Here is a 55243-nt window from a genome sequence, read left to right as displayed (position 1 = left end):
GCGATGACCTGCGCACGCACGCGCTCGAGTTCTTCGCTGGACGGGGCGGTGGTTTTAAGTTGTTCGAGCAGCTTCCACAAACCGGCTTCTGCCTGTTCGATGGTTTTGTTTTTCTGACTGTTAGGGGTTGCCGACAGCGTGAACAGACTGTCGCCACGGGTGTAGGCGTCGTAACTCGACGAGCCGCCGGACACCAGCTCTTCGCCACGCTCCAACTGGGTCGGGATGCGAGCGCTGTAGCCGCCGTCGAGCAGGGCGGAAATCAGGCGCAAGGCGTTCACCGAGCGTTTGTCTTCGGCGGTGGCAATGCTCGGTACGTTGAATGCCAGCATCAGGCTGGGCAATTGGGTCTTCACGTGCAGGGTGATCTGGCGCTCGCCGGGCTCGGCCAGTTCCAGCGGAATCTTCGCCGGCGGCACGTCGCGTCTGGCGATCGGCCCGAAGTAACGCTGGGCCAGGGCTTTGACTTCGTCCGGGGTCACATCGCCGACCACCACCAGCGTGGCGTTGTTCGGCACGTACCAGGATTGATACCAGTGGCGCAGCTCTTCGACCTTCATGCGGTCAAGATCCGCCATCCAGCCGATGGTGGGCGTGTGATAGCCGCTGGCCGGGTAGGCCATGGCCTTGAAGCGCTCGTAGGCCTTGGACATCGGTTTGTCGTCGGTGCGCAGGCGGCGTTCTTCTTTAATGACTTCGATTTCCCGGGCGAACTCATCGGCCGGCAGGCGCAGGCTGGCCATGCGGTCGGCTTCCAGTTCGAAGGCCACGCCCAGGCGATCGCGGGCCAGCACCTGGTAATACGCGGTGAAGTCGTCGCTGGTGAAGGCGTTCTCTTCGGCGCCGAGGTCACGCAGGATCAGCGAGGCTTCGCCGGGACCGACTTTCTCGCTGCCCTTGAACATCATGTGTTCCAGGGCGTGGGACAACCCGGTCTGACCCGGAGTCTCGTAGCTGGAGCCGACCTTGTACCAGACCTGTGAAACCACCACCGGCGCGCGATGATCTTCGCGCACGACGACCTTCAGGCCATTGTCGAGGGTGAATTCGTGGGTGGGTTGCGGGTCGGCAGCCAGGGCCGAAAGGGGCAGGCAAACTGTGCCGAGCAGCAGGCCTGCGGCGCGGCGGGCTAGAGCATTCATTCGTTTTTAAACCTTTGGGGCTGTCCGCTTGGTCTTAGCCTAGGCGGGCGAGGAGGTGCTAGGATACTGATCCGTTTTAGCGGCGGCCACGCCTATCAGGCCTTTATGCTTGATCAGGTTGATTGGGTTTACGACGGAAGGTGGATATTTATCAACTGAATTCCGCTTTTTCGCCGATTTTGCTGCTTTAGTCCTATGAGAAGTCGATTTCTTGAGGCGCCGTTGAGCACCTCGACAAAATGTTGCGCGTGAACAAGCTGGATGAATCACAGTCTGTTCTGCATCGAATATTTATTTGCCGGGGCGCCCGTTGGCGCGTCGCTACCGTGAGATAGCCGTCCCCCATGTTTGGTTCCAACGACGACAAGAAGACCCCAGCTGCGGCTGGCGAAAAGAAAAGCCTGTTCGGATGGCTGCGCAAAAAACCGCAGGAACCCGTCGTCGAACAGCCACAGTCAACGCCCGAGCCAGCGCCTGCGCCAGTTGTGTCGCCAATCGCAGAGCCGGTACTGCAACCGGTTGCCGAACCTGTAGATGAAGTTCCGGCCGAATTGCCCCGGACCCCGGTCGCTCAGCCCTGGCTGACGTTGCCGGTGGCGGAAGAACCGGTGGCCCTGGTTGAAGATGAGCAGGCGCCACACGTGACGCCGCCGATTCCTGCGCAGCCTCCTGTGGCTCATGAGCCGGTTCGTGCGCCAGTGATCGAGCCGGTTATTGCCGCGCCGGTTGTCGAGGCTGCGCCGGTATTCGTCCCACCGGTTGCACCGGTTGTCAAAGCGCCAGAGCCTGCACCTGCACCTGCACCTGCACCTGCACCTGCACCTGCACCTGCACCTGCACCTGCACCTGCACCTGTTGTCGCTGCACCGGTCGAACCGCCGGCTGAACCTGTTCGCACCGAAGAAACCAAGGCCGGTTTCTTCGCCCGCCTCAAACAGGGCCTGTCCAAGACCAGCGCCAGCATCGGCGAAGGCATGGCCAGCCTGTTTCTGGGCAAGAAAGCCATCGACGATGATCTGCTTGATGATCTCGAAACCCGTCTGCTGACCGCCGACGTCGGCGTCGAAGCCACTTCGGTGATCATTCAGCGCCTGACCCAGAAGGTTGCGCGCAAGGAGCTGGCTGACTCCGATGCCTTGTACAAGTCCCTGCAAGCCGAACTCGCGGCCATGCTCAAGCCCGTCGAGCAACCGCTGAAAATCACCTCGCAAAACAAGCCGTTCGTGATTCTGGTCGTTGGCGTCAACGGTGCCGGCAAGACCACCACCATCGGCAAGCTGGCAAAGAAACTGCAGCTGGAAGGCAAGAAAGTCATGCTCGCTGCCGGTGACACCTTCCGTGCCGCAGCGGTCGAACAATTGCAGGTCTGGGGTGAGCGCAACAAGATTCCGGTCATCGCCCAGCACACGGGTGCCGACTCGGCCTCGGTTATCTTCGACGCCGTGCAGGCCGCCAAGGCCCGTGGCATTGATGTGCTGATCGCCGACACCGCCGGTCGTCTGCACACCAAAGACAACCTGATGGAAGAACTGAAGAAAGTTCGGCGGGTGATCGGCAAGCTCGACGCCGATGCACCGCACGAAGTGTTGCTGGTGCTCGATGCCGGCACCGGCCAGAACGCCATCAACCAGGCCAAACAGTTCAACCAGACCGTCGAACTGACTGGCCTGGCACTGACCAAGCTCGACGGAACCGCCAAGGGCGGGGTGATTTTTGCCCTGGCCAAGCAGTTCGGTCTGCCGATCCGCTATATCGGCGTCGGTGAAGGCATCGACGATTTGCGCACTTTTGAAGCTGAACCCTTTGTCCAGGCACTGTTTGCCGAGCGGGAGCGTTCATGATTCGTTTCGAACAGGTCGGTAAACGCTACCCGAACGGTCACGTCGGCTTGCATGAGCTGAGCTTTCGAGTCCGTCGCGGTGAGTTTTTGTTTGTAACCGGCCATTCCGGTGCCGGTAAAAGTACTTTGTTGCGGTTGCTGCTGGCCATGGAACGTCCCACCAGCGGCAAGTTGCTGCTGGCCGGGCAGGACCTGAGCACCATCAGCAACGCGCAGATTCCATTTTTGCGCCGACAGATCGGCGTGGTGTTCCAGAACCACCAGCTGTTGTTTGATCGCACGGTGTTCAACAACGTCGCGCTGCCGTTGCAGATTCTTGGCCTGTCCAAGGCGGAAATCGCCAAGCGCGTGGATTCGGCCCTGGAGCGTGTAGCGCTGTCGGACAAGACCGATCTGTACCCCGGCGACCTCTCCACCGGCCAGCAACAGCGCGTCGGCATTGCCCGCGCCATCGTCCACCGTCCGGCGTTGCTGCTGGCGGACGAACCGACCGGTAACCTCGACCCGCGTCTGGCGGCGGAAATCATGGGTGTGTTTGAAGACATCAACCGTCTGGGCACCAGCGTGCTGATCGCCAGTCACGACCTGGCCCTGATCGCGCGCATGCGCCATCGCATGCTGACCCTGCAACGCGGTCGATTGATTGGCGACGGGGAGGCCGGCGTATGAGTGCGACTCGCAGTCCAAAGGTTTCCGAGCGTGTAGCCCCGAAGGCCGCCGATCCGCAACCGACCAAGAAAAAGCACGACGACGATGACGGCCCGGACTTCGCCACGCTGTTCCGTGCCTGGGTCGAGAGCCATCGCGCCAGTCTGCTCGACAGCTTGCGTCGTCTGGGCAAGCAGCCTATCGGCAGTTTTTTCACCTGCATGGTGATGGCCGTGGCCCTGAGTTTGCCCATGGGTCTGTCACTTTTGCTAAGTAACGTTGAGCGTCTGGGTGGTTCCTGGCAGCGAGCTGCGCAAATTTCCCTGTACCTGCAACTCGAAGCCAGCCCGGCCGAAGGCGAGGCGCTGCGCGAGCGGATCAAGGCTATGCCGGGCGTAGCCGATGCCGAATACGTTGGGCGGGATCAAGCGCTGGAAGAGTTCCAGCAGCAGTCTGGCCTGGGCGACGCGCTCAAGGAGTTGCCGGAAAACCCGCTGCCCGGCGTGGTCCTGGTGACGCCGAACGAAGTCGATAAGCCGACTCTTGAAGCATTAAGACAAAAACTTTCCGAGCTGCCGAAGGTACAGCAGGCGCAGCTTGATTTAGTCTGGGTGGAGCGTCTGGCAGCCATTCTCAAGCTGGGCGACCGTTTTGTTTTCGGTCTGACCGTGCTTCTGGTTTCTGCATTACTTTTGGTGATAGGCAATACCATTCGTCTTCATATTGAAAACCGCCGCACAGAGATAGAAGTGATTAAACTGGTTGGCGGCACTGACAGCTATGTACGCAGGCCCTTTCTCTATATGGGCGCGCTTTATGGCTTCGGTGCGGGGATTTTTTCCTGGGGTGTATTGGCGTTTGGCCTTAACTGGCTGAATGACGCGGTAGTCGGGCTGGCCGGTTTGTACGGCAGTGATTTCGCGCTGGCCGGAGTGCCGGTTGCCGACGGTCTGTCTCTCTTGCTTGGCGCGGTGCTGTTAGGGTATATCGGTGCATGGATTGCAGTCGCACGCCACCTGAGGGAGCTTGCGCCTAAGTAGTGTCATTTTGCTCGTATTGACCTTTCAGCTTTTATGGGAACTTGCTCTTCGGTTTCCGGTCAATTTTCGCAGTGCTTAACTGCACGAGTTTTGTAAGTCGGAGGTTTTTTCGTATGACCAATTCTTTGCAGCCTGCATATGCTCTGGTCCCGGGTGCGAACCTGGAGGCCTATGTGCACACGGTGAACAGCATTCCTTTGCTGACGCCGGAGCAGGAGCGTGAACTGGCCGAGAGTCTCTATTATGAGCAGGATCTTGAGGCGGCTCGGCAGATGGTGCTCGCCCACCTGCGTTTTGTCGTACATATCGCCCGTAGCTATTCCGGCTACGGTCTGGCTCAGGCTGACCTGATCCAGGAAGGTAACGTCGGCCTGATGAAGGCCGTGAAGCGCTTCAACCCGGAAATGGGCGTGCGCCTGGTGTCCTTTGCCGTGCACTGGATCAAGGCTGAAATCCACGAATTTATCCTGCGCAACTGGCGTATCGTGAAAGTCGCGACCACCAAGGCCCAGCGCAAACTGTTCTTCAATCTGCGCAGCCAGAAGAAACGTCTGGCCTGGTTGAACAATGAGGAAGTCCATCGTGTGGCGGAAAGCCTCGGCGTAGAGCCGCGGGAAGTGCGCGAGATGGAAAGTCGCCTGACCGGCCATGACATGGCCTTCGACCCGGCTGCTGAAGCTGACGACGACAGTGCTTTCCAGTCGCCGGCCAACTACCTGGAAGACCACCGGTACGATCCGGCCCGTCAACTGGAAGATGCCGACTGGAGCGACAACTCCAATCACAACCTGCACGAAGCGCTGGAAGTGCTGGACGACCGCAGTCGAGACATCCTCTATCAGCGTTGGCTGGCAGAAGAAAAAGCCACGCTGCACGACCTGGCGCAGAAGTACAACGTGTCGGCCGAGCGTATTCGTCAGCTTGAGAAGAGCGCGATGAACAAACTCAAGTTGTCGATTGCCGCGTAACCGGCAAGCAGGCAATAAAAAACGCCCCGATCATTGATCGGGGCGTTTTTGTTTCTGGCCTCACACATAACCAATGTGGGAGCGTCATTGAGACCACGGCGCCCGGCGCGAATCGTTCAGTCCCACCAGATAGCTGTCGCCCCCCAACTGGCTCATCTGCTGCCGAATCCACCCCGCACGCCGCGAAACGTAAGAAGTCGGATGGCTGGCGCTCCACACGCGCGGGTTGGGCAGCACGGCGGCCAATAGACTCGATTGCTGTCGACTAAGGTTTTTCGCGCTGATTCCAAAATGATGTCGTGCTGCCGCCTCGGCGCCAAACACCCCGTCATCCCATTCGACACTGTTGAGATACACCTCGAGAATCCGCTGCTTGGGCCAGAACACTTCGATCAGGCCGGTAAACCAGGCTTCCAGGCCTTTGCGCAACCAGCTGCGACCGGACCACAGGAACAGGTTTTTCGAAACCTGCTGGCTCAGGGTGCTGGCGCCGCGAACCGTACCGCCGAGTTCGTTATGGGCCAGTGCGGCCTGGATCGCTCCGAAGTCAAAGCCCCAGTGCTCCGGGAATTTCTGATCCTCACCCGCGATCACCGCCACTTTCAGGTCATCCGAGATTTCATCCCAGGGCTTCCAGGTGCGTTGCAGGTCAATGGGTTCGCCGTTGAACCAGGATTCAATCTTGCGTTCAACCATCAACGCCGTCCCCGGCGGTGGTACCACGCGAAAAATCAGCACGAGCAGTACGCTGCCGCCCATGAACCAGAGCACGGCCTTCGTGAATCGACGGAAAAATATACGCAGCATAGAGATGGCTTGGCCGAACCCGTTGAGCGGGCCATTATACAGACCCTGTTGATTGCGTCTGACTGGAGTTCTTCATGCTGCGTGGCTTTCTGATGCTGGCCGCTTTTTTCGGTTTCACCGGTGTCGGCCTTGGCGCATTCGCCGCCCACGGTCTGAAAAATCGCCTGAGTGCCGAGTACCTGGCCATTTTCCACACCGGCGTCACCTATCAACTGGTGCATACACTGGCGCTGCTGGGTGTGGCGCTGCTGGCCACGCAGGTGCCCGGTCGACTGATCACCTGGGCCGGTGCGTCCTTTGCCATCGGCATCCTGCTGTTCTCCGGCAGTCTGTACGTGCTGACGCTGACAGGCTTCAGCAAGCTCGGCATCATCACGCCTTTTGGCGGCCTGGCATTCCTGGTTGGCTGGTTTTGCCTGGGCCTTGCCGCCTGGCGCTTGCAGCTTACCGCTTGACGCTTGTTGCTGACCTTTAGGTCACGATCGGGCTAGAATGCCAGCCCCTAAAAATGATGGCGGCATCCGGCATGCGCATTCAGTTGAACGGCGAATCCTTTGAACTGCCCGACGGTGAAACCGTTGCGGCCCTGCTGACCCGTCTGGACCTGACCGGACGTCGGGTGGCGGTCGAACTCAATCTGGATATCGTCCCGCGCAGTCAGCATGCCGATACCACGCTCAATGACGGCGACAACGTCGAAGTCGTGCATGCCATCGGCGGCGGCTAGCCGTCTGGCCCGTATGGGCCGAGAATTCTGCAAGACCCTCACTCCTACAGAGGATTTCCCATGAGCATCGTTCGTAGCGACAAGCCCTTCGTCCTGGCTGGTCGTACTTACCAGTCGCGTTTGCTGGTAGGTACCGGCAAGTACCGTGACATGGAAGAAACCCGCCTGGCCATCGAGGCCTCGGGTGCCGAGATCGTCACTTTCGCAGTGCGTCGTACCAACCTCGGCCAGAACGCGGGCGAACCGAACCTGCTGGATTTCCTGTCGCCGGATCGCTACACCTTTCTGCCGAACACTGCCGGTTGCTATGACGCAGTCGAGGCCGTGCGCACCTGCCGCCTGGCGCGTGAGCTGCTCGATGGTCACAACCTGGTGAAGCTGGAAGTGCTGGCGGACCAGAAAACCCTGTTTCCCAACGTGATCGAAACCCTCAAGGCCGCGGAGTCGCTGGTCAAGGAAGGCTTCGACGTGATGGTCTACACCAGCGACGACCCGATCATCGCCCGGCAACTGGCGGAAATCGGCTGCATCGCGGTGATGCCGCTGGCCGGCCTGATCGGCTCTGGCCTGGGGATCTGCAACCCGTACAACCTGCAGATCATCCTTGAAGAAGCGAAGATCCCGGTGCTGGTGGATGCCGGTGTCGGTACCGCTTCCGACGCTACCATCGCCATGGAACTGGGTTGTGACGCCGTCCTGATGAACTCGGCGATCGCCCACGCCCAGCAGCCGATCATGATGGCTGAAGCCATGAAACACGCCATCGTTGCGGGCCGTTTGGCTTACCTCGCTGGCCGCATGCCGAAAAAACTCTATGCCAGCGCCTCTTCGCCGCTGGATGGTCTGATCAAGTAAGAGCCATTGATGACTGAATCGAACGACACGCCTATCCAGACGGAAGAAGGCGACGAGCGCCAACACCGCCGCATCAAGAGTTTCGTGATGCGTGCCGGGCGCATGACCGAAGGCCAACAACGTGGCCTGGAGCAGGGTGCACCGCTGTTCGTGCTGCCCCTGGCCGACGCGCCGGTGGACTTCGACCAGGTGTTCGGTCGCTCGGCACCGCGCTCGCTGGAAATCGGTTTCGGCATGGGCCATTCGCTGCTGGAAATGGCGGCGGCTTCGCCGGAGCAGGATTTCATCGGTGTCGAAGTGCACCGTCCGGGCGTTGGTGCGTTGCTCAATGGCGTGCTGACCCAGGGTTTGACCAACCTGCGGGTCTACGATTGCGATGCCATCGAAGTGCTCAACCGTTGCGTGGCCGACAACAGCCTCGATCGCCTGATGCTGTTTTTCCCGGATCCATGGCACAAGAGCCGTCATCACAAGCGTCGCATCGTTCAGGCTTCGTTCGCTGAACTGGTACGCAGCAAGTTGAAGGTCGGCGGCATCCTGCACATGGCCACCGACTGGGAACCGTACGCTGAATACATGCTGGAAGTGATGAACGTCGCGCCGGGTTATCGCAACCTGGCCGAAGACGGCAAATGTGTACCGCGCCCGGCCGAGCGGCCGATCACCAAGTTCGAACGTCGTGGCGAACGTCTTGGGCATGGTGTGTGGGATCTGAAGTTCGAAAAACTGGCGTAGGAGCGAGCTTGCTCGCGACAAACCAGAGAACAACGCGGGGCTCCAGATGCCCCGCGTTTTCGTTAACGATCATCGCGAGCAGGCTCGCTCCTACAGTGGATGTTCGGTGCAGCTGAAGTCAGCGGCGGTCAGCGACGACGCCGATGAGCACCAGCACCACCAGCAACACCGGCGCCAGGCTGTAGTTGTTGAATTGGCTCAAGCCGCGAACGATCCACGGCGTGGCGTAGATCAGCGCGGCGCCACTGCCCACCATGCACAGCAATGCCATCAACGGTACGCGCAAGGCGCCAGCAATGCTGCCCAGGCGTTGCTCGACCCAGCCTTTGAAGTCCGCGCCAAACAGCACCAGCAGACAGCCCACCAGGGCCAGGGCGATTTCCGAGAGATTGCTGCGGCTCCAGCGAGAAACGGTGGCGAGCAGGTCGAGTACCAGATCCATTCGATTTCCTTATGTCAGAAACTTTTGCAGCAAGTCGTTGAGGAATAGCTGTCCGCGCTCGGTAGCCGCCAGACGTGTCGGTTCGACCTGCAACAGGCCACTTTGTTCGGCTTCGCGACGCGCTTCGGCCAGGCTTTCCAGGGACAGGCCGGTGCGTTCCGGGTACAGCCGCGATTCGACCCCTTCGGTCAGGCGCAGGGCATTCATCAGGAACTCGAACGGCATCTCGTCGTTGGTCAGGGCTTTCTCGCCCGCCTGGAAGCTTTTGGCCGGGTTGAGGTAGTCCTTCGGCAGGCGAGTCTTCCAGGTTCGCACGATGCGCCCGTCCGGATGGCTGAGCTTGCCGTGGGCGCCGGCACCAATGCCAATGAAGTCGCCGAAACTCCAGTAATTGAGGTTATGCCGTGCCGGCCGGCCCGGTTGGGCGTAGGCCGAGACCTCGTACTGCGCGTAACCGTGTTCGGCCAGCAGTGCCTGGCCGGCTTCCTGAATGTCCCACAAGGTGTCGTCTTCCGGCAGCGTCGGCGGCTGGTTCCAGAACACGGTGTTCGGCTCCAGGGTCAGCTGATACCAGGAAAGGTGGGTCGGCTTCAGGGCGATGGCCTGGCGCAGGTCGCTCAGGGCGTCCTCCAGTGACTGATCCGGCAGGCCGTGCATCAGGTCCAGGTTGAAGTTATCGAACCCGGCCTGACGCGCCATGCCAGCGGCTCGCACCGCTTCGTCGCCGTTGTGAATCCGCCCCAGCGCCTCGAGCTTTGCTTGCTGGAAGCTCTGGATGCCGATCGACAGTCGATTGATGCCGAGCGCCCGATAGGCGACGAATTTCTCTTGCTCGAACGTGCCGGGGTTGGCTTCCAGGGTGATTTCGATGTCGTGGGCAAAGGGAATGCGCTGTTCGACGCCTTTGAGCAGTCGGCCCAGCGCGGCGGCGCTGAACAGGCTCGGCGTGCCGCCACCGAAGAAAATCGAGGTCAACTCGCGGCCATAGACAGCGTGCAGGTCCTGATCGAGGTCGGCCAGCAACGCATCGACATACTCCTCTTCCGGCAGCACCGGGCTGGCGGTATGGGAGTTGAAGTCGCAGTAAGGGCATTTGCGCACACACCACGGGATGTGGATGTACAGCGCCAAAGGCGGCAGGACCGGCAGGGCCGCCCGAGGCGATTGCGCGGCACCGCCGAAGATCAGCGGCGACGCGGAGCGGTCGTGGGTCATTTCAGGCCCAGACGCTGGCGCAGCAGATCCATTGCACGGGCGCGGTGACTGATCTGGTTCTTGTCGCCCGGGCTCAGCTCGGCGCTGGAGCAATCGCGCTCCGGCACCCAGAAGAGCGGGTCGTAGCCAAAGCCGTGTTCGCCACTGGCCTCATTCAGGATGCGACCATGCCACAGGCCCTCGCAGAGAATCGGCAGCGGGTCTTCAGCATGTCGCACCAGGGCCAGCACGCAGACGAACTGTGCGCCGCGCTCGGCCTCGGGCACGTCCTTGAGGACGTCCAGCAATTTGGCGTTGTTCGCCGCATCGCCTTTGCCGTCGGCATATCGCGCCGAGTAGATGCCCGGCGCACCGCCGAGGAAGTCCACCGCCAACCCGGAATCGTCGGCCAGCGCCGGCAAGCCGGAAATGCGCGCGGCGTTGCGGGCCTTGAGAATGGCGTTCTCGACGAACGACAGGCCGGTTTCTTCAGGCTCGACCTGGCTGAACTCGCCGATCGAGCGCAGTTGCACCGAGTCGCCGAGCATGGCCTGGAGTTCCTTGAGTTTGCCGGCGTTGTGGCTGGCCAGTACGAGTTGCGTGAAGTTGATCATTCGCCGGGGAAGAGCTCTTGGTTGAAATTGATGGTGTTGATTTTGTCACCGGTCTGCACCTTGATCTCGAAGGTGCGGGTTTCCTGTTGAGGCACAGGGTACTGAGCGATGTAATAAATGGCGCCCTGCTCGGTGATCTGTTTAAAGCTCAGTGGCACGCTCTGGCTGGTAAGGTCTTTGACCGTGCCGGTGACTTGCGCCATCAGCGGTTTACCGTCCTTGAGCACCGAAATATTGATCACGCCCTGATTCTTGCTGCGAATGAGCTCGGCCGATTTGGCGATGTCCGGCGTCAGGTAGGTGGAATTGAAGGTGTTGTAGTGCACCGTCACGTCGCCAAAGGTTTCCTGGCGCTCGCTTTTGATGACGTCGGCGGCCATGGCCGTGACGCTCAGGCAGGCGGTGAGTAGAAACAGCGCTAGACGACCCATGATCGTTCTCCTCGAAATGTGGTGATTCAGACCGCGACCTTGTGGTCCGCAAGCCCCGGGCTGCTGACGCGGTAGATACCGATCTCACCTAACAGATTAGGCCATAGCTTACTGGCCCACCCGTGCCGATGCTGTTGATCCACGGCAAGCCGATCAATGACCTTGGCTTCACGTTCGCGACACAAGGCTTCAAAGTCTTCGAAAGTGCAAAAGTGGATGTTTGGCGTGTTGTACCAGGTGTATGGCAGAAACTCGGAAACCGGCATCCGCCCCTTGCTGGCCAGGTACCAGCGGCAGCGCCAGTGACCGAAGTTGGGGAAGGTGATGATGCACTGACGTCCGACCCGCAGCATTTCGTCGAGGATCTTGTCTGGGTAATGCACCGCCTGCAGCGCCTGGGTCATGACCACGATGTCGAAGCTGTTGCTGGCAAAGTTGCCCAGGCCCTTGTCCAGGTCCTGTTCGATGACGTTGATGCCCTTGGCCATGCATTCGGCGATGTTGTCGGCGTCGTTTTCCAAGCCATAACCGGTGACCTGCTTGTTATCACGCAGCCAGGCCAGCAACTCGCCATCGCCGCAACCCAGGTCGAGCACGCGGCTACCGGCGGGGATCCATTCCTGGATGATTTCCAGATCAGCTCTCATGGCTATCTCACAACGTAATGCGGTTCATGTAATTGCCGAACGCCTGCAAGTAACGCGGGATCGGAATCAGGAAGGCGTCGTGGCCCTGCGGCGCGTCGATTTCCAGGTAGCAGACGTCCTTGCGCGCGGCCATCAGTGCGTCCACCAGTTCCCGCGAGCGGGCAGGGGAGAAGCGCCAGTCGGTGGTGAACGACATCACACAGAACTTGGCGGTGGCGCCGGCGAAGGTCTTGGCCAGGTCATCGTCGAAATTGGCGGCCGGATCGAAGTAGTCCAGGGCCTTGGTCATCAGCAGGTAAGTGTTGGCGTCGAATCGCCCGGAGAACTCTTCCCCCTGGTAGCGCAGGTAGCTTTCGACCTGGAACTCGACGCTGTGGAAGTCGTAGTTGAGCTTCTCGCTTTTCAGGCCGCGACCGAATTTCTCGCCCATGGAATCGTCGGACAGATACGTGATGTGCCCGACCATCCGTGCCAGCATCAGGCCGCGCTTGGGGATCACGCCAAATTCCTGGAACGAACCGCCGTGGAATTCCGGGTCGGTGAGAATCGCCTGACGTGCCACTTCGTTGAAGGCAATGTTCTGCGCCGACAGCTTCGGTGCCGAGGCGATGGCCAGGCAGTGTCGTACGCGGTCCGGGTACGTGATGGTCCACTGCAGGGCCTGCATTCCGCCCAGGCTGCCGCCGATGACGGCCGCCCATTGGCCGATGCCAAGCAAGTCGGCGAGGCGCGCCTGGCTGTGCACCCAGTCTTCCACGGTCAGCACCGGGAAGTCGGCACCAAATGGCTTGCCGCTCTCCGGGTTGATGCTGCTCGGGCCGGTGGAGCCATTGCAGCCGCCGAGGTTGTTCAGGCTGACCACGAAGAATTTGTTGGTGTCGATGGGCTTGCCGGGGCCGATGCAGCTGTCCCACCAACCGGGTTTGCGGTCGTCAGGGCTGTGATAGCCGGCCGCGTGGTGGTGTCCGGACAAGGCGTGGCAGATCAGCACGGCGTTGCTCGCCGTGGCGTTCAGCGTGCCATAGGTTTCGTAAATCAAGTCATAGGCTGGTAGCGAACGACCGCAGGCCAACGCCAGGGGTTCGCTGAAGTGCGCCACTTGCGGCGTCACCAGACCAACAGAATCGGGGGGAAAGGCAGCTGGCATCGACCCTGCTCTCATTGAAATGAGGCGTAAGTCTAAAGACCAGTGGGGTTAGCGGCAAGCAAAGGGCGGGCCTGATTTCATTCAGTTGTACCGAGGCGCTTCATTCGCGAGCAGGGTCGCTCCCACAGGGGAAACGCATTCCAATGTGGCAGCGAGCCTGCTCGCGATGAATGATGAAGCGGTTTAGATCAAACCGAATAATTCCTTAGGCATCAGCGCGTAGTAAGCCAGGCGCGGAATCAGCCAGCTTTGCAGCAATTGCAGTGCGATAAAGGCGAAGATGGGCGAGATGTCGAGGCCGCCCAGGTTCGGAATGATCCGGCGGAAGGGTGCAAGTACCGGTTCGGTGATCTGCTGGACCAGTTCTGCGCCGGGGTTATGGCTGCCAGGAGCGACCCAGGACAGGATCACACTGATGATCATCGCCCAGAACAGGATCTTCAAAAACAGCGCGAAGATGCCGATCAAAGCCCATGGCACCAGGAACAGCACGTCGACCTTGTACCCGCTGAGCAGCAGGATGACGGCGAACAGCACCATCTGCACGATCAGCGCCAACACCAAAGACGACATGTCCAGCCCGAACATGCTCGGGATGACCCGGCGCAGTGGCTTGAGCAACGGTTGGGTGGCCTTCACGGCGAACTGGCAGAGCGGGTTGTAGAAGTTTGCCCGCACCAGTTGCAGGATAAAGCGCAACAGCACGACCAGCAGATACAGGCTGCCCAGGGTTTGAATCACAAAAATGGCAGCGTCATTGAGTCCGAGCATCATTGATTCCTTTGTGAGAGCGGATTAGCGACCGAGTTGCTCAGCCATTTCGGCCGAACGGTGCGCGGCGGCGCCCAGTGCTTTTTCGACCAGCGCTTCGAAGCCGCCAGCCTGGAACGATTTGATCGCCGCTTCCGTGGTGCCCGCAGGCGAGGTCACGCGGCGACGCAATTCAGCCGCGTCGACGTCGCTGGACACCGCCATGTGAGCGGCGCCCAATGCGGTTTGCAGGGTCAATTGAGCGGCGATGTCGGCTGGCAGGCCGAGTTTCACGCCGGCGGCGGTCATGGCTTCGATCAGCAGGAAGAAGTAGGCAGGGCCCGAGCCGGAAACGGCGGTGACCGCATCCAGTTGCTGCTCCTGCTCCAGCCACAAGGCAATCCCGACGGCCGACAGCAGCTCTTGCGCTTGCTGACGCTGTTCGGCGCTGACCTGAGGCGTGGCGAACAAGCCACTCACGCCCTGACGCAGCAGCGCCGGGGTGTTGGGCATGCAACGCACGATCGGCTGGGCGCCGAGCCAGTTGTTCATGCTGGCGCAGGTGATGCCGGCGGCAATGGAAACCACCAGTTGCTCAGGCTTCAGGCTTGGACGGATCGCTTCGCAGACCGTTTTCATCGCTTGAGGCTTGACCGCCAGCACGATCACGTCGGCACCGTCGATGGCCTGTGCGTTGTCGGCAAAGGTTTCGATGCCGTGTTCGGCGCTTACCCGGGCGCGGGTTTCTTCACCCGGGTCACTGGCGCGGATCTGCGTGGCGTCCAGACCTTTGGCCCGCAGGCCGCCGATCAGACTGGCGGCCATGTTACCGGCACCGATAAAGGCGATACGCGTCTTGCTCATGTCAGGTCCTTATCAAAAGTGTGTAAGCCATGGATCAAGGCTGTGAATAGTCGCGAGCGCCAAACAGGGCCGTACCAATGCGGACCCAGGTGGCGCCCTGAGCGATGGCCGATTCGAGATCGTGGCTCATGCCCATGGAAAGTGTGTCGAGCGGCAGATTGAGGCTGGCTTGCAGGTTCTGCACGGCAGCAAAGGCGGCATCCTGGGCGGCGCGATCTTCAGTCGGCTCGGGAATCGCCATCAATCCGCGCAACTTGAGGCGTGGCAGGGCACTGATGGCATTGGCCAGGGCCGGCAGGTCGGCCGGGGTGCAGCCGGATTTACTGGCCTCACCGCTGACATTGACCTGGATGCAGATGTTCAACGGTGGCAAATCGGCAGGTCGTTGTTCGGACAAGCGTTGAGCAATTTTCAGGCGATCCACGGAATGCACCCAGGCGAAGTGCTCGGCGATTGCGCGAGTCTTGTTCGATTGAATGGGGCCGATGAAGTGCCAGATCAAGGGCAGGTCGGCCAATTCGAGCTGCTTGCCGAGGGCTTCCTGCAGGTAGTTTTCGCCAAAGTCGCGCAAGCCGGCGGCATAGGCGTCGCGCAGGGCTTGTGCGGGTTTGGTCTTGCTCACGGCCAGCAACTGGACGCTGTGTTCGTCCCGGTTGGCGGCGAGGGCGGCGGCGCGGATGCGCGAACTAACCAGTTCAATGTTGTCTGCTATCGTGGACATTCAAGAGGCGCCAGCGGGTCTGAGGTTGGCGGCATTCTACTGGAATTGAGGAGTGCTATGGATATCACTGAGCTGCTGGCGTTCAGCGCCAAACAAGGAGCATCCGACCTGCACCTGTCCGCGGGCCTGCCACCGATGATTCGGGTTGATGGCGATGTGCGGCGCATCAACCTGCCGCCTCTGGACCACAAGGAAGTGCAGGCGCTGATCTACGACATCATGAACGACACCCAGCGGGCGGACTTCGAGAAGCACCTGGAAACCGACTTTTCCTTTGAATTGCCCGGCGTGGCGCGTTTTCGGGTCAACGCGTTCAACCAGAGCCGCGGTGCTGGCGCCGTGTTTCGCACCATTCCCTCCAGGGTCTTGAGCATGGAGGAGTTGGGCATGGGTGATGTGTTTCGCAAAATGACCGACGCTCCCCGTGGCCTGGTGCTGGTGACCGGCCCGACCGGCTCCGGCAAGTCCACGACGCTGGCGGCGATGATCGATTATCTGAACAATCATCGCCACCACCATATCCTCACTATTGAAGACCCTGTCGAGTTCGTCCACGAATCGCGCAAATGCCTGATCAATCAGCGTGAGGTCCACCGTGATACCCGCAGCTTTGCCACGGCCTTGCGTTCGGCCCTGCGCGAAGACCCGGATGTCATTCTGGTCGGCGAGATGCGCGACCTGGAAACCATTCGCCTGGCGCTGACCGCCGCCGAAACCGGTCATCTGGTGTTCGGCACGATGCACACCACCTCGGCGGCGAAGACCATTGACCGGATCATCGACGTGTTTCCGGGGGATGAAAAGTCGATGGTGCGTTCGATGCTGTCCGAATCGTTGCTGGCAGTGGTTTCCCAAACCCTGGTCAAGAAGATCGGCGGCGGGCGTACAGCCGCCCACGAGATCATGCTCGGCACGTCGGCGATCCGAAACCTGATCCGTGAAGACAAGGTGGCGCAGATGTATTCATCGATTCAGGCAGGAGGGTCGCTGGGCATGCAGACGCTGGACATGAGCCTGAAGGACCTGGTGACCAAGGGCCTGGTCACTCGCGACCATGCGCGGGAGAAGGCGCGGTCGCCGGATAATTTCTGAGGGGCTGGTACAGCATTGTGGCGAGGGAGCAAGCTCCCTCGCCACAAATGCCTGCCTCGGGAGGCAGGCGTTTTCAAATCAGCGCTGAACAACCCGCATCTGATGCGGTTCTTTTGGCAGAACCCGTTTTGCAACGGCGTAGTGGTTTTCCCAGTACGGCTTCTTCAGTGTGTCGATGGTCACCGACTTGCCACGACGCGGTGCGTGGATGAAGCGGTCGTTGCCCAGGTAGATGGCAACGTGATTGACTCGACGACTCTTGATGTTGAAGAAAATCAGGTCGCCCGGCTTCAAGTCGTTGCGATCGACTTTCTGGCCGTGACCGCTGGCCATGGCATTGGAAGTGCGTGGCAGGTCAAACGTGGCGTCGTTGAACGCGTATTTCACCAGGCCGCTGCAGTCGAAGCCTTTGCTCGGGCTGCTGCCGCCCCAACGATACGGTGTACCGAGGACGTTGACCGCGCGGCTCAGCACGTTGCTGCTTTCCTTGTTCGCCATCGGCGGAACCAGGCCACTTTTTTTGCTGGCCAGGTGTTGAGCGTGTTTGACTGACTTTTTGCTTTTGTTCGAAGGAGCAGAAGCATGGGATTTCGGGGTGTAACCATTAACGTTCGGAAGACGTTGCTCACGATTGGTGGCGTGGGCGGCCAGTGGCAATAATAGGCAAATGGTTAGCCATGTCTTTATAAATGGACGCATTAGGCAGGGCTCGTATGGGTTAGCGCGCAACTTTATAACAGCTTTTTTGTCCCTTCCGAGGCCGTTGGTCGATTCAACCTGGGGGTCAACGGAACCAAATAAGCGGCAAAAAGACGCAATTGTCGGACAGAAGTCAGGTGCTACAAGGCTTTGACGGGAGACAACGTACCATTTGCCATACGTCGGGTGCTCGTAAAAAAGTCACAAAGAATTCAAGAATATTTATCTATCGCGTGAATCGAGGTCATCCATGAACACCTATCAACAACCTGTTCCCCATCAAGATACCCACAGCAAAGTGATCGGTTATCTGCTGTGGATTTTCGGTTTCACCGGCGCTCACCGCTTTTATTACGGCAAGCCGGTCACGGGGACGATCTGGTTCTTCACTTTTGGCTTGCTGGGGATTGGCTGGTTGATCGACCTGTTTCTGATCCCGTCCATGGACCGTGAAGCTGATCTTCGGTTCAACGCCGGACCGATCGAATACAACGTTGCCTGGATTCTGCTGACGTTTCTCGGGGTGTTCGGTGTGCACCGGATGTATCAGGGGAAATGGATCAGCGGCTTGATCTACCTGCTGACGGGCGGACTGTTCTTCGTGGGAGTGCTGTATGACTTCTGGACGCTGAATGATCAGGTTTCGCTGCGTAACGCGCAGAACCGCTGATTAATTGTGGCGAGGGAGCAAGCTCCCTCGCCACAGGTTTTATGCCTGGTGACTGATCCGTCCATCCACCAGGGTGTAACGCACCAGGCCCGGCAGGCTGTGTCCGATGAACGGGCAGTTCTCGCCTTTGGACAGCCAGGTTTCCCCGGCCACGGTCGAGGCCGCGGGGTCGAACAGCACGATATCCGCCGCACCACCCACCGCCAGTTTGCCCGCCGGCAGGCGCAAGGCCTCGGCAGGACCGGCGCCAAGGCGCGCCAGCAGGGTCGGCAAGTCCAGCAAACCGTCTTCCACCAGTGTCATCGCCAATGGCAGCAGCAGTTCGACGCTGCTGATGCCGGGCTCGGTGGCACCGAACGGCGCCAGCTTGGCATCGCGCTCGTGGGGTTGGTGGTGGCTGGAAATCGCCGAAACCACGCCCGACTTCACTGCCGCGCGCAGGCCCTCGCGGTCGGCGCCGGTACGGAGCGGAGGCTGGACGTGATACAGGCTGTTGAAGTCGATCAGCGCTTCGTCCGTCAGGATCAGCTGGTACAGGGCGACATCCGCCGTAACCTTCAGGCCGCGGGCCTGGGCCTGGGCGATCAGGGCCACACCGCGCGCGCTGGTGAGTTGGCTGAAGTGCGCGCGCACGCCGGTTTGCTCGACCAGCAACAGGTCCCGGGCCAGGGCCACGGTCTCGGCGGTTTCCGGAATGCCCGGCAAGCCGAGGAAGCTGGCGGTCGGGCCTTCGTGGGCCAAACCACCTTCGGCCAGATCATGGTCCTGGGAATTGAAAATCACCGTCAGGTCGAAGGTTGCCGCGTACTCCAGTGCCCGGCACAGGGTACGGGTGTTGCGGAAGCTCTCCAGTCCGTTGCCGAAGGCTACGCAGCCGGCATCGCGCAGCGCGACCAGCTCTGCCAGCTGTTCGCCGTCCAGGCCTTTGCTCAGGGCGCCGATCGGGAAGACTTTGGTGTTGCCGGCCTCGCGGGCGCGGTCGAGGATCAGTTCGGCCACCGCCGAGGTGTCCAGTACCGGTTTGGTTTTTGGCGGGCAGCACAGGCTGGTCACGCCACCGGCCGCAGCTGCGCGGGTTTCGCTGACGATCGAGCCTTTACGGCTGTAGCCCGGCTCGCGCAGGGCAACGTTGAGGTCAACCAGGCCAGGGGCGGCCACCAGGCCTTTGGCGTCGAGGGTGTCGACGGCGACAAAACCGGCCGGTGCGGCGCCAATGGCGACGATCTTGCAGGCTTCAATGTGGATATCGGTTACTTGATCCAGGCCGCTGGCTGGATCGATCACGCGGGCGCCGAGAATGCTGAGCTTCACTGGGCGTTCTCCTGCTCGAATTGGCGCTGGGCTGTCTGCCCGCTCATGGCCATGGACAGCACGGCCATACGAATGGCGATGCCGTAGGTCACCTGATTGAGGATCACCGAGTGCGGGCCGTCGGCCACCGCCGACTCAATCTCCACGCCACGGTTGATCGGCCCCGGGTGCATCACGATGGCATCGGGCTTGGCGCCGGCCAGGCGCGCGGTGGTCAGGCCGAACAGGCGGTAGAACTCGCCTTCGCTCGGCAGCAGGCCGCCGGTCATGCGCTCGCGCTGCAGGCGCAACATGATCACCACGTCGACGTCTTTCAGGCCTTCGGTCATGTCGGTGTAGACCTTCACGCCGTATTGTTCGATACCGATCGGCAGCAGGGTTTTCGGGGCGATTACGCGGATATCGGGGCAGCCCAGGGTCTTCAGCGCGAGCATGTTCGAGCGCGCCACCCGCGAGTGCAGGATGTCGCCGACGATGGCCACCGAGAGGTTCTCGAAGCCGCCCTTGTGCCGGCGGATGGTGAGCATGTCGAGCATGCCCTGGGTCGGGTGGGCGTGACGGCCGTCGCCGCCGTTGATGATCGCCACTTGCGGGCAGACATGCTCGGCGATGAAGTGCGCGGCGCCGGAGTCACCGTGACGCACGACGAACATGTCGGCCGCCATGGCTTCCAGGTTGCGCAAGGTGTCGAGCAGGGTTTCACCCTTGCTCGCCGACGACGTGGACACGTTCAAAGTGATCACGTCAGCCGACAGGCGCTGGGCCGCCAGTTCGAAGGTGGTGCGGGTGCGGGTGGAGTTCTCGAAGAACACGTTGCACACGGTCTTGCCGCGCAGCAGCGGGACTTTCTTCACCGCCCGGGCGCCGACTTCGAGGAACGAGTCGGCGGTGTCGAGGATTTCCGTCAGCAGCTCGCGGCGCAAACCGTCGAGCGAGAGGAAGTGGCGCAGCTGGCCCTGATCATTGAGCTGCAGCGGGCGCTTGGTTTCTAGAGGCGTCATCGCAAGGGGGACTCTCAATAGGGCGAATTAAAGGGCGAGGTCTTGCACTTCGAGCTTGAGCTCCGGGCCGGACAGCTTCACGCGCTCGTGGGCCGCGAGTGACAGCGTCGCACCGACCACGTTCGGGCGGATCGGCAGCTCGCCGGCGTCCAGGTCCAGCAGGCAGACCAGCGTCACGCTGGCCGGACGCCCGTAGTCGAAGAGTTCGTTCATGGCCGCGCGGATGGTCCGGCCGCTCATCAGTACGTCGTCGATCAGCACCAGGTGCTGGCCTTCGATTTCGAACGGCAGGGCAGACGGACGCACTTGCGGGTGCAGGCCGTTCTGGCTGAAGTCGTCGCGGTAGAAGGAAACATCGAGCGTGCCGAGGGGCTCGTGGCTGCCCAGCTCTTTGAGCAGAGCCTGGGCGACCCAGACGCCGCCGGTACGAATACCGATGAAGCGCGGTTCGCTGATGCCACGGTGTTCCAGGTGTGCCTTGAGACGGATCGCCATCTGGCTGATCAGTTCGGTGGGATTGGGCAGGCTCATGGTTGCTCCTTCTTGGGCCCGAGTCGGGTTGTGCTTGGGTTGGCTCGGGTTGTAGCTAAAAGAGGCGCGTGGCGACTCTTCAGGGTTAGGTGCATCAGGATTCGAACAATGCGCTGTTTTCGTCGAGCCAGCCTTGCAGCAACAGGGCGGCGGCGATGGCATCGACCGGGTTATCGCGGTAACTGCCTTTCTGGCCGCCACGATCACGTCGTTCGCCTTTGGCTTCGAACGTGGTCAGGCGTTCGTCGTGGGTATAGAAGGGCAGATTGAAACGACCGTTCAGGCGGCGGGCGAACTTTTCCGCGCGGGCGCACATCTCGCTGGGCGTGCCGTCCATGTTCAGCGGCAGGCCGACCACCACGGCGTCGGGCTTCCATTCCTTGATCAGGGCTTCGACCTGATCCCAGTCGGGAATGCCGTTCTGCGCTTTCAGGGTGCACAGTTCGCGGGCCTGGCCGGTAATCACCTGGCCTACCGCAACGCCGATCTGTTTGGTGCCGTAGTCGAATCCCAGGATCAGCCGCAGGGCCATCAGGCGTGCCCCGCCTGGCTGGTGAGCAGGCTGAGGTTGACGCCCAGATGTTTGGCGGCCGCTTCCAGGCGCAATTCACTGCTGGTGTTGAACAGGACGTCAGCGTCGAACGGGCAGGTCAGCCAGGCGTTCTGCGCCAGTTCGGCTTCCAGTTGCCCGGCTTCCCAGCCGGCATACCCGAGGGCGATCAGGCTTTTCGCCGGGCCGACGCCATCGGCGATGGCGAACAGCACGTCCTGGGAGGTCGACAGGGATAAATCGCCTTCCAGATCAACGGTCGCCTGATAGCGCTGCCCCGAGGGATGCAGGACAAACCCGCGATCGGTCTGCACCGGGCCGCCGATGAAAATCGGCACGTGCTGGCAGAGTGCAGGAGGTTCGATATCCGGGCGCAATTGCTCGAGGATATCGGCCAGGTTCAGGTCCTGCGGACGGTTGACCACCAGCCCCATGGCACCATTGGCCGTGTGCTCGACGATGTAGGTCAAGGTGTGCGCAAAGTTCGGGTCGACCATGTGTGGCATGGCGATCAGGAAGTGGTGCTTGAGGTAGCTGGGGCTGACGTTTTTCATGAGCGCTAGTGTGGCGTTGGAGGGGCGAACTGACAAGCTGGGGATGCGCAGGAAATGCCGCAAATTGCTGTTGGCGACACAAACCCTGTAGGAGCGAGCTTGCTCGCGATGGTCGTCAACGATAACGCCGCAAGGTTGATACTACGCGGTGCTCTCAGATTTATCGCGAGCAAGCTCGCTCCTACAGGGGGATTTGGGTTGGTATCAGTTGCTTGAGAGGCGATCGCCGCGGGCAAACTTCCAGGTGCGAATGATTTCCAGGCGGTCAATATCCGACAGATCCCCGGTAAACGGAGCAAAGGGCGCTGCCAGCCGCACGATGCGCTGGGCCGCCTGATCGAGCAACGGTTGCCCGGAAGACTCCAGCACCAGCACCTCATACAGCGAACCGTCCCGGTTGATCGACACCATCAGGCGCAAATTGCCGTAAATCTGCTTGCGCCGGGCTTCGTCGGGGTAATTGAGGTTGCCGATGCGCTCGACCTTCTTGCGCCATTCGTCCTTGTACCAGGCGCCCTTGTCTTTCATGGTCGAGGCGGCGCTCAGGCGATGGATGCGCGGGCGCTTGGCGTACAACTGTTGTTCGTTGGCCAGTTCCGCTTCCAGGCTGGCGATGTCGCTGGATAACTGTTCGGTGTCAAACGTTGGCGCGGCGACCGCGGGTTTGATGTCGGTTTTGGGCTCTTCGGTCTTGGCGGCGGTTTTTTTCGGCTTCGGCGCGACGGTGGTCACGGCAGCCTTGGGCGGAGCGTCCCGCACTTCAGGCTTGGCCGCCGGCGGTGGCGTGACTTTCTGCACCTTGTTGTCCTGGAACGGCGCGACCTCGGTGGTCTTGGGAATGGCCTTTTTATCCAGGGTGCCGCTGCCTTGCTGGTTTTCCTGGGCGAGGAAATCAGCTTTCTCAGGCTTCCTTTCGCTTTTGAAAGTGGCGAGGGTGATTTCCAGGGTTTTGCTGATCTGCTGGGGCTCGACCATCGTGAAGCCGACACCCAGCAGCAAGGCCAGGTGAATCAGCGCCGCGAGAAACAGGGTAAAACCGAGGCGATCGGCCGGGCGCACGCCACGGTGGGCGAGTTCGACGGGCAGATCGGACGGGAGTGTCATGACAAGGAAACCAACATCGCGTTTTCACAGGCCGCGCATGATAACGCAATGTTGGTTTGGCTTTTCAACGAGCCTTGAGCTTCTGATCGATGGCATCCATCAGCAGGCCGCCGATGTCGGTGCCAAAGGCGTTGTCGATCTCGCGAATGCAGGTCGGGCTGGTGACGTTGATTTCCGTCAGATGCTCGCCGATCACATCCAGGCCTACGAACAGCAGGCCCTTTTCGCGCAGAGTCGGGCCGACTTGCGCGGCGATCCAGCGATCTTTATCGGTCAGCGGACGCGCTTCGCCACGGCCACCGGCGGCCAGGTTGCCACGGGTTTCGCCGGCAGCCGGAATGCGCGCCAGGCAGTAGTCCACCGGTTCGCCGTCGATCATCAGGATGCGTTTGTCACCATCGACGATGGCAGGCAGGTAACCCTGGATCATGATCTGCTGCTGACCGTGCAGGGTCAGGGTCTCGAGGATCACCGACAGGTTCGGGTGGCCCGCGGTGTGGCGGAAGATCGACGAGCCGCCCATGCCGTCCAGCGGCTTGAGGATCACGTCCCCATGGTGGTCGGCGAACTCGCGCAGCACATCCGGGCGACGGCTGACGATGGTCGGCGGCGTGCACTGCGGGAACAGCGTGGCGAACAGTTTTTCGTTGCAGTCACGCAGGCTCTGCGGTTTGTTGACCACCAGCACGCCAGCGCTTTCGGCTTGCTCGAGCAGATACGTGGTGTAGACGAATTCCATGTCGAACGGCGGATCCTTGCGCATCAGGATCACGTCCAGATCGCTCAGCAGATTGTCCTGCTCGGCGTCCAGTTCGAACCATTTTTCCGGATTGGCGAAGACCTTCAGCGGACGCATCCGCGCGCGTGCCTGGCCTTCGGCCTGGTACAGGTCACGCTGCTCCATATAGAACAGTTCCCAGCCGCGCTTCTGCGCAGCCAGCAGCATGGCCAGCGAGCTATCCTTTTTATAGGAAATGCTGGCAATAGGGTCCATGACAATCCCGACGCGAACGCTCATGGGTGTTTCCTCGAAAGTAGGGGCGTATGTGTGATCTGTAGGAGCGAGCCTGCTCCGGGCAGCTCGCTCCTACAAAAGATCAGGCCGTAAAGTGGCGTCAGAGTGGCGCTGAGTGTGTTCCCGGTCAAGGAAAAACCACCTCGGAGGTTGGCCGATAGATTGGTGTTGGAGACTGTGCTAAAAAGACTGCCAAGTTGTACTGGCCCTTGAGTATCAAGGGTTTCTGGCCGCCATTAACCGGCAAACGGACAATTTGATTCGCAAAGGCGACGGTAGAGCATTTATGGAACAGCATTCCAGCGCCTTGAAGGTCATGGTCATCGACGATTCGAAGACGATTCGCCGAACCGCCGAAACGCTGTTGAAAAACGTAGGCTGTGAAGTGATCACGGCCATCGACGGTTTCGATGCCCTGGCCAAGATCGCCGACAATCACCCTGGCATCATCTTTGTCGACATCATGATGCCGCGTCTGGATGGCTATCAAACCTGCGCATTAATCAAGAACAACCCGGCTTTCAAGTCCACGCCAGTGATTATGCTGTCGTCCAAGGACGGGCTGTTCGACAAGGCCAAGGGGCGTATCGTCGGCTCCGACCAGTTTTTGACCAAGCCTTTCAGCAAGGAAGAACTGCTGAACGCGATCCAGGCCCATGTTCCGGGCTTTGCCGCCGTTTTGCCGCAGTAAGACACCTACAGTGACGCTCGGCCAACGGGCCTTGCGTCGACAAGAATGGGGAAGACCATGGCTCGTATCCTGATCGTCGATGATTCGCCGACTGAGATGTACAAACTGACCGGCATGCTGGAAAAGCACGGTCATGAAGTATTGAAAGCCGAAAACGGCGCCGACGGCGTGGCCCTGGCCCGCCTGGAAAAGCCCGACGCGGTGCTGATGGACATCGTCATGCCCGGCCTCAACGGTTTCCAGGCGACCCGTCAGTTGACCAAAGACCCGGAAACCGGGCACATCCCGGTGATCATCATCACCACCAAGGATCAGGAAACCGACAAGGTCTGGGGCACACGCCAGGGGGCCAGGGACTACCTGACCAAGCCCGTCGACGAAGAAACCCTGATCAAGACCCTGAACAACGTCCTGCCCGGTTGATTGTCCGGTCATGACCGAGTCGCTGACCGCCTTCGAGCTGCTGCTGCAGATTGACCAGCGTTGTCGTCTGCTGGCCGCGGACTTGCCGTCCCAGCCACCCCGGCAGGACAGCTGGAGTGGCATCGGCTTTCGCGTGGGCGAGCACTGGTATGTTGCGCCCATGAGCGAAGTCGGCGAGGTGTTGCACGAGCCGCGCTTTACGCAACTGCCCGGGGTCAAGCCTTGGGTCAAGGGCGTGGCCAACCTACGCGGACGGTTGTTGCCGATCATGGACCTGTGTGGCTTCTTTGGTTACGAACTGTCGACCGCGCGAAGGCAGCGACGGGTATTGGTGGTGGAGTACGAAGATGTGTTTGCCGGCTTGATGGTCGACGAAGTCTTCGGCCTGCAGCACTTTGCTCAAGACAGCCTGAAGGCCGTGCCCGCTGACGAATTGCAGGGGCCGATGGCGGCATTTGTTGAAGGCTGTTTCCAGGGCGAGCAGAGTTGGCGGGTGTTCAGCCCGTTTGCGCTGGTACGCTCGCAAGGATTCATGAACGTGGCCCTGTAAACCCTGTGGGAGCGAGCCTGCTCGCGATTGAACGATAACGCGGTTTTCCTGATGCGCCGCGGCGCCTGAATCGCGAGCAGGCTCGCTCCTACAGGTACTTCGGCAAGCTTTAAAGGGTGTTGGTGACCGATGATAAAAGCAAAAGCAGGCAAGCCAATGGAAGGGTCGCGCAGCCGGTCGCAGATCATTGTGCTGTTTATCGCACTGATCATCTTCATCATGCTGTTGTTCGCCAACTTCGCGTACCTCAACACCCAGGCCACTTACGATAAGCAGTACATCGGCCACGCTGGCGAATTGCGCGTGCTGTCCCAGCGCATTGCCAAAAACGCCACCGAGGCCGCCGCCGGCAAGGCTGCGGCATTCAAGCTGCTCAGCGATGCGCGCAACGATTTTGCCCAGCGCTGGGGCTATCTGAAAAAAGGCGATCCGGCGACCGGCTTGCCGCCAGCGCCGGCGACCGTGCGCCCGGAAATGCGCGCCGTGCAACTGGATTGGGAGCGCCTGCTGAAAAACACCGACGCCATTCTCTCCAGCGAGCAGACCGTGTTGTCACTGCATCAGGTGGCCGCCACCCTCGCCGAAACCGTGCCGCAGCTGCAGGTCGAATACGAAAAGGTGGTGGAAATCCTGCTGCAGCGCGGTGCTCCGGCGGGTCAGGTGGCGATGGCCCAACGTCAATCGCTGCTGGCTGAGCGGATTCTCGGCGCGGTAAACACGGTGTTGTCCGGCGATGAAAATTCGCAACAGGCTGCCGACGCTTTCGGTCGCGACGCGGCGCGTTTCGGCCTGGTGCTCAACGGCATGCTCCAGGGCAACCTGTCGCAGAGGATCAGCCAGGTCGAAGATCGCGATGCGCGCGCGCGACTGACCGAAATTTCCGAGCTGTTCGAGTTTGTCTCGGGTTCAGTGGATGAAATCCTCGAAACCTCGCCCGAACTGTTCAAGGTGCGCGAATCGGCCACCAACATTTTCAGCCTGTCGCAAACCCTGCTCGATGAAGCCTCGCACCTGGCCAGCGGTTTCGAAAACCTGGCGGGCGGGCGCACCACCGATACCATTGGCGGTTACGTGTTGGGTCTGTTGGCGTTGGCCTCCATCATCCTCATTGGCCTGGTGATGGTGCGTGAAACCAATCGCCAGCTGCGGGAAACTGCCGAGAAAAATGAGCGCAACCAGAACGCGATCATGCGCCTGCTCGATGAGATCGAGGACCTGGCCGATGGCGACCTGACGGTCACGGCATCGGTCACCGAAGATTTCACCGGCACCATCGCCGACTCGATCAATTACTCCGTGGATCAACTGCGCGACCTGGTGGCGACCATCAACCTGACGGCCGGCCAGGTGGCGGCCGCCGTGCAGGAAACCCAGGCCACCGCCATGCACCTGGCGCAGGCGTCGGAGCATCAGGCGCAGCAGATTGCCGAAGCCTCTACCGCCATCAATGAGATGGCCGAATCCATCGACCAGGTGTCGGCCAACGCTGCCGAATCGTCGGCGGTGGCCGAACGCTCGGTGGAAATCGCCAACAAGGGCAACGAGGTGGTGCACAACACCATCCACGGCATGGACAACATCCGTGAACAGATTCAGGACACCGCCAAGCGGATCAAACGTCTTGGCGAGTCTTCCCAGGAAATCGGCGACATTGTCAGCCTGATCGATGACATTGCCGATCAAACCAACATCCTCGCCCTCAATGCGGCGATCCAGGCGTCCATGGCCGGTGATGCCGGGCGCGGTTTTGCGGTGGTCGCCGATGAAGTGCAGCGTCTGGCCGAGCGCTCGTCCGCCGCGACCCGGCAGATCGAAACACTGGTGCGGGCGATTCAGACCGACACCAACGAAGCCGTGATTTCCATGGAACAGACCACCACCGAAGTGGTGCGGGGTGCGCGGCTGGCGCAGGATGCGGGTGTGGCCCTGGAAGAAATCGAAGGGGTTTCCAAGACACTGGCGGCGCTGATCCAGAGTATTTCCAATGCCGCACAACAACAGACGTCGTCTGCCGGTCAGATTTCCCTGACGATGAATGTGATCCAGCAAATCACGACGCAGACCTCGTCAGGTTCCACCGCCACTGCCGAGAGCATTGGCAACCTGGCGAAGATGGCCAGCCAGTTGCGGCGGTCGGTGTCCGGTTTCACCTTGCCGGCCGCCAAGGCGCAGGCGACGGACAAAGCTTGAACCGCCTGCGGGCGTTGGCATTTTGACTGAAGTGGTAACTGAGGTGGTTATGGGTGATCGGCACGACTATGTGGCCCTCGAATGGGTCAAAGGCGAGATTGCCGAAACGCTGAAGCAGGCTCATCACGCCATCGAAACCCTGCTGGATGATCCGCAGGCGACGCACGCGCTGGGCGATTGCCTGGCGTGCATTCATCAGGTTCACGGCAGTTTGCAGATGGTCGAATTCTACGGCGCGGCCTTGCTCGCCGAAGAGATGGAGCAGCTTGTAAGCGCCCTGCAACAGGGCCGCGTCAGCCATCGTGACGAGGCGCTGCACCTGCTGATGCAAGCCTTGGGGCAACTGCCGATCTACCTCGACCGGGTTCAGGGTGCGCGACGCGACCTGCCGCTGGTGGTGCTGCCGCTGATCAACGACCTGCGCAGCGCCCGTGGCGAAGGCCTGTTGTCGGAAACCAGCCTGTTCAGCCCGCTGCTGCCCGATCTGCCGCCGCTGGACGAAGCGTCGCTGGCGCATCTGGAACCGCCGGACCTGCCGAGCGTGCTGCGCAAGTTGCGGCAAATGTTGCAGATGGCCCTGGTTGGCTTGCTCCGCGAGCAGGATGACGAGACCAATCTCGGTTATCTGGCCAAGGTATTCAGTCGCCTCGAAAGCCTGTGCGGTAACGCACCCCTGAGCCCGTTGTGGCAGATCGCCGCGGCGCTGGTCGAAGGCATGCGCGCCGGTGCGATTGCCAACAGCCCTGCCTTGCGCAGCCTGTTCAAGGAAGCCGACAAAGAACTCAAACGCCTGCTCGAACAGGGCATGCCCGCCATCAATCAACCGGCGCCGCCGGAGCTGCTCAAGAGTTTGCTGTTCTACATAGCCAAAGCCGAACACCCCACCGGGCAGATGCTGACCATGAAAGATCGCTACGGACTGGATGACGCGCTGCCTGACAGCGCAATGGTCGATGAGGAACGTGCACGACTGGCAGGGCCTGACCGCGACGCCATGCGTTCGGTACTGGCGGCACTGTGCGAGGAGCTGGTGCGGGTCAAGGAGCGCCTGGACCTGTTCGTGCGCAGCGACCGTCAACACGCTTCCGATCTCGACAGCCTGCTGGCGCCGCTGCGGCAAATCGCCGACACCCTGGCGGTGTTGGGTTTCGGTCAGCCGCGCAAGGTCATCATTGACCAATTGGCGGTGGTCCTGAGCCTCGCCCAGGGCCAGCGCGCACCCGATGACGCGATTCTCATGGACGTCGCCGGGGCCTTGCTCTACGTCGAAGCGACGCTGGCCGGCATGGTCGGCACCGTGGAGCCGGAGAGTCAGGAAGAAAGCCGTCTGCCAACCACCGACCTGACGCAGATTCACCAGATCGTGATCAAGGAAGCGCGCATCTGCCTGCAACAGGCCAAGGACATGATCGTCGACTACATCGACGCCGACTGGGACCGTCAGCATTTACAGGCGCTGCCGGCCTTGCTGACCCAGGTTCGCGGTGCGCTGGCGATGATTCCGTTGAGCCGCGCGGCCAGCCTGATCGAAACCTGCAATCACTTCATCCGCGAGCACCTGTTGCTCGATCCCGGTCAGCCCGGCTGGCAGGAACTGGACAGCCTGGCCGACGTGATCGCCAGCCTCGAATACTATCTGGAGCGCCTCAACGATGACCCGGAAGCACCCGGTGAGTCGTTGCTCGATATCGCCGAAAAAAGCCTGGCGTCACTCGGTTTCTTCCCTAGCGAACAGCATGTGCCGGTGCTCGAGGATGTACTGAGTCCGAGCGAAGCGCAGGTCATGCAGCAGAGGCAGGAACTGGACACCCCGGCCGTCGTCCAGACCCTGGCGGATGTGTTGGCCAGCCCTGTGTCGGCACTCAATCCGCCCGCCCAGACCACACCGGGCAGCCTGTTGCCGCCGCCTGCCGGTGAAACACCGGTGGATGACGAGCTGCGCGAAGTGTTCCTCGAAGAGACCGACGAGGTGTTGGACATCCTGCGGGAATACCTGCCGCGCTGGTCGGCCAACCCTGATGACCCGTCAGCCCTGGGGGAAGTGCGTCGCGCTTTCCATACGCTGAAGGGCAGCGGCCGAATGGTCCGGGCACTGGTGCTCGGCGAACTGGCCTGGGCCGTGGAAAACCTGCTCAACCGTGTGCTGGAACACAGCGTCGCCCCGGGCGCTGCGGTGCAACAACTGCTGGGCGATGTGTTGGCGCTGTTGCCGGAGCTGGTGGCCGAATTTGCCGCCAATGCCCAACGCCAGCGTAACGACGTCGACCAACTGGCCGCCCGGGCCCATGCCCTGGCCAAGGGCGAGGCATTGGCCGCCGATGAAGATACCCAAGACGTCGCGGCCCTCGATCCTTTGTTGCTGGAGATCTTCCGCAAAGAAGCCGAATCCCATTTGAGCAGTCTCAATCGCTTTCTGGATCAGGCTGCCGAACACGTGCCGTTGCAGGCCAGCGATGAATTGCAGCGTGCCTTGCACACCCTCAAGGGCAGTGCGTCGATGGCCGGGGTGTTGCCGATTGCCGAGCTCGCCGCGCCGCTGGATCAACTGGCCCGGGAATACAAGGCCCACCAGATCGCCCTCGACCTGGACGAAGTCGAATTGCTGTTGGAAGCCGAAGGTTTGTTCCGCCTCGGTTTGCGCCAACTGAAGACGGACCCGTTGGCCGAGATCCCTGACGCGGCGGCATTGATCGAACGCACCCAGGCCTTGTTGGCCGAACGTCTGGCCAGCCTGTCGAACACCCCGAACACAGGCCTTCGCATCAAGCGCGATCCGCAGTTGATCAACAACTTTCTGGCCCAGGGCATGGACATCCTGCTGGACGCCGAAAGCCTGTTGCAACGCTGGCAGCAACACCCCGGCGAACGCCAGGAACTCAGTGCGCTGCTGGATGAATTGACCACCCTCGGCGAAGGTGCACACCTGGCCGATTTGCATCCGGTGGATGAGCTGTGCGAAGCCTTGCTCGACCTTTACGGTGCCGTGGAAGAAAGCAGCCTGGCGGTCAGCGAGGCGTTTTTCCATGAAGCGCAAAGTGCCCACGAAGCGCTGATCAACATGCTCGACGAACTGGCTGCCGGCCAGGAAGTCAGTCCGCGCCCGGAGCGGATTCGCGCCTTGCACGGCTTGCTCGATCAGAGCCTCGACCCGTCGGCCATGGGCCTGATCCGTAGCGACGGCAGCCGTACCCTGAGCATCCGCGAACTGTCCGATGCCACCGCCGAACTTGAAAACAGCCTGCCCCCTGTGGGCGCTGGCTTGCCAGCGATGGTCGTCAACGATGACGCGTTATCGCAGGATAAACGCGGCGCCTGTGAATCCATCGCGAGCAGGCTCGCTCCTACAAGGGAACACGAGCCGGACGACGAGATCGTTTCGATCTTCCTCGAAGAAGCCGCGGATATCCTTGAAAGCGCCGGTCCGGCCTTGCAGCGCTGGTTAAGCGAGCCGTCCAATGCTGCGCCGCTGTCGTCCTTGCAACGGGATTTGCATACCCTCAAAGGCGGCGCGCGCATGGCCGAGGTCGAGCCGGTCGGCGATCTGGCCCATGAACTGGAAAGCCTTTACGAAGGCCTGGTGGACCGCCGGTACAGCTACAGCGACGGGCTCGCTTCTTTGTTGCAACACAGCCACGATCGCTTGGCGCATTTGCTTGAACAGCTGCAACAGCATCAATCCCTCGACGATCCGGGCGAACTGATCGAAGCGATCCGTGCGTTCCGCCAGGGACACGCAGGCCATGCCGATCTGATCGAGCCGGCGGCCAGCAATGACTCGGCCCATCACGACAGCGAGCTGCTGGACATCTTCCTTGAGGAAGGTTTCGACATCATCGAAAGCTCCGGTGCGGCGCTGGTGCGCTGGCAGGCCGAGCCGTCGAATCGTCAGGAAGTGGAAACCCTGCTGCGCGACCTGCACACGCTCAAGGGCGGCGCACGCATGGTGGAGATCACCCCGATCGGCGATTTGGCCCATGAGCTGGAATTTCTCTACGAAGGTTTATCCGCCGGAGTACTGAAACCCACGGCGGCGTTGTTCGAGCTGCTGCAACGCAGCCATGATCGACTGGCGCAAATGCTCGACGCGACCCGCGCCGGCGAACCCTTGCCGCCGGCCGATCGACTGATCGACGCGATCAAGAATTTCAGCCACCCGGCGCTGCCTGAAACGCCAACGCCAATCGCGCTGCCCGCCGCTGCAAAAGCCGAAACCCCGCTGCAACCCGATGCCGGCGCCGACATGGTCAAGGTCTCGGCGGAACTGCTCGACGACCTGGTCAACCTGGCCGGCGAGTCATCGATTGTTCGCGGCCGCATCGAGCAGCAGGTCAGCGATGCGCAAATCGCCCTGAACGAGATGGAAACCACCATCGAGCGGATGCGCGATCAGTTGCGCCGCCTCGATATCGAAACCCAGGGCCGGATCCTCAGTCGCCAGCAAGTCGACGCCGAACGCCTGGGTTACGAAGAGTTCGATCCCCTGGAAATGGACCGGCACTCACAATTGCAGCAACTGTCGCGGGCACTGTTCGAGTCCGCTTCCGACCTGCTCGACCTCAAGGAAACCCTCGACCGGCGCAATCAGGACGCGGAAAACCTGCTGCAACAGCAGGGCCGTATCAACACCGAGCTGCAGGAAGGCCTGATGCGCACGCGCATGGTGCCGTTCGAAAAGATGCTGCCGCGCTTGAAACGCATCGTTCGTCAGGTTTCCGAGGAGTTGGGCAAGGACGTTGAGTTCATCGTCGAAAACGCCGAAGGCGAAATGGATCGCAACGTGCTCGAACGCATGGCGGCACCGCTGGAGCACATGCTGCGCAATGCCGTGGACCATGGACTTGAATCTGCCGAGGCGCGAATAGCGGCGGGTAAACCGGCCCAGGGACGGATCACCCTCGACCTGTTGCGCGAGGGTGGCGACATCATTTTCGATATCCGCGATGACGGTGCCGGCGTGCCGCTGGAGGCGGTGCGGCGCAAGGCGATCAAGCGCGGTCTGCTCGACCCGAACAGCGAAATCAGCGACCGCGACGTGCTGCAATTCATCCTGCAGCCGGGGTTCTCCACGGCCGAGAAAATCACCCAGATTTCCGGGCGCGGCGTCGGCATGGATGTCGTGCATGAAGAAGTCCGGCAACTGGGCGGCAGCATGAGTATTGATTCCGTGCCGGGGCAGGGCGTGCATTTCCGCATTCGCCTGCCGTTCACGGTGTCGGTCAACCGCGCGCTGATGGTGCAATGTGGCGAGGATCAATACGCGATCCCGTTGAACACCATCGACGGGATCGTCCGTGTGCTGCCAAACGAACTCGAAGGGCACTTCCGCCTCGACCCGCCGACCTATGAATACGCCGGGCAACGCTATGAACTGTGCTACCTGGGCGAACTGTTGAAAACCAGTCCACGGCCGAAGTTGCTGGGCCAGAACCTGCCGCTGCCGGTGCTGCTGGTGCAGTGCAACGAGCGGCACATCGCGGTGTTGGTCGACGCCATGGCCGGCACTCGCGAGATCGTGGTCAAGAGCCTCGGCCCGCAGTTCGCGGCCGTGCAGGGCGTTTCCGGCGCGACGATCCTGGGCGATGGCCGGGTGGTGCTGATTCTGGATTTGCTGGCGCCGATCCGCGCCCTGCAAGCCCATGTGCCACAGCGTCCGGCCAATCAAGACCTCGAGCCCGAGCCGCAACGGCCGTTGCTGATCATGGTGGTCGATGACTCGGTGACTGTACGCAAGGTCACCAGCCGCTTGCTCGAACGCCATGGCATGAACGTGCTGACGGCCAAGGACGGCGTCGACGCCATGTTGTTGCTCGAAGAGCACAGGCCGGACGTGATGCTGCTCGACATCGAAATGCCGCGCATGGACGGTTTCGAAGTGGCCAGGCAAGTCCGCAGTGACGAGCGTTTTCAGCACCTGCCCATCATCATGATTACTTCCCGCACCGGCCAGAAACACCGCGACCGCGCCATGGCCATCGGTGTCAACGACTACCTCGGCAAGCCGTACCAGGAATCGGTCCTGCTCGAAAGCATTGCCCTATGGAGCAAAACCCATGCTTGAGCGGCTGATCAACCCGCGCACCAGCCACCTCACTGGCCTTTTACTGCTCCTGGCTGACCGCAACCTGATCCTGCCCAACGTTGCGGTCGCCGAATTGATCGACTACCAGCCCGCCGCGTTCGACCTCGACTCGCCGCCCTGGTTTCTCGGGCGAGTACCGTGGCGCAACCGGCAAATCCCGCTGCTCAGTTTCGAGTCGGCGTGCGGCAGTAAAGTCGTTATCGGAGAGCGCGCGCGGATCGTCATCCTCAACGCCCTCGGCGGCCGCCCTGAATTGAAATTCATCGCCATGCTGGTCCAGGGAATTCCCCGCTCGTACAAGCTCGACAGTCAGTTGAGCTATGTCGACGTGCCGCTGTGTTCGCTGGAAAAAGCAGCGGTGCAAGTGGGCGATCAAGTGGCCAGGGTTCCGGATTTGCTGGGGTTGGAAGAGTTGCTGGTAGGGGCGGGGTTGGTTTGAAGGTTGATGATTCCCAAAAAGGGACCTAAAGTTCCCTTTTTGGGACCTTTTGGTTGTTGACGTGGAAAACCTGTCGCTGAGCGAAGCATTGTTCACCACGACCCAGCAAAAAGTGCTGGGCCTTATGTTTGGCAAACCCGACCGAAGCTTTTACGCGAACGAGATCGCCCGCTGGGCTCAGGTCGGAAAAGGCAGTCTCATGCGCGAACTGGACCGCTTGCAACGAGCGGGTGTGCTGACGATGTCACGTCTGGGTAATCAGACCCACTACCAGGCCAATCCCGATTGCCCGATCTATGCCGAACTGTTGGGTATTACTCGCAAGACATTCGGTATCGCCGAGCCTTTGCGTGAGGCACTGCAACCCTTCGCCGAACAACTCACATGGGCGTTTGTTTATGGGTCCATCGCCAAGGATCAGGCCATCGCATCCAGTGACATTGACCTCATGTTGATCGGGGAAGGGCTGCACTACAGTGATGTGATGGAGCGGCTCTTACCTCTGGAAGAGCATCTGGGCCGCACCCTTAATCCGACGCTCTACACCCCTGATGACTGGGTTGCAAAACTGACGGCCGAAAACAGCTTCGTCATGCGGGTAGCGCAACAGGAGAAGATCAACCTGATGGGGGAAAACCCTTTGGAGTCCAAGGATGGGCAGCAACGAGAATCTGGAAAACCTGTTACGTAGTGGTGGACTGAAGGCCGAAGCACCCGATCGCAAGGAATGCGAAGGCTTGATGCGTTCGGCAACAGATCGCCTGAAAGATGCGCAAACCTCTTCACTTTCCTTCGCCAGCCGATTCGATCTGGCCTACAACGCTGCTCATGGCATTGCACTGACAGCGCTTCGATTGCGTGGCTACCGTTCGGATAAGCGTTACCTGGTTTTCCAGTGCCTGATCCACACCGCAGGGTGCAGGTTCGGCTATTCGCCCTTTGCCATGAACGACGCAACCTGGCGGAGTACGAAGGCTATATGGATGAAGATGAGGCATTGCTGGGGCAGTTGCTGGAAAGCACTGCGCAGTTGTTGATCGGGGTGGAGCAGCAAATGGCAGAACGGTGATTCAGGAAGCTTCGAAACGTTTTGACGGCCCCATCGCCGGCAAGCCGGCTTCCACACTGTTCTTGCAATCACGATACCTGTGGGAGCGGGCTTGCCCGCGAAGGCGTCAGCCATGGCAACGAAACTCTTCTGCACCATTAACCTGACCGTAACAATCCATCACCCTGCTTGATTGATGCCCGCCACCCAACGCTCCTAAGGTGACCCCACGACAGCGAACCCGTGGAGTGGTCATGACAACAACAATATCCCCCGACTCGCGATGGACGCGGCGGCGCAGCGAAAAGTTGCGGCGTCTCGAACTGGTGCGGGGCCTTGCCGACGGTGTGGTGTTGCCCACCGACAAGATCGTGGCGGCGCTGGAGGCGTTGATTCTGCCTGGCGACCGTGTGGTGCTGGAGGGCAACAACCAGAAGCAGGCGGATTTTCTCTCCCGCTCGTTGGTCAAGGCCGATCCGGGCAAGCTGCATGACTTGCACATGATCATGCCCAGCGTCGGACGCGCCGAGCACCTGGACCTGTTCGAACGCAGCATTGCCAGCAAACTCGACTTCGCCTTCGCCGGCGCGCAAAGCTTGCGCATCAGCCAGTTGCTCGAAGACGGCCTGCTGGAAATCGGCGCGATCCACACTTACATCGAGCTCTATGCGCGGCTGGTGGTGGATCTGATTCCCAACGTTGTGCTCTCGGCCGGTTTCATGGCCGACCGCGCCGGCAACATCTACACGGGAGCAAGTACCGAAGACACCCCGGCCCTGATCGAGCCGGCCGCGTTCAGCGACGGCATTGTCATCGTCCAGGTCAATCAGTTGGTGGACGATGTCAGCGAATTGCCCCGCGTCGACATTCCCGCGTCCTGGGTCGATTTCGTGGTGGTGGCCGATAAACCGTTCTATATCGAACCGCTGTTCACCCGCGACCCCCGGCACATCAAGCCTGTGCACGTGCTCATGGCGATGATGGCGATCCGCGGCATCTACGAAAAACACAATGTTCAGTCGCTCAATCACGGCATCGGTTTCAACACCGCCGCCATTGAGCTGATCCTGCCGACCTACGGCGAATCCCTCGGATTGAAGGGCAAGATCTGCCGCAATTGGACACTCAATCCGCACCCGACGTTGATCCCGGCGATTGAAAGCGGTTGGGTCGAAAGCGTGCATTGCTTCGGCACCGAACTGGGCATGGAAAACTACATCGCCGCCCGGCCTGACGTGTTCTTCACCGGGCGTGACGGTTCCATGCGTTCCAACCGCATGTTCAGCCAACTCGCCGGGCAATACGCGGTGGACCTGTTTATCGGTGCCACCCTGCAAGTCGATGGCGATGGCCATTCTTCAACCGTGACCCGTGGACGCCTGGCCGGTTTCGGTGGGGCACCGAACATGGGCCACGATCCACGTGGTCGGCGCCACGGTACGCCGGCCTGGCTCGACATGCGCCACAGCGACGCGCCTGAACCCATGCTCGAACGCGGCAAGAAACTCGTGGTGCAGATGGTCGAGACCTTCCAGGAGGGCGGCAAACCGACGTTCGTCGAAACCCTCGATGCGATCGACGTGGCGAAAAAAAGCGGCATGCCGTTGGCGCCGATCATGATCTACGGCGACGACGTCACCCACCTGCTCACCGAAGAAGGCATCGCCTACCTGTACAAGGCGCGCTCGCTGGAAGAGCGCCGGGCGATGATCGCCGCCGTCGCCGGGGTGACCGCCATCGGCCTGCGTCATAACCCCAAAGACACGGCGCGCATGCGCCGCGAAGGGCTGATCGCCTTGCCCGAAGACCTGGGCATCCGCCGCACCGACGCCACCCGCGAATTGCTCGCCGCCAAAAGCGTGGCCGACCTGGTCGAGTGGTCCGGTGGTCTCTACAACCCGCCCGCCAAATTCAGGAGCTGGTAATGCACGCATTTAACCTGCAAGCGAAACCCCTGAGCCTGGCCGACCGGCTGGCGGACCTGGCGGTGGACGCGCTGATCGACGAAGCGGACCTGTCGCCGAAGCCGGCGCTGGTCGACCGACGCGGCAGCGGTGCCCATACCGATTTGCACCTGGGGCTGATGCACGCCTCGGCACTGTCCTTGTGGCCAGCGTTCAAGGAAATGGCTGAAGCCGCCATCGAAATCGGCGAGATCGGTTCGCCCCTGCGTGAGGCCATCGGGCTGATCGGCCGAGAAGGCGAGCAAGTGATGCTCGCCACTACCCACGGCGTGAATACCCATCGCGGGGCCATCTGGGCGTTAGGCCTGTTGGTTGCGGCTGCCGCGCTGGAGCCTGAATCCACTGCCGCAGGTTCCATCGCTTTGCGCGCCGCACGCCTGGCCTTGCTCGACGACCGCCATGCGCCACGGCCTCTGAGCCATGGTGCTCAGGTCGCCCAGCGCTATGGCGCTCGCGGTGCCCGGGAAGAAGCGCAGTTGGGCTTCCCGGCCGTCACCCAGCGCGCCCTGCCACAACTCAAGCGCAGCCGCGCCGCCGGCCATGGCGAACAGAACGCCCGGCTCGATGCACTGCTGGCGATCATGACCCGGCTGGCCGACACCTGCGTGCTCTACCGCGCCGGCGAGCATGGCCTGCACACCATGCAGCGTGGCGCCCAGGCGGTACTCGACGCCGGTGGTAGTGCCAGCCTCGGCGGTCGCCGTCGCTTGCATGAGCTGGACCAACAATTAATCGCGCTGAATGCCTCGCCCGGTGGTGCTGCCGATCTGCTCGCAGCCTGCCTGTTCATCGACCGCATCGAATCCCGCGACGGCATTAATCAGGGAGCTTTTTGATGGAAACCTTATCCTTTGAATTCCCCGCCGGGCAGCCGCCACGCGGGCGCACGCTGGTGGGCTGTGTCGGCTCGGGCGATCTGGAAGTGCTGATCGAGCCGGGTCAGGCCGGCAGGCTGACGATCAACGTGCAGACCTCGGTCAATGGCAGCGAGCAACGCTGGCAGCACCTGTTTGCACGGATGTTCGACGGGCAGACCCCGCCGGCGATGGACATCAATATTCACGATTTCGGCGCCACCCCCGGCGTGGTGCGTTTGCGCCTGGAGCAGGGTTTCGAGGAGATCAGCCATGACTGACAGCGCTGAACTGCTGCACAAGCACAGCTTCGTCGAACTCGGCGCCCGCCAACGGGCGAAAGCCTTGCTCGATGCCGGTACCTTTCGTGAATTGCTCGACCCGTTTCAACGGGTCATGTCGCCCTGGTTGTCGCGTCAGGGCGTAGTGCCACAGGCCGATGACGGCGTGATCATTGCCAAGGGCAGCATCGACGGTTTGCCGGTGGTGATCGGGGCTATCGAAGGGGCGTTCCAGGGCGGCAGCCTCGGTGAAGTCGGCGGGGCGAAACTTGCCGGTGCACTGGAGCTGGCGGTCGAAGACAACCGCAAGGGCATTCCGACCCGTGCCGTGCTGCTACTGGAAACCGGTGGCGTGCGTTTGCAGGAGGCTAACCTCGGCCTGGCGGCGATTGCCGATGTTCATGCGGCGATTGTCGACCTGCGTCAATACCAACCCGTGATTGGCGTGGTGGCCGGTAGCGTGGGCTGCTTCGGCGGCATGTCGATTGCCGCGGGCTTGTGCAGCTATTTGCTGGTGACCCAGGAAGCGCGCCTCGGCCTGAACGGTCCGCAGGTGATCGAACAGGAAGCCGGGCTTGAGGAGTACGACTCGCGGGATCGTCCATTCATCTGGAGCCTGACCGGCGGCGAACAACGTTTCGCCACCGGCCTGGTGGACCGCTACGCCGAGGACGACGTGGCCCAGATCCGCCAACAGGTCAGCGCATTGCTCAAGCAGGGTTTGCCCGCGCAGCAACGCAGCGCTCAGGCCGAACTGTTCCTGCAACGGCTGGCGCGTCTGGACGCCGAACCGCAAATCGAACCTTCAGTGGTTCGCGATCTGTATCAAGGAGAGCGCTCATGAGCTCGTATTCACTGAGAGGCTTGAACTGGTTCAACGCCTTGAGTGCTGGTGCCAAACCGGTCGAAGGTTTGCCGGCCTCGCTGAAGGTGGCGGATGGATTTATCGGTGAACAAGCCGTTCGGTTTATCGCGGTGGTGGCCGATCCGGATAACCGTTTTGTTCGTGCCCGACATGGCGAGGTCGGCTTGCTCGAAGGTTGGGGCCTGGCCAAAGCGGTGGATGAAGTCATCGCGGCCGATCAGGACAAAGCGCAAAAACGTGCCTTGATCGCCATCGTCGACGTACCGAGTCAAGCTTATGGCCGGCGCGAAGAAGCGCTCGGTATTCATCAGGCCCTGGCCGGCGCCGTCGACAGTTATGCCCGTGCCCGACTGGCCGGCCACGCCGTGATCGGCTTGCTGGTGGGCAAGGCCATGTCCGGGGCGTTTCTCGCCCACGGCTATCAAGCCAACCGGCTGATTGCCTTGCGTGATCCGGGTGTGATGGTGCATGCCATGGGCAAGGCATCGGCGGCGCGGGTGACGCTGCGCAGTATCGAAGAACTGGAAACCCTGGCCGCCAGCGTGCCGCCGATGGCCTATGACATCGACAGCTATGCCAGCCTTGGCTTGCTCTGGGAAACCTTGTCGGTGGAGCAGATCGAACAGCCGTCCGTGAGCGATCTGGCACGGGTGACTGAGTGCCTGACTTTGGCGATCGGCGATGTCGCCGCCAAAGGACGTGACCTGAGCGGCCGCCTCGGTGCCGCCAATCGCGCGGCCTCAAGCCAGGTTCGCCAATTGCTGAGGGCACAGTGGTGAACACGCTGCTGGCCCACGACCTGCTCTGGGGGATGACCCTGGAGCAGTTGCCCGCGGATGCGCCGGCGTGGGTGATCGAGTCTGTCCTTGCAGGGCAACCGGTGGTGGTACGGCGCGCTTTGTCAGCGGTAGGGCAGGTTGCGGTCGGTGTGCGTGGCCGTCTGCGTGAGCAGCGTTACGCGGCGTCGATGGCGATCAGGTCGATCACCCGTTGGGTTACGCCGGAAGCACTCTGTCATGTCGACATCGACCGTGCGTTGCCGGCACTTCAAGCCCTGCATCAATTGCGGCCCATGCTCAATGGCGGCGGTTGGGTCTGGGGTGTCAGTGGCAGTGCCGGGTTTGAGCTGGCCAGCGGTTTTACAGCCCTGCACGAGGGCAGTGATCTCGACCTGATTCTGCGTACGCCGCAGCCGCTGAGTCGCACCCGCGCTCAAGCGTTGCTGGCGACGCTCGACAGCGCCATGTGCGCGGTGGACATGCAATTGCAGACGCCATATGGCGCCGTCGCCTTGCGTGAATGGGCCGGTTCTTCGAATCGCGTTCTGCTCAAGAATGCCAGTCAGGCCTGTCTGGTGCTCGATCCATGGAACCCGCAGGAGCAGGCAGCGTGAGCAGCTTGTTGGTGTTCCCCGGCCAGGGCGCGCAGCAGCCGGGCATGCTCCAGCGCTTGCCTCGGGAAACCCTGAACGAGGCGAGCGACGTGCTCGGTGAGGATGTCTTGCGGCTCGATTCTGCCGAAGCCCTGCAGTCGACGCGGGCCGTTCAGTTGTGCCTGTTGATCGCGGGCGTGGCGGCGTCACGACAGCTGTCAGTGGCTGCGGATTATGTCGCCGGATTGTCCATCGGCGCCTACCCGGCAGCGGTGGTGGCCGGTGCGCTGAGTTTCAGCGATGCGTTGCATCTGGTCAGCCTGCGCGGTGAGTTGATGCAGCAGGCTTATCCACAGGGCTACGGCATGACCGCGATAATCGGTCTGGATCTGACTACGGTAGAAGGTTTGCTGGCTCGGGTTCACGGCAATGACTCGCCGGTTTACCTGGCCAACATCAACGCCGATAACCAGGTGGTGATCGCCGGCAGCGATGGTGCGATGAAAGCGGTCGCCGAGTTGGCGAAAGTCCATGGCGCCGGACTGGCCAAGCGTCTGGCGGTGAGCGTGCCTTCGCACTGTCCGCTGCTGGATGCGCCGGCGAAGGTCCTGGCCGAAGCCTTCGCCACGGTGCCACTGAAAACGCCTGTCCTGGGTTATCTCAGCGGCAGCCGCGCGCGGAGGGTGACCCACATCGAAGCGTTGCGCGACGACCTCGCTTTCAACATGTGCCGTGTGGTGGATTGGCGCGGCACGGTACAAAGCGCTTATGAGCGCGGCGTACGTCTACTGATCGAACTGCCGCCCGGTGCGGTGCTGACCGGGCTGGCGCGCCGGGTGTTCGAGCAGGGCACCGTGATGGCTTTCGACGGTGCACGGCTCGATACCCTGCAGGCGCTGTTGCGTGAGGAGGGAAGCCGCCAACCCTAGATCTCAGGCTTCGAACAACAAAAACAATATTCGACGATGCATTTTGAGGACGACAACAATGATTATTTACGGTGTGGCGCTGTTGGCGATCTGTACGCTGGCAGGGGTGATCATGGGTGACATGCTGGGCGTGTTGCTGGGTGTGCAATCCAATGTCGGCGGAGTCGGGATCGCAATGATCCTGCTGATCTGCGCGCGGTTGTGGATGCACAAGCGTGGCGGCATGACCAAGGACTGCGAGATGGGCGTCGGCTTCTGGGGCGCGATGTACATTCCGGTGGTGGTGGCGATGGCCGCGCAACAGAACGTGGTCACGGCGCTGCACGGCGGCCCGGTGGCGGTGCTGGCGGCCATCGGTTCGGTGGTGGTCTGCGGCTGCACCATTGCGCTGATCAGCCGGACCCACAAGGGCGAACCCTTGCCCGACGAGCCGGCGGAAATAACGTCGGTTGGCGCATCGGCAGGAGGTCGCTGATATGTGGGATCTCATCGAGAAAGGCCTGGAACACAACGGTCTGGTCACGGCGTTCGCATTCGTTGGCGTGATCATGTGGGTGTCGGTGGTGGTGTCCAAACGCCTGACTTTCGGGCGTATTCACGGCTCGGCGATTGCCATCGTCATCGGCCTGGTCCTGGCCTGGGTCGGCGGTACGCTGACGGGCGGGCAGAAAGGCCTGGCGGACCTGACGCTGTTCTCCGGCATTGGTTTGATGGGCGGCGCGATGCTGCGTGACTTTGCCATCGTCGCCACGGCGTTCGAAGTACAGGCGACCGAAGCGAAGAAGGCCGGTTTGATCGGGGCGATTGCCTTGTTGCTGGGCACGGTGCTGCCGTTCATTGTCGGTGTGTGCATGGCCTGGGCCTTCGGTTATCGCGATGCGGTGAGCATGACCACCATTGGCGCTGGCGCGGTGACCTACATCGTCGGGCCGGTGACCGGGGCGGCGATTGGCGCGAGTTCCGATGTGGTGGCGTTGTCGATTGCCACCGGGCTGATCAAGGCGATTCTGGTGATGGTTGGCACGCCGATGGCGGCGCGCTGGATGGGCCTGGATAACCCGCGTTCGGCCATGGTGTTTGGTGGCCTGGCCGGGACGGTCAGCGGTGTGACAGCGGGGCTGGCGGCGACGGATCGGCGTCTGGTGCCTTATGGTGCGTTGACGGCGACCTTCCACACCGGGCTGGGCTGCTTGCTGGGGCCTTCGTTGTTGTTCTTTATCGTTCGGGGGATTGTGGGCTGATTGCTTTTTGTGGCGAGGGAGCATGCTCCCTCGCCACCCGTTTCAGGCCTGCCGATTGGCATACATCCGACACTCCGCCAGCAACGCCAACAGATTCGGGTCACGCTCCTTGGCCTTGAGAAACACCACCCCGATGTGCTGCTGCAACCGGTATTTTTCCTGCAACGGGATCAGTTTCACCCGGTTCTCATACACCGCCGCAATCCTGCCCGGCAGCAAGGCATAACCCACCCCCGAACTGACCATGCTCAGCAAGGTGAAGATGTCGTTGACCTGCATCGCCACCTTCGGCTCGAACCCCGCCTGCTCGAATACCCGCTTGCCGTCCTGGTGGGTGGCGAAGCCCTGGGTCAGGGTGATGAAGGTTTCGTCGCGCACTTCGGCGAGGTCGACTTCGCTGCGTTGGGCGAACTTCGAATCGGCCGGCGTGGCGAGGAAGATGTCGTCGGAAAACAACGGAATCTGCTCGCAGTCCGGGTCGTTGATGCTGTCGTCCAGGGACACCAGGATCGCATCCACTTCCATGTTCTTGAGTTTGTAGAGCAGGTCGAAATTCGAGCCAAGGATCAGGTCGATGTTGAGTTCACTGCGGCGGATTTTCAGGCCCATGATCAACTGCGGCACGGTCTTCACGGTCAGCGAATACAGTGAGCCCAGTTTGAAGCGTTCAGCGGAAAACCCGGCGGCCTCGCGGGTCAGGCGCACGCTCTCGAGCACGTCCTGAATCAGCTTCTGTGCCCGCTCCTCCAGCACGTAGGCGCTTTCCAGCGGCGTCAGGTTGCGGCCCTCGTGTTTGAACAGCGGGCAGCGCAAGGCGCTTTCCAGCGAATGGATCGCCCGGTGCACGCTGACGTTGCTGGTCTGCAACTCGGCCGCGGCCCGCGCCAGGTTACCGGTGCGCATGAAGGCCAGGAACACTTCGAGTTTTTTCAGGGTCAACTCTTCGTCAATCAGCATGGCGCGGACTCTTTTTGGAATGACCCGATTGTGCCTATTTACATTGGGTTACGCAGACCTTTGTGGGCGCTGGCTTGCCAGCGATGGCGCCATGAAGATCAACGTAAAACTTGAGGCTCGACAGCAGAAAGCCGGCCATTGTGTTCTGAAACATTGCGCTTTTAAGCTTCAGGCCTAAGCCTTGTACGTTGGGTTAATGATTTTCGAGGTGGATTACCGATGTATCACGGGGAAAGACTCAATGCCTGGACGCATCTGGTCGGGGCGGTGGCGGCGTTTGTTGGTGGTATTTGGCTGATCGTCCTCGCCAGCCTGGATGGCAGCCCGTGGAAGATCGTCAGCATGGCGATCTACGCCTTCACCTTGCTGGTGCTGTACAGCGCGTCGACCGTGTACCACAGCGTGCGCGGACGCAAGAAAGTGATCATGCAGAAGGTTGATCACTTTTCGATCTACCTGCTGATCGCCGGCAGTTATACGCCGTTTTGCCTGGTGACCTTGCGCGGGCCCTGGGGCTGGACGTTGTTCGGGATTGTCTGGGGGTTGGCACTGATCGGCATCTTGCAGGAGATCAAGCCGCGTTCTGAAGCGCGGATTCTGTCGATCGTGATATACGCGGTGATGGGCTGGATCGTGCTGGTGGCGGTCAAGCCATTGCTGGCGGCGCTGGGTGGCGCCGGGTTTGCGTGGCTGGCCTCGGGCGGGGTGTTTTACACCGTGGGCATTATCTTTTTTGCCCTCGACCATCGCCTGCGGCATGCCCATGGGGTCTGGCATCTGTTTGTGATCGCCGGGAGTCTGCTGCACTTCGTGGCGATTTTCTTTTATGTCCTGTGATCGCTCCTACAGATCCGGTGCAAGACCCGCAATGCGGTCGAGTTGTGCCTGGGCCTGTCGACTGAACACCTGCAACAGGTCGCTCAATGTGTGGGGCGGCGGTTCCGTGGCACGGGTCACCGCATACAGGGTGATGGGCAGCGGTGGCGCGAGAGGGCGAATAGTCGTTGTGGCGGGGGAAGCGCCCAGGGCCGTGAACGGATCGATCACCGCCAGCCCGGCACCGGACTCGACCATCGCCCGGGCCAGCGAATAGGTCTGCACCGCGATGCGCACCCGAGGCGGAGGTTCGACCGCTTCGAGGTAGCTGTCGAGCCGGGCGGCCAGCGGGTCGGCGCTGGACAAGCCAATCAGCGGCGCATCGGCCAGGGCCATCAATGACAATGGCATGCCGGCCTGCGCCGATGGCCAGTAACCCGCCGGTGCCAGCACCACCAATACACCGCCCGCCAAGGCGTGGGCCTTGAGCCCCGGATGATCCGGTCTTTGAAGTGTCAGGGCGACATCCACTTCACGCATCAGCAGATTTTGCACCAGCTCACGGCTATGGGCGCTGGACAGTTCGCAGGCGATGTCCGGATAGCGTGCGGTCCACTCGTGAATGGCCGGCGGCAACAACGACAGGGCCAGCGCCGGAGTGGCGCCGATCCGCAGGCTGTGGCCCGGTTCGCGACGCAGGCTCTGAGCCAGGCGCCGCACGCCTTGCAGGCTTTCGCTGACCTTGTCGACCTCGCGCTCCAGCTCCAGCGCTTCGGGCGTCGCTTGCAACTTGCCGCGAACGCGCAAGAACAACGGGAACCCCAACTGCTGCTCGGCGTGTTGCAGCACCTTGGTCACCGCCGGTTGCGAGACATGCAGCAATTGCGCGGCGGCGCTGATCGATCCGGTTTGGCGGATGGCCTGGAAAATCTCGATGTGACGAAGGCGCATGGCGAGTCCATAACCTTTGTTTATGGGTTGAGCATCTTTATTCATTGTTCGCCGCCTGTCACCTGGCCCTAACCTCGGCTTCGTCATCACAACGGTTTTAAGGACGGACATGGCTCAGCGTGTGTGCATTATCGGCGGCGGCGTGATTGGCCTGGCAACGGCTTATGCGCTGGTGCGCGACGGCTTCGAAGTGACCGTCATCGAGGCGCGGGACGCGTTGGGCAGCGAAACGAGTTTCGCCAATGGTGGGCAACTCTCCTATCGCTACGTCGCACCTTTGGCTGACGCCGGTGTGCCGTTGCAAGCCATCGGCTGGATGCTGCGCGGCGATTCACCCTTGAAGCTTCGCCCGCGGTTCGACGCTGCGCAGTGGCGCTGGATGGTGTCCTTCCTCGGCGCTTGCCGTCGTTCGGTCAACCGCGAGAACGCCGCGCACTTGCTGCGGCTGGCGCTGTTCAGTCAGGGCACATTGGAGGCATGGCGCGAAGACGATGGGCTCGCAGGCTTCCAATGGCGGCGCAACGGCAAACTGGTGACCTTCCGGGAGCGCGCCAGCTTCGAGCATGCATGCCGGCAGCTGGCCGACCCTCAGCAGCAACAGGTGCTGTCGGCGGCCGAGTGCGCTCAACTTGAGCCGGCCCTGGCCAATGCCCCATTTGTCGGTGCGATTTATACGCCCGACGAAGAAGTGGGCGATTGCCATGCTTTCTGCCGGCTATTGGCTACACGGTTGCAAGCATCCGGGCGTTGCGAGCTACGCCTGGGGCAAGCGGTGACCGGCATTCGCCACGCCAATGGCAGCGTCAGCGCCATCGATCTGGGTGAGCAAGTGTTGCCGGTCGATCAATTGGTGATCGCCGCCGGCCACCGCAGTCCGCTGTTGGCATTGCCCGGTCTGCAATTGCCGTTGTACCCGCTCAAGGGCTACAGCCTGACGGTGCCCATTGGCCCCGAACACCAGGCCCCGGATGTGAGCGTCACCGACTATGACCGCAAGATCGTATATGCACGGATCGGCGACCGGTTGCGGGTGGCCGCGATGGTCGACATCGTTGGCTTTGATCCGGCTATAGACCCCAAGCGACTGGCGCTGATCAAGCGTCAGGCCCGTGACACCTTCCCCAATGCCGGGGCCTATAACGCGGCCATCGAATGGGCCGGGATGCGCCCGGCCACGCCAAGCGGCGTGCCGTTGCTGGGCGCCACCGCCTATCGCAACCTGTGGCTCAACATCGGTCATGGCGCGTTGGGGTTCACCCTGGCTTGTGGCAGTGGGCAGTTGCTCAGTGAGCTGATCGGCCAGCGCCGGCCCTCTATTGATATGCACGGTTTCAACCACCGGGCTGCCTGATCATTTATTTGCGAAGAGGACACTGCAATGACCATTACCCGACTCCACAGCAACTCGAGGTTGTCTGGCGCCGTGTCGTTTGGCGATCTGGTATTTCTCTCCGGCCAAGTGCCGGGTGAGGCCGCGGACGTGGGCGGCCAGACCCGCGAAGTGCTGGCCAGGATTGATGCATTGCTGGCCGAAGCCGGCAGCCACAAGGATCAAATGCTCAGTGCGACCATTTACTTGAAAAACATCACCGACGATTTTGCCGCCATGAATGAGGTCTGGTCGACCTGGCTATCGCCGGGGCAGGCCCCGAGCCGCACGACCGTGCAGGCCGAGCTGGCGCGGCCGCAGGTGCTGGTGGAAATCACCGTCATCGCCGCTCGTTTGAAATGACCGTCACCCAATACCCACAACGGAGAATAACAATGCAAAAAATCACGTTGCTCGGCTGCACCCTCGGACTGTTGCTCGCGAGTCAGGTCCAGGCCAACGAGGCCCCGCTGACCGGCACCCTGAGCAAGATCGCCGATGCCAGGAGCATTACCCTGGGCTATCGCGATGCGTCGGTGCCGTTCTCTTACGTGGGTGATCAAACCGGCAAGCCGATGGGCTATTCAGTGGATCTGGCGGGCAAGATTGTCGAGCGCATCAAGCAACAATTGGTGTTGCCGGACCTGAAGGTCAAGTACAACCTGGTGACGTCGCAAACACGCATTCCTCTGGTGCAGAACGGTACCGTGGACCTGGAGTGCGGCTCCACGGGCGTGACCGCCGAGCGGCAGAAGCAAGTGGCGTTTTCCTATGGCTTCATCTATGTAAAAGGCCAATTGCTGACTGCCAGGGACAGCGGCATCAAGAGCTTCGCCGACTTGCGTGGCAAGAACGTGGTGACGACTGCCGGTACTACCAACGAGCGCTTCCTGAAGAGCTATAACGTCGACCACAAGATCGACATGTTCGTGATCAGCGCCAAGGACCACGGCGAAGCCTTTCAGATGTTGCAATCGGGTCGTGCCGCCGCTTTCTACATGGACGATGCGCTTCTCTATGGCGAGCGCGCCAAGGCCCATGACCCACACAAGTGGGTGGTGGTGGGAGAGGAGCAATCGCGGGAGATCTACAGCTGCATGGTGCGCAAGGACGATCCGCAGTTCCTGGCGCTGGTCAACGGCGCGCTGGGGGATCTGTACAGTTCGGGGGAAATCAACGGCATCTATCAGCGCTGGTTCGAACAGCCGATTCCGCCGAAGGGTTTGAACCTTGAGTTTCCGATGACCAGCGAACTCAAGGCGATCATTGCCAAGCCGGTGAGTGATCCGGTGCAATAGTTACCTGTGCTGTTTCCGTAGACCGCGTCGCGGCCATCGCGAGCAGGCCCGCTCCCACAGTGGAACGCATTTCAAGTGTGGGAGCCTGCTTGCGATGAGGCCCTAGAAATCGCCCCACAACTGCTGGGCCACCGCCAAGGCAACCACCGGCGCCGTCTCTGTACGCAATACCCGAGGCCCAAGCCGGGCCGCATGAAAACCGGCCCCCTTGGCCTGATCCACTTCCGTATCCGACAACCCGCCTTCCGGGCCGATCAGAAACGCCAGCGTCGCAGGCTTGGCATGGCTGACCCATGGTTCGGCCACCGGGTGCAGCACCAGTTTCAATTCAGCCTGAGTCTGCTTCAACCAATCGGCCAGCAGCACCGGCGGATGGATCACCGGTACCCGTGAGCGCCCGCATTGCTCGCATGCGCTGATGGCGACCTGACGCCAGTGCAGCAGGCGTTTGTCGGCGCGTTCGTCCTTGAGCCGGACTTCGCAGCGTTCGCTGAAGATCGGGGTGATTTCGGTGACACCCAGTTCAGTGGCTTTCTGGATCGCCCAGTCCATGCGCTCGCCACGGGACAGGCCCTGGCCCAGATGGATCTGCAGTGGCGAATCGATCTGACCGGCGAACTGCTCGTCGATCTGCACCACGACACGTTTCTTGCCGACCTCCACCAGAGTGGCGCGGAATTCCTGGCCCGAGCCATCGAACAGTTGCAGCAGATCGCCTTCAGCCATGCGCAACACGCGGCTGATGTAATGGGCCTGGGCTTCGGGCAATTCGTGCTCGCCGGTACTCAGGGGGGCGTCGATAAAGAAGCGGGACAGTCTCATTTGAGTTCTCTACTAAATACGATCGGAGTCGCTTTTGTGGCGAGGGAGCTTGCTCCCGCCCGACTGCGCCGCCGTCGTAAATCCAGTGGATGCCATACAATTGGAAAAACGGGGTTGCAGGTTTTGGGGCCGCTTCACAGCCCAACGGGAGCAAGCTCCCTCGCCACAGGGTCGTGCAGTGACGGTCAGCCCGGATCACGGAACCCCGGATGGAAGTCCTTCGGCACCGAAACACTGACGCTGTCGCGAGTCGCGATGTCGATGCCTTCGCTGGCCACTTCGGCCAGAAAGTCGATCTGCTCCGGCGTGACCACGTACGGCGGCAGGAAATACACCACGCTGCCCAATGGTCGAAGTAGCGCACCGCGCTCCAGCGCATGCTGGAACACCTTCAGGCCACGGCGTTCCTGCCATGGATAGGCCTCTTTGCTGGCCTTGTCCTGAACCATCTCGATGGCCAGGACCATGCCGGTCTGGCGCACTTCACTGACGTTCGGGTGATCCACCAGGTGCGCCGTGGAGGAGGCCATGCGCCGGGCCAGGACCTTGTTGTTCTCGATGACGTTGTCTTCTTCGAAGATATCCAGCGTTGCCAGCGCCGCCGCACAGGCCAGCGGGTTGCCGGTGTAGCTGTGCGAGTGCAGGAAGGCGCGCAGGGTCGGGTAGTCGTCGTAGAACGCGCCGTACACCTCTTCGGTGGTCAGGCAGGCGGCCAGCGGCAGGTAGCCGCCGGTCAGGGCCTTGGACAGACAGAGGAAGTCCGGGCGGATGCCGGCCTGTTCACAGGCGAACATGGTGCCGGTGCGGCCGAAACCGACGGCGATTTCGTCATGGATCAGGTGCACGCCATAGCGGTCGCAGGCTTCGCGCAGCAGCTTGAGGTACACCGGGTGGTACATGCGCATGCCGCCGGCACCCTGGATCAGCGGTTCGACAATCACTGCCGCGACCGTGTCGTGATTCTCGGCCAGGGTCTGCTCCATGGCGGCGAACATGGTGCGCGAGTGTTCTTCCCAACTCATACCTTCGGGGCGCAGGTAGCAATCCGGGCTTGGCACCTTGATGGTGTCGAGCAGCAGGGCCTTATAGGTTTCGGTGAACAGCGGCACGTCGCCCACCGACATCGCGGCCATGGTTTCGCCGTGGTAGCTGTTGGTCAGGGTCACGAAGCGCTTCTTGTTCGGCTGACCGCGGTTGAGCCAGTAGTGAAAGCTCATCTTCAGCGCCACTTCGATGCAGGAGGACCCGTTATCGGCGTAGAAACACCGTGTCAGGCCTTCCGGCGTCATCTTCACCAGGCGCTCGGACAATTCGATCACGGGCTGATGGCTGAAACCGGCGAGGATCACGTGTTCGAGTTGATCGACCTGATCCTTGATGCGCTGGTTGATGCGCGGGTTGGCATGGCCGAACACATTGACCCACCAGGAACTGACGGCATCGAGGTAGCGCTTGCCTTCGAAGTCTTCCAGCCAGACACCTTCGCCGCGCTTGATCGGGATCAGAGGCAGTTGTTCGTGATCTTTCATCTGGGTGCAGGGATGCCACAACACCGCGAGATCGCGTTCCATCCACTGTTTATTCAGGCCCATTTTCACTCTCCTGGAGGCGGTCCGTGACAAGCGCGGACATACAATCGCGCAAGCCTATGCAATGCATCGCGTGGGGACAACCCATTGTGTCGATTGGGCTACTTTGTATCGGGCGTTCAGACGCTGCTGGCAGGCGTCTGGCAGTTGACGTGTCCTTTGCGGTTCTTGAGCCGACTGGCTCGCAAAGACCGTTATTTTTTTGCCATAAAACATCAGAAATTCCGGCTTCATCTGCGCAGTCCTACACGCCTCAGCGATGTATCAGATACATCCCACAACCGAATCAGAATGAAATGATAGAGAGCGGCTGCTCTTGAAACCCAGGATCTTCAAAACCTGGAGGTCATATGAAAGCACTCGCACTAATAATTGGATTGATCGCACTTTCTGGCTGTGTAGATGGCCATTTTTTTCCTAAAGGACATGGTCATGAACTGGACTTTAAATGTGAGATGAATCCGTACGATCCTGAATGCTTACAGATACGCCCGGTCTACCATAATTAGAGAAGCCAACCATGGCGAGCCCAGGAAAGCCTGATTGCTCGCCTTCGTAACCCACCAAATCCCCTCCTGTATTGCGTGCTCCGGCCAAGGCACCAACGAACAGTGCCTTTGCTCCCGCCAGAACGCGATGCCGCCCGGAAAATAGGTTCGCGCCAGGCCTCAGGGCCCCCATTTTTTGCCTGAAAAAAACCGCGAGCAGAAATCGAATAAATCTTTCAGTACAGGTGTTCTCAGATTTGTATTCACTTTTTCTGACAATTTGCCCTTTAATCTTTCCTTAACTCAGCTATTTCAGACTCTTGATCGTATTTCTCGATATTTCAAAGCAAAATTTTCCGCTTTTTTTCGATAGATAACTCGATAGTCTTGGGCCAGCACTTACAGGGATCTAGGCAATGCAGCTACGTAACACCACTTCTCGCTATGGCTGGGTCAGCATCTTCCTGCACTGGGGGGTAGCGCTGGCGGTTTTCGGTTTGTTCGCCCTGGGGCTGTGGATGGTGGGTCTGGGTTACTACGATCCCTGGCGCAAAGCCGGGCCGGACATCCACAAGAGCATCGGGCTGATACTGCTGGCGTTCATGGTGTTACGCGTGTTGTGGCGTTTCATCAGCCCACCACCGCCGACGTTGAGCAGCTACAGCCCCATGACGCGTCTGGGCGCCAAGTTGGGCCATGCCTTTCTGTATATCTGTCTGTTTGCCGTGATGATTGCCGGTTACCTGATTTCCACCGCAGAAGGTGTCGGGATTCCGGTGTTTGACTGGTTTGAAGTGCCTGCACTGGTTTCCGGACTACCGGACCAGGCAGATAACGCCGGTGCGATTCATCTCTACCTGGCGTGGGCGCTGGTCATTTTTTCCGGCCTCCATGCGTTGGCAGCTTTGAAGCACCACTTTATCGACCGCGATGTGACCCTGAAACGAATGCTGGGTCGCAAAGCCTGAAGTTCAACCTCGACTCCCAAGGAAAACCAAGCATGTTGAAAAAGACTCTCGCCGCTCTGGCAATCGGTTCCGCCCTGCTGTCTGCCAATGTCATGGCCGCTGACTATGTTGTCGATAAACAAGGCCAGCACGCCTTCGTCAACTTCAAGATCAGCCACCTGGGCTACAGCTACATCACCGGTACCTTCAAGGACATCGACGGCAAGTTCAGTTTCGACGCGGCCAAGCCTGAAGACAGCAAGATTGAGTTCAACGTGCACCCCGCGAGCGTTTTCACCAACAACGCTGAGCGTGACAAGCACATCTCCAGCAAAGACTTCCTGGAAGTGGATAAATTCGCTACAGCCACCTTCGTGTCCACCAGCGTCAAATCCACCGGCAAAAACGCCGCAGGCAAAGACACTGCCGACGTGACCGGTGATTTGACCATCCACGGCGTGACCAAACCAGTGGTGGTCAAGGCCACTTTCCTGGGTGAAGGCAAGGATCCATGGGGCGGCTACCGTGCGGGCTTCGAAGGCACCACCAGCATCAAGCGTTCTGATTTCGGCAAGATGATGGATCTGGGTCCACAGTCTGACGCCGTCGATCTGTACATCACGTTTGAAGGCGTCAAAGCGAAGTAATTTTCGCCCCTGACAAAAAACGCCCGCTGCTTTCCCGAGCACGGGCGTTTTTTATTGGCGAACACACATCCATTGTGGGAGCGAGCGTGATCGCGATGGCGGCCATTCAGTCAACACAGTTCTGAATGTGAGGGCCTCATCGTGAGCAGGCTCGCTCCCACAGGTATTTGTATCGCTCATAAAAAATGCCCCGGACCTTTCGGCTCGGGGCATTTTTATGGCTTTGAAAAACTCAGCGATTGCGGGTCAGCAAGGCCGGTTTTTCACCGCGAGGGCGGGTTGGCAGTTGATCCAGCTGCTCGGGTGTCGGGAAGCGATCAGCCTTCGACTCCTTGTGCATGATCTTCGGTGCCGGGCCACGCGGGTTCTGCACGGCCGGTTCCGAACGAGGCTGGTCGTCGCGGGCCGGACGGCGGTTGCGCGAGTCTTCGCGACGGGCCTGGCCGTCACGCGGCGCACCATTGCGTGGGCCGCTGCGTTTGGCTGGCGGCGTGCCGGTGCTGGCGCCATCGCTGTTGCGCGGACCATTCTGGCGACCCTGTGGCTTGCCGCCACGAGGTGCGCCGGAACCTGCCGTCGCGCCATGTGCCGGAGCACCCGGACGGCGGCCACGGCCCTGGGCCGGTTTTTGCTGTGGCACGTAGTCGACGCGGTTACCGAAGTTATCGATATCGTCGTCGAGGAACTCGTCCGGGGCACGATCAGCGGCCGGGCGAGGAGCCGGGCGTTGCTGTTCACGGGCCGGCGTGCCTTCGCGCGGCTTTTGCTCACGGGCCGGGCGCTCGCCGCGACCGGACGCGGCAGGTTTTTCCTTGCCTTTGTCCTTGCCCTTGTCTTTGCGACCGCCACCGCTGCCGTTCGGGCCATCGCCGCGCGGGCCACGTGGATTGCGCGGGTTACGCACATCCGGACGCTCGCGAACTTCAGGCTTCTCGGCTTCCACGGCGCTCGAATCGAAGCCCATCAGGTCACCGTCGGCGATTTTCTGCTTGGTCATGCGTTCGATGCTTTTGAGCAGCTTCTCTTCGTCCGGAGCCACCAGCGAGATCGCCTCGCCCGAACGACCGGCACGGCCAGTCCGGCCGATGCGGTGCACGTAGTCTTCATCGACGTTCGGCAGTTCGAAGTTGACCACGTGTGGCAACTGGTCGATGTCCAGGCCGCGAGCGGCGATGTCGGTGGCGACCAGGATGCGTACGTCACCGGCCTTGAAGTCGGCCAGGGCTTTGGTGCGGGCGTTCTGGCTCTTGTTGCCGTGGATCGCGACAGCGCTCAGGCCGTGCTTGTCCAGGTACTCGGCCAGGCGGTTGGCGCCGTGCTTGGTACGGGTGAACACCAGCACTTGTTCCCAGGCACCGGCGGTAATCAGGTGCGCCAGCAGGGAACGCTTGTGGTTGGCCGGCAGGCGGAACACGCGTTGTTCGATGCGCTCGACCGTGGTGTTCGGCGGCGTGACTTCGATGCGTTCCGGGTTGTGCAGCAATTTGCCGGCGAGGTCGGTGATGTCTTTGGAGAAGGTCGCGGAGAACAGCAGGTTCTGCCGTTTGGCCGGCAGGCGGGCCAGGACCTTTTTCACGTCATGGACAAAGCCCATGTCGAGCATGCGATCGGCTTCGTCCAGCACGAGGATTTCCACGTGGGACAGGTCGACGCTGCCTTGGCCGGCGAGGTCGAGCAGGCGGCCAGGGCAGGCCACCAGCACGTCTACACCGCGGGACATGGCCTGAACCTGCGGGTTCATGCCAACGCCGCCGAAGATGCAGGCGCTGACGAACTTCAGGTCACGGGCATAGACCTTGAAGCTTTCGTGCACTTGCGCCGCGAGTTCGCGGGTAGGGGTCAGGACCAGGACGCGTGGTTGGCGCGGGCCATGACGCTGGGATTTGTCCGGATGACCATTCGGGAACAACCGCTCCAGGATCGGAAGGGCGAAACCGCCGGTTTTACCAGTACCTGTCTGTGCCGCGACCATCAGGTCGCGACCTTGCAACACGGCGGGAATGGCCCGCTGTTGCACCGGAGTAGGCTCGGTATAGCCCGCTGCCTCGATGGCGCGGACTAAAGCCTCGGAGAGACCGAGGGAAGCAAAGGACATGAGTAATCCTGTTTTAGTTAGGGCTTGGCCCAATGGGAGTCTTGCCTGGCGCGAATGGCGTTTAAGAGGAACGCAATCCCGTCCGGTCCTGCTGGGTTTCGAAAGCTCGTCTGAAGCGCTCGCGCGGGCTGCAAAGCTGCGCTGTAGCGGGGTCGAGATGCCTTGAACGATTCCGAGCGTCCGGGCGTGAGCCTGGCGGGAAGGCCGGAGTATAACAGAGCAATCACTGCGCGCCGCTT

General features: G+C 61.0%; 57 protein-coding genes and 2 pseudogenes (2 of these 59 only partly in view). 34 read left to right on the top strand and 25 right to left on the bottom strand.

Annotated elements, in window-relative coordinates:
- A protein-coding gene (locus F7R06_RS03460) for a M16 family metallopeptidase (protein ID WP_090326132.1) crosses the window boundary here: on the bottom strand, window positions 1–1142 show its 5' portion. Its footprint begins 214 nt before the window's first position; only the first 1142 of its 1356 coding nucleotides appear in the window; its start codon is at window positions 1140–1142; its stop codon lies off the left edge, out of view.
- A 344-nt stretch (window positions 1143–1486) separates the two neighbouring features.
- Here F7R06_RS03460 and ftsY point away from each other — a divergent pair, with 344 nt between their 5' ends.
- The 4 genes from ftsY to rpoH all read left to right on the top strand — a co-directional run bounded on the left by ftsY (window position 1487) and on the right by rpoH (window position 5638).
- Entirely contained in the window at window positions 1487–2983 is a 1497-nt protein-coding gene (gene ftsY, locus F7R06_RS03455; protein WP_090326129.1) for a signal recognition particle-docking protein FtsY, read from the top strand.
- Window positions 2980–3651, top strand: a complete 672-nt coding sequence (ftsE, locus tag F7R06_RS03450) for a cell division ATP-binding protein FtsE (protein ID WP_003229148.1) — start codon at window positions 2980–2982, stop codon at window positions 3649–3651. Before ftsY ends, ftsE begins: the two co-directional genes overlap by 4 nt.
- A complete protein-coding gene (gene ftsX, locus F7R06_RS03445; RefSeq protein ID WP_090326126.1) occupies window positions 3648–4670 on the top strand; it encodes a permease-like cell division protein FtsX in 1023 nt (340 codons plus the stop codon). Before ftsE ends, ftsX begins: the two co-directional genes overlap by 4 nt.
- Window positions 4671–4783: 113 nt before the next feature.
- Entirely contained in the window at window positions 4784–5638 is an 855-nt protein-coding gene (gene rpoH, locus F7R06_RS03440; RefSeq protein WP_047534555.1) for an RNA polymerase sigma factor RpoH, read from the top strand.
- Between the two features lie 84 nt (window positions 5639–5722).
- Here the strand turns inward: rpoH and mtgA are convergent, their stop codons facing one another.
- Window positions 5723–6445, bottom strand: a complete 723-nt coding sequence (mtgA, locus tag F7R06_RS03435) for a monofunctional biosynthetic peptidoglycan transglycosylase (RefSeq protein ID WP_090326122.1) — start codon at window positions 6443–6445, stop codon at window positions 5723–5725.
- A gap of 74 nt (window positions 6446–6519) precedes the next feature.
- Here mtgA and F7R06_RS03430 point away from each other — a divergent pair, with 74 nt between their 5' ends.
- The 4 genes from F7R06_RS03430 to trmB all read left to right on the top strand — a co-directional run bounded on the left by F7R06_RS03430 (window position 6520) and on the right by trmB (window position 8762).
- On the top strand, window positions 6520–6900 hold the full coding sequence (locus tag F7R06_RS03430) for a DUF423 domain-containing protein (RefSeq protein WP_090326120.1): 381 nt from the start codon (window positions 6520–6522) through the stop codon (window positions 6898–6900).
- Window positions 6901–6971: 71 nt separating this feature from the next.
- Window positions 6972–7172 (top strand): sulfur carrier protein ThiS, encoded by a 201-nt coding sequence (gene thiS / locus F7R06_RS03425; RefSeq protein ID WP_007953386.1) that lies wholly within the window; start codon window positions 6972–6974, stop codon window positions 7170–7172.
- A 60-nt stretch (window positions 7173–7232) separates the two neighbouring features.
- Window positions 7233–8027 (top strand): thiazole synthase, encoded by a 795-nt coding sequence (locus tag F7R06_RS03420; RefSeq protein WP_090326117.1) that lies wholly within the window; start codon window positions 7233–7235, stop codon window positions 8025–8027.
- 9 nt (window positions 8028–8036) lie between these two features.
- Complete coding sequence (trmB, locus tag F7R06_RS03415) at window positions 8037–8762, top strand: tRNA (guanosine(46)-N7)-methyltransferase TrmB (protein WP_090326115.1); 726 nt, start codon at window positions 8037–8039, stop codon at window positions 8760–8762.
- Between the two features lie 118 nt (window positions 8763–8880).
- Here the strand turns inward: trmB and F7R06_RS03410 are convergent, their stop codons facing one another.
- From F7R06_RS03410 to F7R06_RS03370, 9 genes are all read right to left on the bottom strand, one after another.
- Window positions 8881–9204, bottom strand: coding sequence for a DUF3392 domain-containing protein (locus tag F7R06_RS03410; RefSeq protein ID WP_056853986.1), 324 nt, complete (start codon window positions 9202–9204; stop codon window positions 8881–8883).
- A 9-nt stretch (window positions 9205–9213) separates the two neighbouring features.
- On the bottom strand, window positions 9214–10419 hold the full coding sequence (gene hemW, locus F7R06_RS03405) for a radical SAM family heme chaperone HemW (protein ID WP_090326112.1): 1206 nt from the start codon (window positions 10417–10419) through the stop codon (window positions 9214–9216).
- Window positions 10416–11012, bottom strand: a complete 597-nt coding sequence (gene rdgB, locus F7R06_RS03400; RefSeq protein WP_090326109.1) for an RdgB/HAM1 family non-canonical purine NTP pyrophosphatase — start codon at window positions 11010–11012, stop codon at window positions 10416–10418. The genes hemW and rdgB overlap by 4 nt, the downstream gene beginning before the upstream one ends.
- Window positions 11009–11443 carry a DUF4426 domain-containing protein gene (locus tag F7R06_RS03395; RefSeq protein ID WP_090326107.1) on the bottom strand — a complete coding sequence of 145 codons (435 nt, stop codon included), beginning with the start codon at window positions 11441–11443 and terminating at the stop codon, window positions 11009–11011. Before F7R06_RS03395 ends, rdgB begins: the two co-directional genes overlap by 4 nt.
- A 26-nt stretch (window positions 11444–11469) precedes the next feature.
- Complete coding sequence (gene metW / locus F7R06_RS03390; protein ID WP_090326104.1) at window positions 11470–12090, bottom strand: methionine biosynthesis protein MetW; 621 nt, start codon at window positions 12088–12090, stop codon at window positions 11470–11472.
- A 7-nt stretch (window positions 12091–12097) separates the two neighbouring features.
- Complete coding sequence (gene metX / locus F7R06_RS03385) at window positions 12098–13237, bottom strand: homoserine O-succinyltransferase MetX (RefSeq protein WP_090326101.1); 1140 nt, start codon at window positions 13235–13237, stop codon at window positions 12098–12100.
- A gap of 183 nt (window positions 13238–13420) precedes the next feature.
- Window positions 13421–14008 carry a YggT family protein gene (locus F7R06_RS03380; RefSeq protein WP_090326098.1) on the bottom strand — a complete coding sequence of 196 codons (588 nt, stop codon included), beginning with the start codon at window positions 14006–14008 and terminating at the stop codon, window positions 13421–13423.
- A 24-nt stretch (window positions 14009–14032) separates the two neighbouring features.
- Entirely contained in the window at window positions 14033–14851 is an 819-nt protein-coding gene (gene proC, locus F7R06_RS03375) for a pyrroline-5-carboxylate reductase (RefSeq protein WP_090326095.1), read from the bottom strand.
- A gap of 34 nt (window positions 14852–14885) precedes the next feature.
- Window positions 14886–15572, bottom strand: a complete 687-nt coding sequence (locus F7R06_RS03370; protein WP_090326092.1) for a YggS family pyridoxal phosphate-dependent enzyme — start codon at window positions 15570–15572, stop codon at window positions 14886–14888.
- Between the two features lie 57 nt (window positions 15573–15629).
- Here F7R06_RS03370 and F7R06_RS03365 point away from each other — a divergent pair, with 57 nt between their 5' ends.
- Window positions 15630–16664 carry a type IV pilus twitching motility protein PilT gene (locus F7R06_RS03365; RefSeq protein WP_090326090.1) on the top strand — a complete coding sequence of 345 codons (1035 nt, stop codon included), beginning with the start codon at window positions 15630–15632 and terminating at the stop codon, window positions 16662–16664.
- A gap of 78 nt (window positions 16665–16742) precedes the next feature.
- Here F7R06_RS03365 and F7R06_RS03360 read toward each other — a convergent pair whose 3' ends face one another.
- Window positions 16743–17363 carry a C40 family peptidase gene (locus F7R06_RS03360; RefSeq protein WP_090326087.1) on the bottom strand — a complete coding sequence of 207 codons (621 nt, stop codon included), beginning with the start codon at window positions 17361–17363 and terminating at the stop codon, window positions 16743–16745.
- A gap of 250 nt (window positions 17364–17613) precedes the next feature.
- Between F7R06_RS03360 and F7R06_RS03355 the strand changes: the two genes are divergently transcribed.
- A complete protein-coding gene (locus F7R06_RS03355; protein WP_090326084.1) occupies window positions 17614–18033 on the top strand; it encodes an NINE protein in 420 nt (139 codons plus the stop codon).
- A gap of 39 nt (window positions 18034–18072) precedes the next feature.
- Here F7R06_RS03355 and F7R06_RS03350 read toward each other — a convergent pair whose 3' ends face one another.
- The 5 genes from F7R06_RS03350 to F7R06_RS03330 all read right to left on the bottom strand — a co-directional run bounded on the left by F7R06_RS03350 (window position 18073) and on the right by F7R06_RS03330 (window position 21980).
- Window positions 18073–19344 (bottom strand): dihydroorotase, encoded by a 1272-nt coding sequence (locus tag F7R06_RS03350; protein ID WP_090326082.1) that lies wholly within the window; start codon window positions 19342–19344, stop codon window positions 18073–18075.
- Entirely contained in the window at window positions 19341–20345 is a 1005-nt protein-coding gene (locus F7R06_RS03345) for an aspartate carbamoyltransferase catalytic subunit (protein WP_007939362.1), read from the bottom strand. The genes F7R06_RS03350 and F7R06_RS03345 overlap by 4 nt, the downstream gene beginning before the upstream one ends.
- A gap of 27 nt (window positions 20346–20372) precedes the next feature.
- Window positions 20373–20876, bottom strand: a complete 504-nt coding sequence (gene pyrR / locus F7R06_RS03340) for a bifunctional pyr operon transcriptional regulator/uracil phosphoribosyltransferase PyrR (protein ID WP_090326079.1) — start codon at window positions 20874–20876, stop codon at window positions 20373–20375.
- Window positions 20877–20970: 94 nt separating this feature from the next.
- On the bottom strand, window positions 20971–21408 hold the full coding sequence (gene ruvX, locus F7R06_RS03335; RefSeq protein ID WP_090326077.1) for a Holliday junction resolvase RuvX: 438 nt from the start codon (window positions 21406–21408) through the stop codon (window positions 20971–20973).
- The gene (locus tag F7R06_RS03330; protein WP_090326075.1) at window positions 21408–21980 is read right to left on the bottom strand and encodes a YqgE/AlgH family protein; all 573 of its coding nucleotides are present in this window, start codon (window positions 21978–21980) and stop codon (window positions 21408–21410) included. Before F7R06_RS03330 ends, ruvX begins: the two co-directional genes overlap by 1 nt.
- A gap of 108 nt (window positions 21981–22088) precedes the next feature.
- On the opposite strand from F7R06_RS03330, the pseudogene F7R06_RS31345 reads away from it, so the two are divergent.
- Window positions 22089–22166: pseudogene (locus F7R06_RS31345) on the top strand (outer membrane lipoprotein carrier protein LolA); the annotation flags it as partial.
- An 18-nt stretch (window positions 22167–22184) separates the two neighbouring features.
- On the opposite strand, the gene F7R06_RS03325 reads toward F7R06_RS31345, so the two are convergent.
- Together F7R06_RS03325 and gshB are read right to left on the bottom strand one after the other, a co-directional pair.
- The gene (locus F7R06_RS03325) at window positions 22185–23084 is read right to left on the bottom strand and encodes an energy transducer TonB (RefSeq protein WP_090326071.1); all 900 of its coding nucleotides are present in this window, start codon (window positions 23082–23084) and stop codon (window positions 22185–22187) included.
- A gap of 64 nt (window positions 23085–23148) precedes the next feature.
- Entirely contained in the window at window positions 23149–24102 is a 954-nt protein-coding gene (gene gshB / locus F7R06_RS03320) for a glutathione synthase (protein WP_090326070.1), read from the bottom strand.
- Window positions 24103–24385: 283 nt separating this feature from the next.
- On the opposite strand from gshB, the gene pilG reads away from it, so the two are divergent.
- The 17 genes and pseudogenes from pilG (at window position 24386) to madM (ending at window position 43025) form a co-directional block, all read left to right on the top strand.
- Window positions 24386–24790 (top strand): twitching motility response regulator PilG, encoded by a 405-nt coding sequence (pilG, locus tag F7R06_RS03315; protein ID WP_090326068.1) that lies wholly within the window; start codon window positions 24386–24388, stop codon window positions 24788–24790.
- 57 nt (window positions 24791–24847) lie between these two features.
- Window positions 24848–25213, top strand: coding sequence for a twitching motility response regulator PilH (pilH, locus tag F7R06_RS03310; RefSeq protein WP_090326066.1), 366 nt, complete (start codon window positions 24848–24850; stop codon window positions 25211–25213).
- A gap of 10 nt (window positions 25214–25223) precedes the next feature.
- Window positions 25224–25763 carry a chemotaxis protein CheW gene (locus tag F7R06_RS03305; RefSeq protein WP_090326063.1) on the top strand — a complete coding sequence of 180 codons (540 nt, stop codon included), beginning with the start codon at window positions 25224–25226 and terminating at the stop codon, window positions 25761–25763.
- A 129-nt stretch (window positions 25764–25892) separates the two neighbouring features.
- Complete coding sequence (locus F7R06_RS03300) at window positions 25893–27953, top strand: methyl-accepting chemotaxis protein (RefSeq protein ID WP_090326060.1); 2061 nt, start codon at window positions 25893–25895, stop codon at window positions 27951–27953.
- Window positions 27954–28002: 49 nt separating this feature from the next.
- Entirely contained in the window at window positions 28003–34011 is a 6009-nt protein-coding gene (locus F7R06_RS03295; protein ID WP_090326058.1) for an Hpt domain-containing protein, read from the top strand.
- Window positions 34004–34471: a chemotaxis protein CheW gene (locus F7R06_RS03290; RefSeq protein ID WP_090326055.1), complete on the top strand. Its 468-nt coding sequence runs from the start codon at window positions 34004–34006 to the stop codon at window positions 34469–34471. The genes F7R06_RS03295 and F7R06_RS03290 overlap by 8 nt, the downstream gene beginning before the upstream one ends.
- Window positions 34472–34532: 61 nt before the next feature.
- Window positions 34533–35162, top strand: a complete 630-nt coding sequence (locus tag F7R06_RS03285; RefSeq protein WP_090326052.1) for a nucleotidyltransferase domain-containing protein — start codon at window positions 34533–34535, stop codon at window positions 35160–35162.
- Window positions 35125–35540 (top strand): annotated as a pseudogene (locus F7R06_RS03280) (hypothetical protein). The gene F7R06_RS03285 and the pseudogene F7R06_RS03280 overlap by 38 nt, the downstream one beginning before the upstream one ends.
- Window positions 35541–35773: 233 nt before the next feature.
- Complete coding sequence (gene mdcA, locus F7R06_RS03275) at window positions 35774–37444, top strand: malonate decarboxylase subunit alpha (RefSeq protein ID WP_090326049.1); 1671 nt, start codon at window positions 35774–35776, stop codon at window positions 37442–37444.
- Window positions 37444–38319: a triphosphoribosyl-dephospho-CoA synthase gene (locus tag F7R06_RS03270; protein WP_090326046.1), complete on the top strand. Its 876-nt coding sequence runs from the start codon at window positions 37444–37446 to the stop codon at window positions 38317–38319. Before mdcA ends, F7R06_RS03270 begins: the two co-directional genes overlap by 1 nt.
- On the top strand, window positions 38319–38618 hold the full coding sequence (locus tag F7R06_RS03265; RefSeq protein ID WP_090326043.1) for a malonate decarboxylase subunit delta: 300 nt from the start codon (window positions 38319–38321) through the stop codon (window positions 38616–38618). Before F7R06_RS03270 ends, F7R06_RS03265 begins: the two co-directional genes overlap by 1 nt.
- On the top strand, window positions 38611–39462 hold the full coding sequence (locus F7R06_RS03260) for a biotin-independent malonate decarboxylase subunit beta (RefSeq protein ID WP_090326039.1): 852 nt from the start codon (window positions 38611–38613) through the stop codon (window positions 39460–39462). The genes F7R06_RS03265 and F7R06_RS03260 overlap by 8 nt, the downstream gene beginning before the upstream one ends.
- Window positions 39459–40262: a biotin-independent malonate decarboxylase subunit gamma gene (gene mdcE / locus F7R06_RS03255; protein WP_090326036.1), complete on the top strand. Its 804-nt coding sequence runs from the start codon at window positions 39459–39461 to the stop codon at window positions 40260–40262. Before F7R06_RS03260 ends, mdcE begins: the two co-directional genes overlap by 4 nt.
- Complete coding sequence (locus F7R06_RS03250; RefSeq protein ID WP_090326033.1) at window positions 40256–40876, top strand: malonate decarboxylase holo-ACP synthase; 621 nt, start codon at window positions 40256–40258, stop codon at window positions 40874–40876. The genes mdcE and F7R06_RS03250 overlap by 7 nt, the downstream gene beginning before the upstream one ends.
- A complete protein-coding gene (mdcH, locus tag F7R06_RS03245) occupies window positions 40873–41784 on the top strand; it encodes a malonate decarboxylase subunit epsilon (RefSeq protein WP_090326030.1) in 912 nt (303 codons plus the stop codon). Before F7R06_RS03250 ends, mdcH begins: the two co-directional genes overlap by 4 nt.
- Window positions 41785–41842: 58 nt before the next feature.
- The gene (gene madL, locus F7R06_RS03240) at window positions 41843–42259 is read left to right on the top strand and encodes a malonate transporter subunit MadL (protein WP_090326027.1); all 417 of its coding nucleotides are present in this window, start codon (window positions 41843–41845) and stop codon (window positions 42257–42259) included.
- Between the two features lies 1 nt (window position 42260).
- Window positions 42261–43025, top strand: a complete 765-nt coding sequence (gene madM, locus F7R06_RS03235; RefSeq protein WP_090326024.1) for a malonate transporter subunit MadM — start codon at window positions 42261–42263, stop codon at window positions 43023–43025.
- Between the two features lie 42 nt (window positions 43026–43067).
- On the opposite strand, the gene F7R06_RS03230 is transcribed toward madM, so the two are convergent.
- A complete protein-coding gene (locus F7R06_RS03230) occupies window positions 43068–43982 on the bottom strand; it encodes a LysR family transcriptional regulator (protein ID WP_090326021.1) in 915 nt (304 codons plus the stop codon).
- Between the two features lie 219 nt (window positions 43983–44201).
- On the opposite strand from F7R06_RS03230, the gene trhA reads away from it, so the two are divergent.
- On the top strand, window positions 44202–44819 hold the full coding sequence (gene trhA / locus F7R06_RS03225; RefSeq protein ID WP_090326018.1) for a PAQR family membrane homeostasis protein TrhA: 618 nt from the start codon (window positions 44202–44204) through the stop codon (window positions 44817–44819).
- Window positions 44820–44825: 6 nt separating this feature from the next.
- Here trhA and F7R06_RS03220 read toward each other — a convergent pair whose 3' ends face one another.
- Entirely contained in the window at window positions 44826–45749 is a 924-nt protein-coding gene (locus F7R06_RS03220; RefSeq protein WP_090326014.1) for a LysR family transcriptional regulator, read from the bottom strand.
- 109 nt (window positions 45750–45858) lie between these two features.
- On the opposite strand from F7R06_RS03220, the gene F7R06_RS03215 reads away from it, so the two are divergent.
- The 3 genes from F7R06_RS03215 to F7R06_RS03205 are packed head-to-tail and all read left to right on the top strand — an operon-like array spanning window position 45859 to window position 48416.
- Window positions 45859–47100, top strand: coding sequence for a D-amino acid dehydrogenase (locus F7R06_RS03215; protein WP_090326010.1), 1242 nt, complete (start codon window positions 45859–45861; stop codon window positions 47098–47100).
- A gap of 27 nt (window positions 47101–47127) precedes the next feature.
- Window positions 47128–47481 carry a RidA family protein gene (locus F7R06_RS03210; RefSeq protein ID WP_090326008.1) on the top strand — a complete coding sequence of 118 codons (354 nt, stop codon included), beginning with the start codon at window positions 47128–47130 and terminating at the stop codon, window positions 47479–47481.
- 32 nt (window positions 47482–47513) lie between these two features.
- The gene (locus F7R06_RS03205) at window positions 47514–48416 is read left to right on the top strand and encodes a transporter substrate-binding domain-containing protein (RefSeq protein ID WP_090326005.1); all 903 of its coding nucleotides are present in this window, start codon (window positions 47514–47516) and stop codon (window positions 48414–48416) included.
- A gap of 102 nt (window positions 48417–48518) precedes the next feature.
- On the opposite strand, the gene F7R06_RS03200 is transcribed toward F7R06_RS03205, so the two are convergent.
- Together F7R06_RS03200 and F7R06_RS03195 are read right to left on the bottom strand one after the other, a co-directional pair.
- Window positions 48519–49238: a 16S rRNA (uracil(1498)-N(3))-methyltransferase gene (locus tag F7R06_RS03200; protein WP_090326002.1), complete on the bottom strand. Its 720-nt coding sequence runs from the start codon at window positions 49236–49238 to the stop codon at window positions 48519–48521.
- Between the two features lie 185 nt (window positions 49239–49423).
- Window positions 49424–50830 carry an adenosylmethionine--8-amino-7-oxononanoate transaminase gene (locus F7R06_RS03195; RefSeq protein ID WP_090325998.1) on the bottom strand — a complete coding sequence of 469 codons (1407 nt, stop codon included), beginning with the start codon at window positions 50828–50830 and terminating at the stop codon, window positions 49424–49426.
- A 901-nt stretch (window positions 50831–51731) separates the two neighbouring features.
- On the opposite strand from F7R06_RS03195, the gene F7R06_RS03190 reads away from it, so the two are divergent.
- Together F7R06_RS03190 and F7R06_RS03185 are read left to right on the top strand one after the other, a co-directional pair.
- A complete protein-coding gene (locus tag F7R06_RS03190; RefSeq protein ID WP_090325994.1) occupies window positions 51732–52283 on the top strand; it encodes a cytochrome b in 552 nt (183 codons plus the stop codon).
- Window positions 52284–52315: 32 nt separating this feature from the next.
- Window positions 52316–52909 carry a YceI family protein gene (locus tag F7R06_RS03185; RefSeq protein ID WP_090325991.1) on the top strand — a complete coding sequence of 198 codons (594 nt, stop codon included), beginning with the start codon at window positions 52316–52318 and terminating at the stop codon, window positions 52907–52909.
- 232 nt (window positions 52910–53141) lie between these two features.
- Here the strand turns inward: F7R06_RS03185 and rhlE2 are convergent, their stop codons facing one another.
- Both rhlE2 and F7R06_RS03175 read right to left on the bottom strand, forming a co-directional pair.
- Window positions 53142–55004, bottom strand: coding sequence for an RNA helicase RhlE2 (rhlE2, locus tag F7R06_RS03180; protein ID WP_090325988.1), 1863 nt, complete (start codon window positions 55002–55004; stop codon window positions 53142–53144).
- A 223-nt stretch (window positions 55005–55227) separates the two neighbouring features.
- Window positions 55228–55243 carry the 3' portion of a substrate-binding periplasmic protein gene (locus F7R06_RS03175; RefSeq protein ID WP_090325985.1) on the bottom strand. The gene runs 800 nt beyond the window's last position, so only the last 16 of its 816 coding nucleotides appear in the window; its start codon lies beyond the right edge, outside the window; the stop codon is at window positions 55228–55230.

Source organism: Pseudomonas moorei, assembly GCF_008801475.1.
Lineage (GTDB): Bacteria > Pseudomonadota > Gammaproteobacteria > Pseudomonadales > Pseudomonadaceae > Aquipseudomonas > Aquipseudomonas moorei.
Note: the sequence above shows the minus strand (reverse complement) of the source record. Positions and strands in the feature narration are given on the sequence as shown.

Bases quoted from the DNA above. Each gene is read 5' to 3' on its own strand.
- F7R06_RS03410 (WP_056853986.1), bottom strand. From the start codon at position 9,204: ATGGATCTGGTACTCGACCTGCTCGCCACCGTTTCTCGCTGGAGCCGC.
- rpoH (WP_047534555.1), top strand. From the start codon at position 4,784: ATGACCAATTCTTTGCAGCCTGCATATGCTCTGGTCCCGGGTGCGAAC.
- F7R06_RS03190 (WP_090325994.1), top strand. From the start codon at position 51,732: ATGCAGCTACGTAACACCACTTCTCGCTATGGCTGGGTCAGCATCTTC.
- F7R06_RS03325 (WP_090326071.1), bottom strand. From the start codon at position 23,084: ATGACACTCCCGTCCGATCTGCCCGTCGAACTCGCCCACCGTGGCGTG.
- F7R06_RS03360 (WP_090326087.1), bottom strand. From the start codon at position 17,363: ATGCGTCCATTTATAAAGACATGGCTAACCATTTGCCTATTATTGCCA.
- F7R06_RS03295 (WP_090326058.1), top strand. From the start codon at position 28,003: ATGGGTGATCGGCACGACTATGTGGCCCTCGAATGGGTCAAAGGCGAG.
- F7R06_RS03395 (WP_090326107.1), bottom strand. From the start codon at position 11,443: ATGGGTCGTCTAGCGCTGTTTCTACTCACCGCCTGCCTGAGCGTCACG.
- madM (WP_090326024.1), top strand. From the start codon at position 42,261: ATGTGGGATCTCATCGAGAAAGGCCTGGAACACAACGGTCTGGTCACG.
- F7R06_RS03355 (WP_090326084.1), top strand. From the start codon at position 17,614: ATGAACACCTATCAACAACCTGTTCCCCATCAAGATACCCACAGCAAA.
- pyrR (WP_090326079.1), bottom strand. From the start codon at position 20,876: ATGAGCCTGCCCAATCCCACCGAACTGATCAGCCAGATGGCGATCCGT.
- mdcE (WP_090326036.1), top strand. From the start codon at position 39,459: ATGAGCTCGTATTCACTGAGAGGCTTGAACTGGTTCAACGCCTTGAGT.
- ftsX (WP_090326126.1), top strand. From the start codon at position 3,648: ATGAGTGCGACTCGCAGTCCAAAGGTTTCCGAGCGTGTAGCCCCGAAG.
- F7R06_RS03300 (WP_090326060.1), top strand. From the start codon at position 25,893: ATGATAAAAGCAAAAGCAGGCAAGCCAATGGAAGGGTCGCGCAGCCGG.
- F7R06_RS03380 (WP_090326098.1), bottom strand. From the start codon at position 14,008: ATGCTCGGACTCAATGACGCTGCCATTTTTGTGATTCAAACCCTGGGC.
- ruvX (WP_090326077.1), bottom strand. From the start codon at position 21,408: ATGGCCCTGCGGCTGATCCTGGGATTCGACTACGGCACCAAACAGATC.
- F7R06_RS03200 (WP_090326002.1), bottom strand. From the start codon at position 49,238: ATGAGACTGTCCCGCTTCTTTATCGACGCCCCCCTGAGTACCGGCGAG.
- F7R06_RS03330 (WP_090326075.1), bottom strand. From the start codon at position 21,980: ATGAAAAACGTCAGCCCCAGCTACCTCAAGCACCACTTCCTGATCGCC.
- madL (WP_090326027.1), top strand. From the start codon at position 41,843: ATGATTATTTACGGTGTGGCGCTGTTGGCGATCTGTACGCTGGCAGGG.
- F7R06_RS03220 (WP_090326014.1), bottom strand. From the start codon at position 45,749: ATGCGCCTTCGTCACATCGAGATTTTCCAGGCCATCCGCCAAACCGGA.
- F7R06_RS03365 (WP_090326090.1), top strand. From the start codon at position 15,630: ATGGATATCACTGAGCTGCTGGCGTTCAGCGCCAAACAAGGAGCATCC.
- metX (WP_090326101.1), bottom strand. From the start codon at position 13,237: ATGCCAGCTGCCTTTCCCCCCGATTCTGTTGGTCTGGTGACGCCGCAA.
- hemW (WP_090326112.1), bottom strand. From the start codon at position 10,419: ATGACCCACGACCGCTCCGCGTCGCCGCTGATCTTCGGCGGTGCCGCG.
- rhlE2 (WP_090325988.1), bottom strand. From the start codon at position 55,004: ATGTCCTTTGCTTCCCTCGGTCTCTCCGAGGCTTTAGTCCGCGCCATC.
- ftsE (WP_003229148.1), top strand. From the start codon at position 2,980: ATGATTCGTTTCGAACAGGTCGGTAAACGCTACCCGAACGGTCACGTC.
- F7R06_RS03205 (WP_090326005.1), top strand. From the start codon at position 47,514: ATGCAAAAAATCACGTTGCTCGGCTGCACCCTCGGACTGTTGCTCGCG.
- gshB (WP_090326070.1), bottom strand. From the start codon at position 24,102: ATGAGCGTTCGCGTCGGGATTGTCATGGACCCTATTGCCAGCATTTCC.
- F7R06_RS03230 (WP_090326021.1), bottom strand. From the start codon at position 43,982: ATGCTGATTGACGAAGAGTTGACCCTGAAAAAACTCGAAGTGTTCCTG.
- F7R06_RS03370 (WP_090326092.1), bottom strand. From the start codon at position 15,572: ATGTCCACGATAGCAGACAACATTGAACTGGTTAGTTCGCGCATCCGC.
- F7R06_RS03305 (WP_090326063.1), top strand. From the start codon at position 25,224: ATGACCGAGTCGCTGACCGCCTTCGAGCTGCTGCTGCAGATTGACCAG.
- mdcA (WP_090326049.1), top strand. From the start codon at position 35,774: ATGACAACAACAATATCCCCCGACTCGCGATGGACGCGGCGGCGCAGC.
- F7R06_RS03420 (WP_090326117.1), top strand. From the start codon at position 7,233: ATGAGCATCGTTCGTAGCGACAAGCCCTTCGTCCTGGCTGGTCGTACT.
- F7R06_RS03345 (WP_007939362.1), bottom strand. From the start codon at position 20,345: ATGACGCCTCTAGAAACCAAGCGCCCGCTGCAGCTCAATGATCAGGGC.
- F7R06_RS03215 (WP_090326010.1), top strand. From the start codon at position 45,859: ATGGCTCAGCGTGTGTGCATTATCGGCGGCGGCGTGATTGGCCTGGCA.
- rdgB (WP_090326109.1), bottom strand. From the start codon at position 11,012: ATGATCAACTTCACGCAACTCGTACTGGCCAGCCACAACGCCGGCAAA.
- proC (WP_090326095.1), bottom strand. From the start codon at position 14,851: ATGAGCAAGACGCGTATCGCCTTTATCGGTGCCGGTAACATGGCCGCC.
- F7R06_RS03265 (WP_090326043.1), top strand. From the start codon at position 38,319: ATGGAAACCTTATCCTTTGAATTCCCCGCCGGGCAGCCGCCACGCGGG.
- pilG (WP_090326068.1), top strand. From the start codon at position 24,386: ATGGAACAGCATTCCAGCGCCTTGAAGGTCATGGTCATCGACGATTCG.
- F7R06_RS03185 (WP_090325991.1), top strand. From the start codon at position 52,316: ATGTTGAAAAAGACTCTCGCCGCTCTGGCAATCGGTTCCGCCCTGCTG.
- F7R06_RS03260 (WP_090326039.1), top strand. From the start codon at position 38,611: ATGACTGACAGCGCTGAACTGCTGCACAAGCACAGCTTCGTCGAACTC.
- mtgA (WP_090326122.1), bottom strand. From the start codon at position 6,445: ATGCTGCGTATATTTTTCCGTCGATTCACGAAGGCCGTGCTCTGGTTC.
- ftsY (WP_090326129.1), top strand. From the start codon at position 1,487: ATGTTTGGTTCCAACGACGACAAGAAGACCCCAGCTGCGGCTGGCGAA.
- pilH (WP_090326066.1), top strand. From the start codon at position 24,848: ATGGCTCGTATCCTGATCGTCGATGATTCGCCGACTGAGATGTACAAA.
- trmB (WP_090326115.1), top strand. From the start codon at position 8,037: ATGACTGAATCGAACGACACGCCTATCCAGACGGAAGAAGGCGACGAG.
- trhA (WP_090326018.1), top strand. From the start codon at position 44,202: ATGTATCACGGGGAAAGACTCAATGCCTGGACGCATCTGGTCGGGGCG.
- F7R06_RS03430 (WP_090326120.1), top strand. From the start codon at position 6,520: ATGCTGCGTGGCTTTCTGATGCTGGCCGCTTTTTTCGGTTTCACCGGT.
- F7R06_RS03210 (WP_090326008.1), top strand. From the start codon at position 47,128: ATGACCATTACCCGACTCCACAGCAACTCGAGGTTGTCTGGCGCCGTG.
- F7R06_RS03290 (WP_090326055.1), top strand. From the start codon at position 34,004: ATGCTTGAGCGGCTGATCAACCCGCGCACCAGCCACCTCACTGGCCTT.
- thiS (WP_007953386.1), top strand. From the start codon at position 6,972: ATGCGCATTCAGTTGAACGGCGAATCCTTTGAACTGCCCGACGGTGAA.
- metW (WP_090326104.1), bottom strand. From the start codon at position 12,090: ATGAGAGCTGATCTGGAAATCATCCAGGAATGGATCCCCGCCGGTAGC.
- F7R06_RS03195 (WP_090325998.1), bottom strand. From the start codon at position 50,830: ATGGGCCTGAATAAACAGTGGATGGAACGCGATCTCGCGGTGTTGTGG.
- F7R06_RS03270 (WP_090326046.1), top strand. From the start codon at position 37,444: ATGCACGCATTTAACCTGCAAGCGAAACCCCTGAGCCTGGCCGACCGG.